Source organism: Photorhabdus australis DSM 17609 (assembly GCF_000711895.1).
Classification (GTDB): domain Bacteria; phylum Pseudomonadota; class Gammaproteobacteria; order Enterobacterales; family Enterobacteriaceae; genus Photorhabdus; species Photorhabdus australis.
This window is the reverse complement of sequence record NZ_JONO01000026.1, coordinates 1-57671: the sequence shown is the minus strand read 5'-3', so window position 1 is coordinate 57671 and position 57671 is coordinate 1. Positions and strand designations below refer to the sequence as shown.

The 57671-nt window shown below is 42.9% G+C and carries 22 protein-coding genes and 2 pseudogenes (1 of these 24 running past the window's edge); 9 read left to right on the top strand and 15 right to left on the bottom strand.

All coding sequences use genetic code 11. The annotated features are described in order from the left end of the window. The 3 genes from BO26_RS08900 to BO26_RS23995 form a co-directional block, all read right to left on the bottom strand. A protein-coding gene (locus BO26_RS08900) for a hotdog fold thioesterase (RefSeq protein ID WP_236637408.1) crosses the window boundary here: on the bottom strand, window positions 1-2469 show its 5' portion. 1803 nt of this gene lie to the left of the window's left edge; the window shows 2469 of its 4272 coding nt (coding positions 1-2469); the start codon lies at window positions 2467-2469; its stop codon lies off the left edge, out of view. 71 nt (window positions 2470-2540) lie between these two features. Further along, entirely contained in the window at window positions 2541-5114 is a 2574-nt protein-coding gene (locus BO26_RS24000; RefSeq protein WP_236637407.1) for an SDR family NAD(P)-dependent oxidoreductase, read from the bottom strand. Further along, entirely contained in the window at window positions 5096-9121 is a 4026-nt protein-coding gene (locus tag BO26_RS23995) for a type I polyketide synthase (RefSeq protein ID WP_236637406.1), read from the bottom strand. Before BO26_RS23995 ends, BO26_RS24000 begins: the two co-directional genes overlap by 19 nt. 1178 nt (window positions 9122-10299) lie before the next feature. Here BO26_RS23995 and hpaB point away from each other — a divergent pair. From hpaB to BO26_RS08850, 8 genes are all read left to right on the top strand, one after another. Further along, on the top strand, window positions 10300-11862 hold the full coding sequence (gene hpaB, locus BO26_RS08885; RefSeq protein WP_036770908.1) for a 4-hydroxyphenylacetate 3-monooxygenase, oxygenase component: 1563 nt from the start codon (window positions 10300-10302) through the stop codon (window positions 11860-11862). Between the two features lie 20 nt (window positions 11863-11882). Continuing rightward, window positions 11883-12398, top strand: a complete 516-nt coding sequence (gene hpaC / locus BO26_RS08880) for a 4-hydroxyphenylacetate 3-monooxygenase, reductase component (RefSeq protein WP_036770907.1) — start codon at window positions 11883-11885, stop codon at window positions 12396-12398. Between the two features lie 330 nt (window positions 12399-12728). Continuing rightward, window positions 12729-14198 (top strand): dipeptide/tripeptide permease DtpB, encoded by a 1470-nt coding sequence (gene dtpB, locus BO26_RS08875; RefSeq protein WP_036770906.1) that lies wholly within the window; start codon window positions 12729-12731, stop codon window positions 14196-14198. A 407-nt stretch (window positions 14199-14605) separates the two neighbouring features. After that, window positions 14606-22147: a Tc toxin subunit A-related protein gene (locus BO26_RS08870; protein WP_051690920.1), complete on the top strand. Its 7542-nt coding sequence runs from the start codon at window positions 14606-14608 to the stop codon at window positions 22145-22147. 431 nt (window positions 22148-22578) lie between these two features. After that, window positions 22579-29106, top strand: a complete 6528-nt coding sequence (locus BO26_RS08865) for a Tc toxin subunit A-related protein (protein WP_036770905.1) — start codon at window positions 22579-22581, stop codon at window positions 29104-29106. Between the two features lie 475 nt (window positions 29107-29581). Then, window positions 29582-36778: a Tc toxin subunit A-related protein gene (locus tag BO26_RS08860; RefSeq protein ID WP_036770904.1), complete on the top strand. Its 7197-nt coding sequence runs from the start codon at window positions 29582-29584 to the stop codon at window positions 36776-36778. A gap of 57 nt (window positions 36779-36835) precedes the next feature. Then, window positions 36836-41245, top strand: a complete 4410-nt coding sequence (locus BO26_RS08855) for a SpvB/TcaC N-terminal domain-containing protein (RefSeq protein ID WP_036770903.1) — start codon at window positions 36836-36838, stop codon at window positions 41243-41245. Between the two features lie 53 nt (window positions 41246-41298). Further along, window positions 41299-41607, top strand: coding sequence for a phage holin family protein (locus BO26_RS08850; RefSeq protein ID WP_036770901.1), 309 nt, complete (start codon window positions 41299-41301; stop codon window positions 41605-41607). 117 nt (window positions 41608-41724) lie between these two features. On the opposite strand, the gene dhbA is transcribed toward BO26_RS08850, so the two are convergent. The 10 genes and pseudogenes from dhbA to BO26_RS08800 all read right to left on the bottom strand — a co-directional run bounded on the left by dhbA (window position 41725) and on the right by BO26_RS08800 (window position 52932). After that, window positions 41725-42483, bottom strand: a complete 759-nt coding sequence (gene dhbA / locus BO26_RS08845; protein WP_036770900.1) for a 2,3-dihydro-2,3-dihydroxybenzoate dehydrogenase — start codon at window positions 42481-42483, stop codon at window positions 41725-41727. A gap of 1 nt (window position 42484) precedes the next feature. After that, window positions 42485-43360: an isochorismatase gene (locus BO26_RS08840; RefSeq protein ID WP_036770899.1), complete on the bottom strand. Its 876-nt coding sequence runs from the start codon at window positions 43358-43360 to the stop codon at window positions 42485-42487. After that, complete coding sequence (locus BO26_RS08835; protein ID WP_051690924.1) at window positions 43347-44987, bottom strand: (2,3-dihydroxybenzoyl)adenylate synthase; 1641 nt, start codon at window positions 44985-44987, stop codon at window positions 43347-43349. The genes BO26_RS08840 and BO26_RS08835 overlap by 14 nt, the downstream gene beginning before the upstream one ends. After that, complete coding sequence (locus tag BO26_RS08830; protein WP_051690919.1) at window positions 44987-46168, bottom strand: isochorismate synthase; 1182 nt, start codon at window positions 46166-46168, stop codon at window positions 44987-44989. Before BO26_RS08830 ends, BO26_RS08835 begins: the two co-directional genes overlap by 1 nt. A 303-nt stretch (window positions 46169-46471) precedes the next feature. Then, window positions 46472-46882 (bottom strand): annotated as a pseudogene (locus tag BO26_RS08825) (ATP-binding cassette domain-containing protein); the annotation flags it as partial. A 95-nt stretch (window positions 46883-46977) separates the two neighbouring features. Continuing rightward, window positions 46978-50181, bottom strand: a complete 3204-nt coding sequence (locus BO26_RS08820) for a condensation domain-containing protein (protein ID WP_081861877.1) — start codon at window positions 50179-50181, stop codon at window positions 46978-46980. Between the two features lie 259 nt (window positions 50182-50440). Next, window positions 50441-50737 (bottom strand): annotated as a pseudogene (locus BO26_RS08815) (TonB-dependent receptor domain-containing protein); the annotation flags it as partial. Between the two features lie 111 nt (window positions 50738-50848). Further along, window positions 50849-51208 (bottom strand): hypothetical protein, encoded by a 360-nt coding sequence (locus BO26_RS08810; RefSeq protein ID WP_036770896.1) that lies wholly within the window; start codon window positions 51206-51208, stop codon window positions 50849-50851. Window positions 51209-52123: 915 nt separating this feature from the next. Next, entirely contained in the window at window positions 52124-52441 is a 318-nt protein-coding gene (locus BO26_RS08805) for an iron chelate uptake ABC transporter family permease subunit (RefSeq protein ID WP_236637405.1), read from the bottom strand. Window positions 52442-52695: 254 nt separating this feature from the next. Further along, window positions 52696-52932, bottom strand: a complete 237-nt coding sequence (locus tag BO26_RS08800) for a hypothetical protein (protein WP_036770893.1) — start codon at window positions 52930-52932, stop codon at window positions 52696-52698. Between the two features lie 332 nt (window positions 52933-53264). On the opposite strand from BO26_RS08800, the gene BO26_RS08795 reads away from it, so the two are divergent. Next, on the top strand, window positions 53265-54608 hold the full coding sequence (locus BO26_RS08795) for a condensation domain-containing protein (protein WP_036770892.1): 1344 nt from the start codon (window positions 53265-53267) through the stop codon (window positions 54606-54608). 807 nt (window positions 54609-55415) lie between these two features. Here the strand turns inward: BO26_RS08795 and BO26_RS08785 are convergent. Both BO26_RS08785 and BO26_RS08780 read right to left on the bottom strand, forming a co-directional pair. Beyond that, complete coding sequence (locus BO26_RS08785) at window positions 55416-55847, bottom strand: carboxymuconolactone decarboxylase family protein (RefSeq protein ID WP_036770889.1); 432 nt, start codon at window positions 55845-55847, stop codon at window positions 55416-55418. Window positions 55848-56882: 1035 nt separating this feature from the next. Beyond that, window positions 56883-57671 (bottom strand): DUF637 domain-containing protein (locus BO26_RS08780; protein ID WP_036770888.1); only part of this gene is annotated, 789 nt, incomplete at its 5' end.

Genomic DNA, 57671 nt, shown 5'->3' with positions numbered 1-57671 from the left:
CAGCAGTGCCTGACGCTGCGGCGAGGCATACACCTGGTGTAATGCAGCTAACTCGGTGGCAATCTCATCAGGTCGCCCACCGGCGTAAACTTCAATGTAGTCGATCTGTTGCGCTGTGCAACCCGCTGCCGCCAGCCCCTGCACCGCTGCCGCAATCATCTCCTCTTTATCGATTTTAAACGCCAACTGGCGATCCAACGCATGACCGATTGCCAAACCTTCCACCACGGCATAAATAGGGGTGGACTCACGCAGAGCATCCTGTTCACGCCGCAGCACCACGACACCGCCACCATCTCCCACCGCCTGATTTGCCCGACATGACTGATGATCCCATAGGACATTTTCCACCCCGCCAGCAAAACTACAGCTGGCAACAATCACAGCCTCGACCTGTTGACGAGCAAGCAGGAATTGCGCCAACTCAAAAGCTTTAAACGGTGCACTTTCTTCGCTGTACAACGAAAACACCGGGCCATTCAGGTGCAGATGTGCGGCAATCCGACTCGCTACCACGTTACCAATCCCACCGGTAATGCCTTCAGGATACGGAGTTGGGCATAGGCTATCCTTCAGGATGGTTTGTAATGCCTGCACATCGGTATCAGGTAATTCGATACCATGACTGCGCAGACTATGTTCCAATTGCCAACCAATTTCATTGCGTGCCTGACCACGTAGGCTGCCATAGTCCACCCCACCGGCCACAATCATAGCAATGTTACGTTTACTGCCATCCAGCGCATAACCCGCATCAAGAAAAGCACGCTCGGCCACCGGCAATAAAAACAAGTGGGAAAGCAGATATGGACTGACTACATTCGGTGGTAACTTGAAACGCTTGCAGTCGAACTCAAATTTCTCAATGTAGGAACCAAGTGGCGGTTGTTCTACCCCACGCATCGCCAACACATCAGCTCGCTGTTCGATGCCCTGCCAACGCGTCAGCGGCAATGGATACAGATGCTGTGTCCCCTGTTGTACCACTTGATCCAGGGCATCGGTATCTTCCGTCTGCGCCAAGTGTACGCCCACACCCACCAGAGCCAGAGGCTCGAGCACCAACGGACGCCAAGGTTCGCTTTGTGTAGCACGCAGCCGTGGATGATCTTCACTGATCACCATATGAGCATTGACACCACCGAAGCCAAACGCATTAATCCCAGCGCGCTTTGGTCTACCATTGACAGGCCACGGCTGAGCACTACGGACCACATGTTCCAAACTAATCTGGCTGGCTGGCGTCGTAACCAGTTGCTGAACGCCAAGGGTCGCAGGAATTAAATCGTGCTGCATGGCCAGGATCACCTTCAACAGGCTGCCCATGCCAGACGCTGTCAGCATGTGGCCATTGTTAGCCTTGTTAGCCCCCAACAGTGGCCTCTTTTTTACACCGTTAAAGAAGGCTTCGACCGTAGCTAATTCGATTTGATCACCTACCGGAGTGCCAGTAGCGTGACACTCGAGGTAGTCGATCTCCGGGCTGCTGTTGCGGTAGGCACGTTCCAGCGCCAATCGCTGTCCATTGATGTCTGGAACCAAAATATGCTTAGCACCAGCGTCGTTGGATAAACCAATCGATTCGATTACGCCATAAATTTTGTCATTGTCACGAATGGCATCGGCATAGCGTTTAATCGCCACAATTCCAGCCCCTTCACCGGCTTTCAACCCTTCAGAAGTGCGGTCAAAAGGCACCGAAGCCCCACCGTCCGGGAAAGCCCGCAAAACATTAAACCCTTGGTTAATATAGATATGGTCGGCATGGCAAACAGCACCGGCCAGCATCATCTCTGCCTTGCCGCTGGCAAGGTAATCCGCCGCCATTTTTATCGCGTAAAGCGCCGATGAACAGGCAGCATCCAGAGCATAACTCGGCCCCTGCAAGCCCAATGCCTGAGCAGCGATGGTGGCATTATGTCCACCCGTTATCAGGTTAAGGTCTGAATTCGTCTCTTCCGGCCAAAATTGATCAAAGCCGAAATCAGGACGCCCAATTAATTGCTGGACATAAGGCGTTAATAAACGATGGTAAAACGGGCTCATCAAACGTTTACCGCTGTGCGTCGGCATACCTATGTTACCAATTAACAATCCCGTCTTTTTTAATACAGCTTGCTTATCTCGATATCCACTATCATTCAGCGCTTTTGCCGCCGCATAAATCGTCCATTTAAACAAATTATCCAAAGCAAGTATTTCATTCTCAGGTAACGCATAGCCTTTCGCATCAAAGTGAAAATCGCGAATATGTCCATTTCGGCTATAGTTTATTTTATCAACAGTGCCTGAAATGGGATGATAATAAAGTGCAGGATCGACACCGAGCTCCTTAGCAGACAACGGAGTTGCACTATCATTTTTCAGGCAGAGATTTTCCCAGTACTTTTCAATGGTATCTGCCTCAGGAAACAGACAACCCAACCCCACAATGGCAATATTTTCCATGACAGAGTAACTCCTAAGCATGACAAAATTCTCCTGAGCGCAACGGCGGCGCTCAGATGCATATCAGACTGATTTCGTTTTACCCGGAAAGATTAACTTGTATTTTTTTCCACCTGTTTAGAGTCAGTTTGGGTGAGCAATTCCCTCAACGCAGCCGAGACGGTAAATTTGACATTATGCAAGCGGCTGTAAACATTCCCCATTGCGTTATGTAAAGTAATATCAGCAACCAGCTCCAGGGTGGTTTTGGTATTAATTCGCATAGCGGCATAGAATTCCTCACCAAATGCCAGGGCAGCATATTGTTCAATTTTACCAATTGCACATGGCAAGCCTGCTTCATCAAAGTGTTGCATTAGCCAGAATAAGGGCAATTGCAGAGCGACATCATGAATAAACAGGTTGAAGGAATTAACCGGGAACTGTCCCTGTAATTCAGGCGCTATATTATCCAGTCGGCATTTCAATATCAGATATTGATCATCAATATGGATAACCTGACGTATTCCCTGAAATATGCTGCCGTGGAACAACATACTGCCCTGACGCATATCACCATATAAAGGATACGTTTGAGCAATCTGAGTGTTTAAATCGGTATGCAGCTCTTCGCAGGACGCCACCCGGCGGTGGATAGTGAGGAATAACGTGGCCTGATAGTGCTTGACCATGCCTTTTTCCTGCTGACTAGTGATGGCAATATCTACTGCCAGCCTCTCATCCCCGCGCACATAGCCACAGTTGGGCATCAATACCGCGGTGTAATCACCAGTCTGGGTACCATCAAACACAATCCCCTGCAATACACTGAAATCCACCACATCCTGAAGCTGGTAACCCGGAAAGCGCTCTTCACAGATACGCGTCATCCAGCCGATGGCAGCGGTAGCCGGCAATACCGGGTTGCAGTTGATAACATAGTGATACAGGAATGGATTGGCTTCCAGCGTTAGAAAACGCTTAACTTGCTCCACATCCGGCAGCGATTTCACTCGATGCGTAACCTTGTAGTTTGCACCACCAACAATCACCTGTTTAGACTCGGTATCGGTAAATTCCTTTACAAAATAACGGGTTCCTACGCTAGCAGGAATAATCACCATATCGCGGGCGCTATAGGTGCGCCTTAATGCGTCATTGACCATGCCGCCGTCCCACGGTCCCCAGTTGACAGCACGGATGACCAGACTGCTGTCTCCTTTCAGCGGCAAGTAAGCAAATTTATTCAGAGTTTCATTCGCCATCGCATAGTCGGTTTGCCCGGCATTGCCGAAATAACCAACAACGGATGAAAATAGCACCATATAGCGCAAGCTGGCGATATCCACAACCCGGCACAGGTTTTCTAACCCTTTGATCTTAGCGTCAAACACCGAGCGTAAATCATCCAGCGTTTTCTTCTCAATAAACTTATCCGCCAGGTTGCCTGAACCGTGAATGATACCGGTCACTGGCCCAAATACCTGTTGAGCTTCGGCAATCGCCGCCGCAACTTGCTGCACATCGGTAATATCACAGCGCAGGTAACGGACTTCACCACCAACTTGCACAATTTCTAGCAAAGTTTGGTTAATCTCATCAGCATGTACCAACCCTCTCAACATAGTGTCGATCTTTACCGGTGTGGGCTGGATCTGCTGAGATCGCAGATAAGCGATCGCGGCAGCCTTACGCTCATCGAGCGTAGTGGCACCCTGTGCCCATGTTGGTAAAGGTGCATCTAAATCGGTTCTTCCCAATAAGACAAAACGTGCCTGACTACGTTTAGCCATCTCGATGACACATTGGGCCGTGATGCCGCGTCCTCCGCCGGTCACCACAAAAATGTCTTCACTGCTGACCAAGAATGGCTCATCAACAGGTGCTTTCGTAGCCGGCGTCAGCACCAGCGTCATCCGCTCGCCACTCACACTACGACCAACCTCAGCCAAATCGGTACGACTATCCTGTAACTCTTCAATCAGGATCTGAGCAACCGCTCTCGGTTCCACCCAAACGTCGATGTCGAGAGTGCGACAAAACACGTTTTTCCATTCAATATTCAGTGACTTGGTCAAGCCACTTATCCCGCTGGCAACCACCTCAGACAGCCCATTGTTGCCCGATGTTGACAGTGCACCATCCCCACGGACGACAATAAAGAAGTAACCCACGTGGTTTTCATCACGGTTCAAACTGCTCTGCAAACGCTTAGCCAACAGGAACGTGGTTTCAATCGAGAGATAACCCTGCGCGCTGAATACGTTAGCCAATGTTTTCACGCTCTGCCGTGGCGACTGAAGGTAGATCACACCATCGATCTGCCCCCGCTCCTGTTCAATTTCACTGATTGCCACATCCAATGTGGCTTCATCAGTGCGGTTCAGAGCGTAGTATCTGGTAGTTTTGGCACCGTTTTCATTTCTTGCCATACCCGCTCCCAGAGTCAGTACCGACACCTGCTGGCCCTGCTGTTTCAGCTGCTTAACCACTTCATCGACGGCTGTTTTTCCCTCATCCACCACCAGCCAATGCCGCGACAATGCAAACGCCAGCGGGTAACAGTCCGGGGCTGGTAACGACTGTGATATCACAGTATAACGTGCAACCTGATGTTCAACTGACGCGACCTCTTCGGCAAAAGCAGGCTGAACCGCAGGCATAACGCTCAATCGCGGTTCAGCCAAGACTTTTTTGTGCTGTCGGCCTTTGGCACAGAGGAAGTTGAAGTCACAAAGCCCAGTGTACGCAACGGAGCTTCTACCCCCACCTCCTCTATCGGGACATCACCCAAATTTTTACGACGAATATCGGCAATAATTTCATTGTTCATCTGTTCAAAGAACACAGATATCTTACTGATATTACTCAGTACTTCGATATCAAAAGCTTCCAGATACGTGTTCTTCAGCACATCGTGATAAATGCCGGTGTCTGCGGAAAAAGCATCAAACATCGCGCCGAAAATTTCCAGACGTTTGATTGAATCAATGCCAAGATCAGCCTCCAGATCCATTTCTGCGTCGATCATATCCTGCGGGTAACCAGTTTTGTCGCTGACGATGGCAACCAATTTGTCAATAATTTTTGCCTCGGTAATTTGCTCTAACCGTTTGATTTGTTTTTCCAATTCTGAGTCACCTACGTTGGGTTTAGCCGATGTAACCGGTTGACTCACCACCGGCGCAGAAGGGGTGACAGACATGGCAGGACGCGGCTCGACAATGTCCTTCATAACCGGCGCCTGCGCGACGACAGGGGGAGCCTTAGACGCCACAACGGAAGCCACCGGCTGCGCAACCTGCCCTGACTGGAACAAACTCTGCTGGGTAGCAAAATATCGCTCATGGTTGCAGTGATACAACTCCAGGTTTTTTTCCAACAACTGCACACTTTGCCCCAAACTGGACAACATAGTCGGCAAGTTCTGGTGATCCTGGAACTTTTCCAACAAGGTATATTGCTTGTTCAACAATGAACCCAACAGTTGGATATACTCTTTTTGGTTGGTCTGAAACTGCTCATGCAGTTGGCTCATGACCCGTTGCGCCTGCAACAAACCATCCAAATTGTTATCCTCCACATGCTCATTCAATTGATTATTCTGTTCCATAGGATTGTCTCGTTTCTGAATTGCAACTGATGTGCTTCGTTGTAAGAATGGTGCTGGCCCCTTTGGCAATTCCGTCTGTACCACTGACGCTGATGCCGGCCTGGAGATGACTGGTGCTGCCACAGGAGTACGATTGGCAATGAATCGCTCCACCACAGCGGTGTCACCGTCACGCATCGCGCGCTCGCGCCGTGCCCGATTCTTATCTGACATGAAAAAACCCCCACTGAGCCTGAAAGTCAGATGGTTGGTTTTTTCCTCCGATGGCGGTTGTACACGGGCATGCCGATCCAGAGCATTTAACCTGACTCCCTCTGCCAGTAACCTGGCCTGAGCCCGAGCCAGTTGTAATCTCTCCTCGCCGTTATCACTGGTATTGACCGAAATGATACTGTGCTCCCTGCCATTGAGGATGTCCGCAACCAACTTGCTCAACACTCCTTTTGGCCCAATTTCGACAAACAGTCGGCCACCGCGCTGATAGATGGTTTCAATCATTTCGCGGAATCGCACTGGCATAACCAATTGTTCCGCCAGCAGGCTGGCAATGTTCGCAGGCGACTTACCGTAAGGCACCGCCGTCGCGCTTGAAAACAATGAACACTGAGGTGACTGAAAGTTGATTTGCTTCAGGTATTCACGGAATGGTGCATAAGCCGACTTGATAAATTCAGAGTGAAACGCCGCTGACACGGGTAAAAGGCGACAGTGGATCTGTCTGGCCTTCAGTTCATCATGTAGCTGATGGATCAACGCTGTAGCCCCAGCCAACACCACCTGCGAGGCGGAGTTATCGTTGGCGACGGTAATCTCCGGGTAGCGTTTGAGTATATTTTCACGTTGCTCTGGTGTTAACGACACCGCCAACATTGCCCCAGCATCCGCGTCTGCTCCCTGAGCATCGACAGCAGACGCCGCAGCCATTCCCCGCGCCAATGACACACGGTAAAAATCAGCATTAGACAGCACACCAGCCGCCCATAAAGCGGTAACTTCACCATAGCTGTGGCCGGCAACAAAATCAGGGTTAAAACCACTCTCTTTCAGAATCGCAAAATAGCCGGCACTGATAGCCCCCAATGCCGGTTGAGCATTAGCCGTATCAGTCAGAACAGCGTTTTGTTGTTGCCGCTCAACTTCGGAAAACACCGGAATGGGATAAATCACCTGTGACACCCCCTGGCCGCGCTCGTTGGCCGCTATTGCATCCAAAGCTTCCAGCGCCTGACGCATTTCAGGGTAATCATTAGCAATATCACGGCCCATATTGACATACTGCGATCCCTGCCCCGGGAACAACGCAACCACTTTGCCATCCAGGTTTTTCGCCGAGGGTTGATAGTAAATTCCTAGTGGGTGTTCCCAGCCACTTTCACTCTTTTGTTTTAACTGTTTCACCGCCACCGCCATAAGCTCCGCCGCCTGTGCGCCCGACGTGGCAACAAACAGCAGACGAGCCTGATGAGGTTGCAGTCCGTTAACATCCTGATGAGCAAGGTGTTCGCGTAACACCTGTCCAGCAGACGATGCACGGCCAAAGCGTTCCAGCACCGCCTCACATTGGACCAACAATTGTTCAGGAGTCTCGTCGCAGAACAGCAACGTAGCCGTTTGTCCATTCAAACGATAGGCACCACGCGGCTCCTGCGCGTACTCTTCCAGGATCGCGTGAAAATTGGTTCCGCCAAAACCGAAAGCACTGAGAGCCGCACGACGCGGCACACCGTTGCGAGGTCGTAACCAGGGGCGAGGCTCATTGTTGATATAGAACGGCCCATTATCGCCGGACAACATTTCGTCAGGCTGGCTGACGTTGATCGTGGGAGGTAAAACTTTATGGTACAGGGCAAGCGCCGTTTTAATCATTGATGCTGCCCCCGCTGCACTGCGGGTATGTCCAATTTGTGACTTAATGCTACCTATAGCCACTGATTTTGCTGCGATCTCGTATTCATCAAAAACCATACGCAGGCTTTTTAGTTCTGTGTTATCACCAGTAGCTGTCCCGGTGCCATGCGCCTCGATCAGTTGAATATCCGCTGGAGTAAGTCCGGCACAGGCATAAGCACGCTTGAGTGCTTTTACCTGGCCTTCGTAACGTGGGGCAAAAATGCTTTTTGCTTTACCATCGCTAGATGCTTCAAGCGACTTGATCACCGCATAGATTTTGTCACCATTCAACTCGGCGTCTTTCAGACGTTTCAACACCAACATACCCACACCATCACCGAGCATGATGCCGTCAGAGTCACGATCAAAAGGACGCGACAAGTTGCTTTTCGATAGTGCCGGAGTCTTGCTGAAACAGACAAAAGAGAACGCTGAATTCTCCAGGTTAACTCCCCCCGTCAACACCGCATCGCAGCTACCTGAATTGAGTTCACCGATGGCAGCTTTGATCGCCGCTAAGCTGCTCGCACAGGCAGCATCCACCATGTAGGTCGTTCCACCAAGGTCAAAATGACTGGCGATACGACCACAGGCCACATTACCGAGAAAGCCGGGTAAACAGTCCTCATTCCATTCAAGGCATGAATCATGTACCCGATCAATCACTTCGTCCACAACCTCCTCTGGTAAGCCGGACTTGATCATGATTTTACGCAGATATGGGGTTTGCTGACGGGCCGCCAGCGAGAATAAGGTATTACCATTACCGCCACCACCCAAAATAACGCCGATACGATCTCGGTTCACTCGTTTACTTTTTTGGCCAATTAATCCGGCATCCAGCATTGCCTGTTTGGCCACATATAATGAGAATAATTGGATGGTACTGATTGAATCGATGATAGTCGGTGGAATTTTAAATTCAACCGGATCAAAATCAATGGCAGGAACAAAACCAGCTTTGTGACTATATGTTTTGTCTGCAACCGACGCATCTGGATGATAAAAATCCTCTTTATTCCAATATTCTACCTCTGACACGGTGGTAATATCGGTCAAAGAGTCTCTTTTAGCTATTATATTTTCCCAGAACTCATGCAAATTTGAAGCATTAGGGAAATGGCTAGCCATTCCGATAATAGCAATATCTCCCTGACCTTTCTTACCATACATTGAATATGTCTCAGACATATACTCCTCACGCTTTAAGTGAAATAATCCCATGCACAACAGACATCAATAAATTGCATTAGACACAGTGAATTCACCGCAGTTATTGATACCAGAATGACCTTTCCATGATCGTTTAATAACACATCAAAAATTTCTTACTGCAATATTGTTATATTTCCTGAGACGACAGCAATTACGGCGATCAATGCCACAATAACTGTGATCGGCGTCTCAGAGAATGAATCAAGGGAAATTATAAATATGGTGACGACGATAAACGCCATGAAGATACGGATTAAAAAGTACATTTACCTGTTATCTTTCAAGTTGCCTCTTTGTTGGCTGCACTCACCCAGGTCACATAGTTATCTATGCTCCCGGGGATTCGTTCCCTTGCCATCGCGATGCATTTTGAAATCTATTGGGTATTAACCATTCTCCCAGCGCTTATAAGAATATTATTACTAAGTTTACTCTTATTCTCACGATCATATTTGCTGACAGTCCGCATCGCACAGTCAAAAATAACTTCCGCAGTAACGGAAACAATCGCCACCAGTGAATATAATGCCAGATAACCTGTTGCCCTTAAAAATTGCGGTCATAACACTCTCTTACTTTGCTAATAGATATCCCACACTATACATAAGGCATGTGCGAGTTATATTGGTTTATTTTGTATTTTCCAGGGCAATAAAGCTGACCTTATTTTATGATAATTGATATACATCGGTTTCGCTTAACTTTCAAATCTCAGTAAGAATTAGTTTCTATCAAAAACCAAAGACAATATATCCCCATTAAATCAGTTAAATACAATAATAACCAAACATTAAGAAACTTTTATATCGATAAACAAGAGTAAAAAATGGAAGATAAGACTACAAAAAAATGAAAAATAATATTTTATACCAAATAAAATAAAAACTAAAAAATACAATGAAATAGATAATAAAATCGTAAAAATTACGTTAAAACAAGCTTATCACTAAAAGATGGTCTGGATCACAGTTTAGCGACAAATCTCAACCCTTCAACGAAAAGTACCAGCGAACCTTCCAAAAATCTATTCAAGAAAAGCCATTCTGAGGCTTCAATTAAGAAACACAAAATAAACATTAAATTAACATACCAATGCCAGTATTGATTATATTTATATCAGAACAGGCGCTTTTTATTCAGACTATGAGGTAGACATGAAACCAGAAGATTTTCGCGCCGATAAAAAACGCCCGTTTACCCGTGAAGAGTACCTAAAAAGTCTTCAGGATGGCCGCGAAATTTATATTTATGGTGAACGCGTAAAAGATGTCACCACACATCCTGCATTCCGTAATTCTGCTGCTTCAATCGGTCAGTTATATGACGCACTGCACTCCCCAGAAACTCATGATACTTTATGCTGGAATACCGATACCGGCAGCGGTGGGTATACTCACAAATTCTTCCGCTTTGCCACCTGCGCAGATGAGTTACGTCAGCAACGTGATGCTATCGCTGAATGGTCACGTCAAACTTATGGCTGGATGGGACGCTCGCCTGACTATAAAGCAGCATTCGGCAATGCATTAGGCGCATTTCCTGAATATTATGGTCAGTTCTCTGATAACGCCCGTGTCTGGTATAAACGCATTCAGGAAGCAGGCGTTTACTTTAACCATGCCATCGTTAATCCCCCCATTGATCGCCATAAACCTGCTGATCAGACGCGTGATGTTTACATCCAACTGGAAAAAGAAACGGATGCAGGTATCATCGTCAGCGGCGCAAAAGTGGTAGCAACCAACTCAGCTCTGACTCACTATAATTTTATTGGTTTCGGTTCCGCGCAAATAATGGGAGATAATCCTGATTTCGCCCTGATGTTTGTCGCACCAATGAGTGCTGATGGAGTAAAACTGATTTCCCGCGCCTCCTATGAGCTCGTAGCAGGTGCAACAGGTTCTCCATTCGATTATCCCTTATCCAGTCGCTTTGATGAGAACGATGCGATTCTGGTGATGGATAAGGTACTTATCCCTTGGGAAAATGTCCTGATTTACCGTGATTTTGACCGCGCTCGTAACTGGGCAGTTCAAGCAGGATTCGCAAGTCTATATCCGCTACAGGCTTGTGTACGTCTGGCCGTGAAACTGGATTTTATTACCGCCCTGCTGCAAAGGAGTTTGGAATGTACCGGAGTGATAGAATTCCGGGGTGTTCAAGCTGATTTGGGTGAAGTCGTTGCCTGGCGTAACCTGTTCTGGTCGCTGAGTGATGCAATGTGGGCCGAAGCCAAACCGTGGAAAGGCGGAGCCTATATGCCGGATATTCAAGCGATACAAACTTATCGGGTTATGGCGCCAACGGCTTATACTAAGATTAAGAATATTATTGAAAAAAATGTCACCAGTGGCCTGATTTATCTGCCATCCAGTGTACGTGACATGAATAACCCAGAAATTAACAAATATCTGGCCCGATATGTTCGCGGTTCCAACGGCATAGATCACGTTGAACGAATTAAGATCTTAAAACTGATGTGGGATGCAATTGGCAGTGAATTCGGTGGTCGCCATGAGTTGTATGAAATCAACTACGCTGGCAGCCAGGATGAAATTCGTATGCAATGTCTACGTCATGCCCATGGTTCTGGCAATATGAAAAAAATGATGGATATGGTTGATCGCTGCCTTTCTGATTACGATCAGAACGGCTGGCTCAGACCACACTTATACAACAATAACGATATTAACCAGTTAGATAAGCTGCTGAAATAACCAGTAGCAGGAGGCCAATTATGTCTGTAGAAAATGAACATCGCCTGCGTTTCAGAGATGCGATGGCGAGCCTGTCAGCAGCGGTGAATATCGTCACCACCGATGGCAATGCCGGATGCTGTGGTATTACTGCCACAGCGGTATGCTCGATCACCGATTCGCCCCCCACTCTGATGGTATGCCTTAACCGTAACAGTGCTATGAATGTCGTTTTTCAGGAAAATGGCCACCTGTGTGTAAATATCTTAAACCACGAGCAAGAATTGATGGCTCGCCACTTTGCGGGTATGACCGGAGTCAGCATGGAAGAACGTTTTCGCTGGAATATTTGGCAGAAAGGGGTGTTAGGCCAACCTGTGCTGACCGGCACCCTCGCCAGTCTTGAAGGTGAAATTGAACAAGTTCAGGAAATAGGTACTCATAATGTGTATCTAGTCCAAATCAAGCATATTACGGTAAGCGAACAAGGACATGGTCTGATCTACTTCAAGCGTAATTTCCGCCCCGTTATGCTGGAAACGGCAGCCGCAGTTTAACCATCTATCCATCAGAAATTTAAACTGTTCCTCCAATATTCAGGCCCTAAACGGCCTGAATAGCTTCATTTCTGGCAGTTAACCATTCTACTAAGCCCTATCATTTTTGATATTCATATGATGAATACATACTGTTAGATTCAATATCAATCTTTATATAGTGTGATCGGCCATCAAGAATATATTTTAACCATATAATAATCTAATTTGATCACGATCAACTAAATAAAGTGCACAGAAAAACAACTTTACCAACACATCATGTTACGAATGTTACTGTACATTTCGAGTGTATTCTAATCAATAATGACTAATCAGAGGCAATCAACAATGAGTAAAACCGCATCCATCGGTTTATTACAACAACCCAAACCGTTCTTTATGATTTTCTTTGTCGAACTTTGGGAGCGATTCGGCTATTACGGCGTACAAGGCATCCTTGCTGTCTACTTTGTACATAAGCTAGGATTTTCCCAAGAACAAGCATTTACCACTTTCGGAGCATTTGCTGCGTTGGTCTATGGCTTGATTGCTATTGGTGGCTATGTCGGTGACCATTTGCTCGGAACCAAACGAACTATTGTATTAGGCGCTATCGTTCTGACAATTGGTTACTTTATGACTGGCCTTTCTATCCTGGAACCTGAATTAATTTTCTATGCATTAGGAACAATTGCCGTTGGTAATGGCCTGTTCAAAGCCAACCCGGCCAGCCTGTTATCTAAATGCTATCCACCCAAAGATCCTCGTCTGGACGGGGCATTTACTCTGTTTTACATGTCAATCAACATCGGCTCACTGTTCTCTCTCGCGATTGCACCAGTCATTGCTGAAAAATTCGGCTATGCCATTACCTACAATATTTGTGGTATTGGTCTGATTATCGCCTTGTTGGTCTATATCCTCTGTCGCAATACGGTTCGCAATATTGGTTCTGAACCGGATCATCAACGAATCAACTATAAAAACCTGTTTCTGGTACTGGCAGGGAGTGTTGCGATGGTTTTCGTCTGTGCATGGCTGATGCACAATGTGAACATTGCGAACATTGTTCTGATTGGGCTGTCTGTCATTATCGTGTTTATCTTCTTCCGTGAAGCATTCAAACAGGATAAAGTTGGCCGAAACAAAATGTTTGTTGCTTTCATTCTGATGCTTCAAGCCATTGTGTTCTTCATTCTATACGCTCAGATGCCAACTTCTCTGAACTTCTTCGCCATCAATAACGTTCACCATCAGTTACTTGGTTTTAATATCAACCCGGTCAGTTTTCAGGCTCTCAACCCATTCTGGATTGTCGTTGCCAGTCCGATACTAGCGGCTCTCTACACACACTGGGGTTCTAAAGGCAAAGACCTGACAATGCCGGCTAAGTTTACAGTTGGTATGTTTCTGTGCTCCTTAGGCTTCCTGACTGCCGCCGCTGCCGGTTTATGGTTTGCTGATGAACAAGGTTTAACTTCACCCTGGTTTATCGTTTTGGTTTATCTGTTCCAAAGCCTTGGTGAATTAATGATTAGTGCTCTTGGTCTGGCAATGGTTGCGGCTCTGGTTCCTCAGTATTTAATGGGTTTTATTCTGGGGATGTGGTATTTAACTCAAGCAACATCATTCTTACTCGGCGGCCATGTGGCAGCTTTTACTGCGGTGCCAGAAGGTATTACTGATCCACTGGAAACATTGCCTGTCTATACCAACGTATTCGGCAAAATTGGTATTGCGACCTTTATTGTCGCCATCATCATGGCAATCACGGTACCGTGGCTGAATCGTATGATGAATGGAAAACAAAAAGCATGATTTGTTTCAAATAAAACCTCGTTAAAGGAGGTTACACCGCTCGTTTAAATATTTTTATTCGAGCGGAGTCATCTACTTTGCCAATAATTTCTCTATTCACAGAAAAATATTAATAACCTTATTTTTAGTAAGCACATGAAATAAAGGTAATTATTTCCTACATTTATTATTAGAAAGCCCTATTATAAATTTTATAATTGTTTTATCTCTGATATTTAAAAAAAATAATAGCGCTGTAATTTTCTGAAACAGTTGGACGAAATTATTTTAATTGCCAGTTAATTCCGTTCAAATCTCATCCAAATATCAGAAATTATATTTTTTGCCTCTTTCCTGACAGGGAATATCCACGATGACAGAGGCACCATGGATGTTTTATTTACCCCACAAATTTAAAAGGAACCAGCATGAATTCACCAATGATCGAACTCCCTGAAGTGCTGAGCAACCAGTGTGGCTTTAATTGCTTGACTGATATTTGCCGCTATTCTTTTAACGAATTCCGTAAGGAAGTCTGCGATCATCTTTCCTGGTCAGAAACTCGTAACTTATATCGTCATGCACAACAGGCACAAAAGGATAATCGACTGTATGAAGCACGCATTATTAAACGTGCTAATCCTCAATTACAAAACGCTGTACATCTTGGCATTACCGTCCCACATGCTGAGTTAAGAAGTTACAATAACGAATTTGGTGATCGCGCTAACCAATATACAGCTCCGGGCGCGGTTTCCTCCATGTTTTCTCCTGCGGCTTATTTGACTGAACTTTATCGTGAAGCACGTAATTTACACACAAGCGACTCTATTTATTGTCTGGATAATCGTCGTCCAGATCTGAAATCTCTTGTCCTTAGCCAGCAAAATATGAATACAGAACTTTCTACGCTTTCTCTGTCCAACGAACTGTTGCTGGAAGGAATTAAAGCTCAGTCTAAGCTGGATAGTTATGCCAAAGTGATGGAAATGTTATCCACTTTCCGTCCTTCCGGTGCTACGCCCTATCATGATGCTTACGAAAATGTACGCAAGGTTATCCAATTACAAGATCCCGGACTGGAACAACTCAGAGCATCACCAGCCCTCGCCGGACTGATGAGTCAGGCTTCTCTGTTGGGAATTAATGCCTCTATCTCGCCTGAGCTGTTTAAAATTCTGACGGAAGAGATTACCGAAACAAATGCTAAAGAACTTTACGAAAAGAATTTTGGCAAAATTGAACCCGCTTCACTGGCAATGCCGGAATATCTTAGAAGTTATTACAATTTAAGTGATGAAGAACTTAGTCAGTTTATTGGCAAGGCATACTATTTCGATGAAAATAAACAGGAATATAATGACAATCAACTCATCACAAAGATAGTTAACAAAGACGGAACAGTTTATATTTATCGAATTACCAGGGAATATACGGTAAATACCAATCAAATAAATGAAGTTAGCTTATTTCCACTTGGCGGTGATAATTATCAGCTAAACTATAATTTCAAAGACTTTTGGAATGTCTCCTATTTATCCATCAGATTAAATGATAAAAAAGAAATTTTGCGAAAAGATGGAGCACCTCAAGTAAACACTGAATATAAAACTAATATTACGCTAAGTAAGTCTGATCTTAATCAACCTTTCGAGATTTATTTAAAACGTGTATTGGTTAATGAGAGTTTCGCCCATACTGCCGCAAGATTTACTGTTGAAGAATATAATCAGCATTCTTTCCTGCTAAAACTAAATAAAGCCATTCGCTTATCCCGTGCCACTAAACTATCTCCAACAATACTGGAAAAGATTATCCTGAGTGTTAATCAGGAACTGGATATTAACGCAGATGTACTAGGAAAAGTCTTTCTAGTTAAACACTATATGCAGCATTACGGTATTAGCGCAGACACTGCGTTGATATTGTGTAATGCGACTATTTCACAACGTGCTTATGATAATCAACCCAGCCAGTTTGATCGTCTGTTCAATACTCCACCGCTGAATGGTCAGTATTTTTCCGCTGAAGGTGAAGAACTTGATTTAACCCCAGATAATGCCAGTGATTGGCGCAAAGCAGTGCTTAAACGTGCATTTAATGTTGATGATATCTCACTCTATCGCCTGTTCCGAATAGCTAATCATGGTAATTTCAGTGGAAAAATTACCAATAATATAGAAAACCTTTCTACTCTCTATCGAGCCCAATTACTAGCCGAAACTCATCAGCTAAGCATTGATGAGTTAGATTTACTACTGGTTGCCACAGGTGAGGGAAAAACTAATTTATCCGAAATCAAAGATAATGAGCTGGCCTCTCTGATCAACAAACTCTATTCTGTTACCGACTGGTTGCATACACGAAAATGGAATGTATATCAGTTATTCGTAATGACAACGACAAGCTATGACAAAACTTTAACACCAGAAATCCATAATTTATTGGATACCGTTTATCATGGTTTGCAATGTTTTGATAAGCAACAAGCAAATTTGCTGGATGCCATGTCTCCTTATATCGCCGCTACCTTACAATTACCTTCAGAGCACATCGCTCATTCTGTACTCCTTTGGGCTGATAAACTGCAACCCGGCGATGGTTCAATAACAGGAGAAAAATTCTGGATCTGGTTACAGGATAAATATATTCCGGGTTCATCAAAAGAATTAGAAATGCAGGAGCATATTGTCCAATATTGTCAGGCATTAGCACAATTAGGGCTGATTTATCATTCTACCGGCCTAAGTGAAAACGCTTTCCGCCTATTTGTAACAAAACCAGAAATATTTGGTTTCCTGAATGAAGCCGCACCTAATCACGATGCACTATCGTTGGTTATGTTGACGCATTTTGCAGATTGGGTTAGCGCACTGAGTGAAAAAGCCTCCACAGTACTGACCGCTTTTAAAAATAAGACATTAACGGCAGAACAATTAGCCAATGCCATGAATCTTGATGCTAATTTATTATTACAAGCGAGTATTCAGGCACAAAACCATCAACAGGTTACTCAAGAGAATGCTTTTTCTCACTGGACCTCTATCGATATTATCCTGCAATGGGTTGGTGTCGCGCATAAATTAAATGTTTCCCCACAGGGCATTTCCGCTTTGGTGGCATTGGATTATATTCAATCGATAAAAAAAACACCGACCTATGCCCAGTGGAAAAGAGCATCAGAGGTATTAACCGCTGGGTTGGATATACAACAGACTGATACTTTACACGCCTTTTTGGATGAATCCCGTAGTGCGGCATTAAGCACCTATTACATCCGTGAAGTCGCCAATGCAACGGCTGCAATTAGAAGCCGTGATGACTTATATCAGTATTTATTGATTGATAATCAAGTTTCCGCTGCAATAAAAACTACCCGAATCTCCGAAGCCATTGCCAGTCTTCAACTGTACATCAACCGGGCGCTGGAAAATGTAGAAACAAATGCCGATTCAGGCGTGATCAGTCGTCAGTTTTTTATCGATTGGGACAAATATAACAAACGTTACAGCACTTGGTCCGGCATATCTCAATTAACTTACTACCCAGAAAATTACATTGACCCAACAATGCGCATCGGGCAAACGAAGATGATGGATACGCTGCTGCAATCCGTCAGCCAGAGTCAATTAAATAGCGATACCGTCGAAGATGCTTTTATGTCCTATCTGACATCGCTTGAACAAGTAGCCAATCTACAAATAGTCAGTGCTTACCACGATAATATCAATAATGATCAGGGGCTGACCTACTTTATCGGACGCAGTGAAACTGATGCCGGGGAATATTATTGGCGCAGTGTCGATCACAGTAAATTTAGTGACGGTAAGTTCGCGGCTAATGCCTGGAGTGAATGGAGTAAAATTGACTGCCCGATTAATCCCTATCAAAGTACTATCCGTCCAGTGATATACAAATCTCGTTTATATCTAATCTGGCTGGAACAAAAAGAGATTGTTAAACAAAAGGAAGGCAGTAATCAAACTGAGGCAGATTATCGTTATGAACTGAAACTAGCACATATCCGTTATGACGGCACCTGGAATACGCCAATTACTTTTGATGTGAATAGCAAAATATCCAATTTAAAGCAACTAGATATTAACAGGAATAAAGCACTTGGTCTCTATTGTGCAAATAACCAAGAAGAAGAGACCTTGCTAGTATTGCTTTATTGCACAGAACAAAAACCAGATGATTACAAAAAAACTGACTTGATAGAGGGAATGCATATTTTCTCTGATATGGTATATAAAGACTTGGATAAGTCTAATCATCAAAGTAAAAGTTACTTAAATAATGTCTATAAACAGTTTGATACCCATAGTATTAAAAGGGTAAATAACAGATATACAGAGAATTATGAAATCCCTTCATCGGTAAATAATAACAAAAACTATGACTGGGGAGATTATTACATCAGCTATGTATATGGCGGTAATATTCCGATTATCAGTTATAAAATCATATCAAGTAATTTAAAAATCAATATCTCACCCAGCCTAATAATAGCTTATGGTGGATTTTATGAACAACAAAAACATCAATGTAACTTGATGAAGAAATACGGAAAACTAGGTGATAAATTTATTATTTATACAGATTTAGGAGTCAATAAGGACTCGTCATCAAATAAACGGATGTTTTATCCTGTCTACCAATATAGTGGAAATACCAGTGCTCTAAAGGATGGACGATTGCTGTTCTATCGGAATAGTACTTCATACTTGGTATTTGCAGATGATAATAGAACATTTACCTTAGGTAAAGAAACCACAAGCTATAATGATTATATTATAGACCCATCGAACAAACTGCATAATATAAAAAAATATACTATGTTTGACTGGGTAACATTTGGGCAGGTGGGAATAGCCACCGATATTCAGGGACCAATAGATATCAACACGGCAATTTCCCCAGCAAAAGTTCAGGTAATAGTGAAAGCAGGCAGCAAAGAACAAACTTTTACAGCAGATAAAAATGTTTCCACTCAACCATCACCTAGCTTCGAAGGAATGTATTATCAGTTTAATACTCTTGAAATAGATGGTTCAGGTCTGAATTTTATTAATAATTCAGCCAGTATCGATGTCACCTTTACAGCCTTTGCTGAAGACGGTCGTAAGTTGGGATGGGAAAGTTTTAATATTCCTGTCACCCGTAAGGTTGATGCCGCCAATGCTATGGCCCTTCACCATGACGAAAATGGTGCTCAATATATGCAATGGGGAATATATCGTACTCGCCTGAATACCTTGTTTGCCCGTCAATTAGTTAACCGTGCTACCACTGGAATTGATACGATTCTGAGTATGGAAACTCAAAATATTCAGGAGCCGCAATTAGGTAAGGGGTTCTATGCTACATTTGTGATGCCGCCCTATAATCCATCGATTCATGGTGATGAACGCTGGTTTAAGCTTTATATCAAACATGTTGTTGATGATAACTCCCATATTATCTACTCAGGTCAGTTAGGAGACACAAGTGTAAGCACTACGTTATTTATTCCTCTTGATGATGTTTCGTTACATGCAGATTTTCACGCCAAAGTCTATATGACTTTTAAGAAGTCACCATCAGATGGAAATTGGAGCGGGCCTCACTTTGTTAGAGATGATAAGGGGATCGTCACAATAAACCCCGAATCTATTTTGACCAATTTTGAGAGCGTCAATATCCTAAAGGATATTAGCAGCGAACCTATGGATTTCAGCGGCTCTAACAGCCTCTATTTCTGGGAACTGTTCTACTACACCCCAATGCTGGTTGCTCAGCGTTTGCTACATGAACAAAACTTCGATGAAGCTAACCGTTGGCTGAAATATGTCTGGAGTCCGTCTGGTTATATTGTGCATGGTCAAATTCAAAATTATCAATGGAATGTCCGTCCGTTATTGGAAAATACCAGTTGGAACAGTGATCCACTGGATTCCGTCGATCCTGATGCAGTGGCACAACACGATCCCATGCATTACAAAGTTTCGACCTTTATGCGCACGCTTGATCTGTTGATAACTCGTGGAGATTACTCCTATCGCCAGCTGGAACGGGATACGCTCAACGAAGCCAAAATGTGGTACATGCAGGCGCTGCACCTGTTAGGTGATAAACCTTATCTGCCACTCAGCTCAATCTGGAGCGATCCGCGCCTGGATAAGGCGGCTGATGTTACCACACAACAAACCTACTCCCGTTCAATAGTCGCCCTGCGACAAGGTGCACCTGTACCATTATTACGCACTGCTAACAGCCTGACCGATCTTTTCCTACCACAAACTAATGAAGTGATGATGAACTACTGGCAAACATTAGAACAACGGCTGTACAACCTACGCCATAATCTCTCTATCGACGGTCAGCCGTTGTATTTGCCAATCTATGCCACACCGACAGATCCTAAAGCATTGCTCAGCGCCGCTGTTGCCAATTGTCAGGGTGGCGGCAATCTTCCTCAGGTGTCTATATCGCTATGGCGTTTCCCTCACATGTTAGAAAACGCCCGCAGTATGGTCAGTCAACTCACCCAGTTTGGTTCCACGTTACAAAATATTATCGAACGTCAGGATGCAGAAGCACTCAATGCATTACTGCAAAATCAGGCAGCCGAATTGATATTGACTAACTTAAGCATTCAGGACAAAACCATTGAAGAATTGGATGCCGAAAAAGTTGTGCTGGAAAAAGCTCGTGCCGGAGCACAATCACGTTTTGACAGCTACAGTAAGTTGTACGACGAAAACATTAATACGGGTGAAGATCGCGCTATGACGCTACGCGCTAACGCAGCCGGTCTCACCACCGCTGTTCAGGCATCACGTCTGGCAAGCGCCGCCGCTGATCTAATACCTAACATTTTCGGTTTAGCCGGTGGCGGTAGTCGTTGGGGAGCCATTGCCGAAGCGACAGGCTACGTGATGGAATTTTCCGCTAATGTCATGAATACCGAAGCGGATAAAATTACCCAGTCTGAAACCTACCGTCGTCGCCGTCAGGAATGGGAAATTCAGCGTAATAATGCCGAAACAGAGATAAAGCAAATCGATGCTCAACTTAAGTCACTAACAATACGTCGTGAAGCCGCCGTATTACAGAAAACTAACCTAAAAACGCAGCAGGAGCAGACCCAGGCACAGCTGGCCTTCTTGCAACGTAAATTTAGCAATCAGGCGTTGTATAACTGGCTGCGTGGTCGGTTGGCCGCTATTTACTTCCAGTTCTACGATTTGGCTGTAGCCCGTTGTTTGATGGCTGAGCTGGCTTATCACTGGGAGACTAACGATACTTCTGCGCATTTTATTAAACCTGGAGCCTGGCAAGGTACTTATGCCGGTTTGCTTGCCGGTGAAACATTGATGCTGAGTCTGGCACAAATGGAAGATGCCCATTTGAAACGGGATCAACGTGCTCTGGAAGTAGAACGTACCGTTTCACTAGCTGAAGTCTATGCCGGATTATCCAACGATAAATTCAATCTTGCGAAGAAAATCTCAGAATTAGTGACTAAAGGCTCAGGCAGTGCAGGCAACGGCGGTAATCAGCTGGCGTTTGGTACAGGTACAGATACCAAAACCTCACTACAAGCGTCCATTTCATTATCAGATCTGAACATTCGTAACGATTACCCGGCATCCATTGGTAAGACCCGTCGCATCAAACAGATCAGTGTCTCTCTGCCAACGTTGTTGGGACCATATCAGGATGTACAGGCGATTTTGTCTTACAGTGGCGATACCACCGGGTTAGCCAAAGGCTGTAAAGCGCTAGCAATTTCTCATGGAACAAATGACAGTGGTCAATTCCAGCTCGATTTCAACGATGGTAAATTCCTACCGTTTGAAGGAATAGCTGTTGATGATAAGGGCACACTGACATTGAGCTTCCCGAACGCAACCAGTAAACAGCAAACCATGTTACAAACGCTAAACGATATCATTCTGCATATTCGTTACACTATTCTTAAATAACTATTTAGCATCATACTAAAGCAGGCCCCAAAAACGGGGCCTGCAAACAGTCAGAATTATTCCCTTTCTCATGATTCCCGCAGCCTATTACAAAATATTAATCATCTCATTTCGTAAAGCCTCATTCAGAACAAAAGCAATTATTTCATTTTCTTATGATAAATAAGAACAACTATTGTTCATGAAATTATAAATTTTGTTATTGCATAACAACGGCTGTTTAAATAAACAATAAGGTAATAACGTCACGAAATAGTTAATAATTAAATGATTTCTTTTTATTTGTCAGTTAATTTCAATTTGTTTCAAATCATTATCAGACGTTATATCTGCTGCCTTATTTTGATGAATATAAATAACCTTTTTATTGTATCCATGATATCCAAGGCAGCATAAGTGTTTTATTTATTTAATATTTAAAAGGAATAAAGATGAATACACTCACGCCCGAACTCGAAAAAGCATTAAAAGATAATGGCTTTAATTCTCCAATAGACATTTGTCACCTCTCTTTTGACGAATTCCTCCACAAAATGAACGGCAAGCTCTCTTGGTCAAAGACCCTCAGCTTATATCTTGATGCACAACAAGATAATCGATTACATGAAGCACGTATTCTCAAACGCGCTAATCCTCAGTTACAAAATGCTATACATCTTGCTCTCACAATCCCCCACGCTGATCTGCAAGGTTATAACAGTAAATTTGGTGGTAGGGCCAATCAATATGTCGCGCCAGGAGCAGTATCCTCCATGTTTTCTCCCGCAGCTTATTTAACTGAACTTTATCGTCAGGCGCAAGATTTACATGTGCAAAATTCTATTTATCATCTGGATACACGTCGCCCGGATCTAAAATCACTGACGCTCAGCCAGAAAAATATGGATGATGAAATTTCTACCCTTTCTCTGTCTAATAAGGTGTTGCTGGCAGGAATTAAGACTCTACCCGGGTTGGAAAACCAGACTAAAGTAATGCAAGAATTATCAACCTTCCGCCTTGCCGGCTCAATGCCATATCACGATGCTTATGAAAATATACGTAAGGTTATTCAGTTACAGGCACCAATATTAAACCCATTTAATACATTCCCAGAAACCCCAATTACCAGGCTGATATATCAAACCTCCCTGCTCGAGATGAATGCTTCTGTCTCTCCTGATTTATTTAATATTCTAACAATCAAAGCGACAGAAAATAATGTTCAAGACCTTTATCAACTGAGCTTTGGTGATATTTCCCCCGCCATAATGGTCAAGCCAGAACAATTGAAAAATTATTATCATTTGACGGATCAAGAAACTGAACAATTTATTAAACAGGAAGAGATTGCTCGAGTACATCAGTTGATGAATGATGAAGGCTGTGATCAACCAGCTCAATATTATCTACTGAGACTCAATAAGATTATTCGCCTATCTCGAATAACAAAACTCTCCCCAGCAATCCTTAAAAACATTATCTCTGGCAGTATTCATACATCTCAACCTACAGAACTTGAAGATGAAGATATTTATGACATCATAGAAGTTCCTGCCCTTCCCCCATACAATGAATTTCGTGACGAGCCGGATATTAATGCAGAGACATTAAAGAAATCCTTTCGAATTAAATATTATATGCAACGTTACAGTATTGATGCTGAAACTGCATTGATACTGTGCAAAATCCCAATTTCAGAAGAAGCTCGTGCAACAGATTCTTCTCACCTCAATTTGGCCAAATCGCTGGCAGATATCCATCAGTTAACTATTAATGAACTGGATTTACTGCTGGCTGCTATCGGTGAAGAAACAAACAACCTATCTGGGATCAGTGATAGCCATCTGGCTGCTCTGATTGACAAACTTTATACCGTTACCGAATGGTTGCGTACACGAAAATGGAACGTGTATCAGCTGTTTGTCATGACTACCACCAGCTATGACAAAACGATAACACCCGAAATCCAAAATCTACTTGATACTGTCTACAATGGCTTGCAAGGCTTTAATAATGATGAAAGTAAGCCAGGCCAACTGTTGGCAGCTCTATCTCCTTATGTCGCTGCTGCTCTGCAATTGCCATCTGAGAACATCACTCACCATGTGCTCACCTGGGCAGATCAACTAAAACCTGGCGATGGCACAATGACAGCAGAAAAATTCTGGGGATGGTTGCAAGCTCAACATAATTCAGAACCACCGCCACTCTCTGTAACACCAGAACACGTTGCCCAATATTGCCAATGCCTGGCACAGCTGGCGCTGATTTATCACTCCACTGACCTCAGCGAAAACACTCTACGTCTGTTTGTGACAAAACCACAACTCTTTGACATAACAGCATTAACCCATAATGCATTATCTCTGATAATGCTGACGCGTTTTACTGACTGGGTTAACTCTCTGGATGAAAAAGCTTCCTCCGTGCTAACAGCCTTCGAAGGCAAAACATTGACGGCGGAGCAACTGGCCAATGCTATGGATCTTGATGAAAATCTGCTATTGCAAGCCAGTCAGCAAGTGCAAAATGATTTCTCCAACTGGGCACATATCGATACCCTCCAGCAATGGGTTGGCGTCGCACGTCAATTAAACATCTCCCCCCAGGAAGTTTCGACACTGGCACAACTACTCACCGCAGAATCTGCCCCGACCTACGCTCAATGGGAAAACGTGGCTGCGATATTAACCGCTGGGCTGAATACTCAAAAGACCAATGCCTTACATGCTTTTCTGGGTGAGTCCCGTAGTACGGCTTTGAGCGAGTACTATATCCGTAAGGTCGCCAACATAAATGCAAAAATTAAAAACCGTGATGACCTGTATCAGTATTTATTAATTGATAATCAGGTTTCCTCCTCTATCAAAACTACGCCGATCTCGGAAGCCATCGCCAGTATCCAACTGTATATCAACCGGGCATTGAAAAATATGGAAGGAGATACCGTCACAAACGTCACTTGCCGTCCATTCTTTACCGACTGGGATAAATACAATAAACGCTATAGCACCTGGGCCAGCGTATCGAAACTCGCTTATTACCCTGAAAATTACATCGATCCGACGATACGTATCGGGCAAACAAAAATGATGGATACTCTGCTGCAATCCGTCAGTCAAAGCCAATTAAATACCGATACCGTAGAAAATGCTTTTATGTCTTATCTGACGTCGTTTGAACAGGTCGCTAATTTGGAAGTCGTTAGTGCCTATCACGACAATATTAATATTGATCAAGGACTCACCTATTTTATCGGACACAGTAAAACAGAAATTAATCAATATTACTGGCGTAGCGTGGATCACAATAAATTCAGCGATGGTAAATTCTCACCTAATGCCTGGAGTGAGTGGCACAAAATTGATTGCCCAATAAATCCTTATAACAGCACTATTCGTCCAGTCATATACCAATCCCGCCTGTATTTGATCTGGCTGGAGCAAAAGAAGATTGCCAAGCAAGCAGACGATAAACATCAAACTGTCGAAGACTATTATTACGAACTGAAACTGGCACATATTCGTTATGACACCACCTGGAGTACGCAAATAACCTTTGATGTGAATGACAAAATATCTGCTGTTTTTAGAACATTAACACCGTTAGAACAAGTGAACACATCGGTATTATTGGAGCAATTGATCAAGTACCAAAAACAGCTAGAGGAGAGACTGAAGCAGCAGCAGGAATATGAAGAGCAGCTAAAACCATTCCTACCATTGCAACCGATAAGTCCACCAGAACTTGTGGAACCACTGGAGTCATCAGATCTATTAGAGGCGCTACTAAAACAACGAAAGGAACAACTGAGGCTATGGGAAAAAAATTTGATAGAACAAGGGCAATCAACGACGGAAATAAGCATACTGAAAAAACAAAAAGAATTGAATCAACAGGAGATACAAAAACAACAATATCTGCTAGAGCAAAAACCAGGATTCTATTGTGCCAGTTATCAAGATAATAAACTGCTGGTAATTTTCTATCAAAAACAGGAGACAATGAATAAATACACAATAGATGAACCAATAACAGGACTGAATATCACCTCAAATATGTTATCTGAAGATATCAATCTCGGAGATTATATAATTAATATTCGCCAACAGTTTGATACCGGAGCTGGAGTCAATAATGTTATAAAAGTGAATAACTCGTATGAAATCTTATCATCAACAAGGACTAATAACGCTAATATCTTAGCGCTTTACCATGATACAAACGGGGCACAGTATATACAGTGGGGAGTTTATCGCATTCGCCTTAATACCCTATTCGCCCGTCAATTGGTTAGCCGGGCCACTGCCGGAATTGACACTATTTTAAGTATAGAAACTCAAAATATTCAGGAGCCGCAGTTAGGTAAGGGTTTCTATGCTACGTTTGTGATCCCCCCCTATAATCCATCGATTCATGGTGAGCGTTGGTTTAAACTTCATGTCAGATATCCTGCTGGTGATAGTCCATATACTATTTACTCAGGTCAATTAGAAGATACCAGTGTCAGTACCACATTATTTATCCCGCTGATCACCGATCCTTATGCTCTTCCAAATCCTGATTATCATGTCAGAGTTAATATGACCTTCAAGAAAGTCCGGGAAGATTCATATAATTACCGACCCGGTTCTCTCTTTATTAAAAACCATCAAGAGAAAGTATTCGTAAAACTTAATTCTAATCTAGAACATTTCCAGAGCGTCAATGTTCTGAGTGATGTTAACAGTGAACCCATGGATTTCAGCGGTGCTAACAGTCTCTATTTTTGGGAATTGTTCTACTATACCCCAATGTTAATTGCTCAGCGTTTGCTAAACGAACAAAACTTCGATGAAGCTAATCGTTGGCTGAAATATATCTGGAGTCCATCTGGTTATATTAAACATGGTCAGATTCAACACTACCGCTGGAATGTACGTCCACTACTGGAAGACACCAGCTGGAACGATGATCCCTTAACATCGGTCGATCCTGATGCGGTAGCACAACATGATCCAATGCACTACAAAGTTGCTACTTTCATGCGTACCCTTGATTTGTTGATAGCACGTGGAGATTACGCCTATCGGCAGCTGGAACGGGAAACGCTCAACGAAGCTAAAATGTGGTATATGCAAGCATTGCATTTGTTAGGTGATAAACCGTATCTATCGTTCAGTTCAGTGTGGAATCAACCAAGTCTGGGTGATGCCGCCAAAACCGAAAAACAAAAAGAGCACTCCAGTGCAATAGTCGCCTTACGGCAAGGTAATGTTGAGTTACACAACAACCCAACAGATCTTTTCCTGCCACAGGTTAATGAAGTGATGCTGAGCTACTGGCAGACACTAGAACAACGACTGTACAATCTGCGCCATAATTTCTCCATTGATGGTCAGCCATTGCATCTACCGATCTATGCCACACCAGAAGATCCTAAAACATTACTCAGCGCTGCTGTCGCCAACTCACAAGATAGCGGAAATCTGCCATCTGAATTTATACCGTTGTGGCACTTCCCTCAGATGCTGGAAAACGCCCGCAGCATGGTAAGCCAGCTAACACAATTCGGCTCCACATTACAAAATATTATCGAACGTCAGGATGCAGAAGCATTCAATAGCCTTCTGCAAAATCAGGCAAAAGAGCTGCTATTAACAACTCTGAGCATACAGGACAAAACTATTGAAGAGCTGGATGCTGAAAAAACCGTGCTGGAAAAAATTAAAGACGGAGCGCAAGCACGCTTTGATAGCTACAAAAAGTTATACGATGAGAATATCAACGCCGGTGAAAACCGAGTGATAGCGTTGCATGCCTCCATTGCCGGCCTAAGCACAGCCCTTCAAACATCGCGTCTGGCAGGTGCCGCTCTGGATCTCGCACCTAACATTTTCGGTTTCGCTGATGGGGGTAGCCGTTGGGGAGCGATTGCCGAAGCTACAGGTCATGTCATGGAGTTTTCCGCCAATGTCATGAATACAGAAGCGGATAAAATTAGCCAATCCGAAGCCTACCGTCGTCGCCGTCAGGAATGGGAAATCCAGCGGAATAATGCCGAAGCAGAGATAAAACAAATCAATTCTCAACTCAGTTCGCTAGCGATACGCCGTGAAGCTGCAGTATTGCAAAAAACTAGCCTAAAAACACAACAGGAACAAACCCAGGCACAACTGGCTTTCTTACAACGCAAATTCAGCAATCAGGCGCTGTATAACTGGTTACGTGGTCGGCTGTCCGCTATTTACTTCCAATTCTATGATTTGGCAGTAGCTCGTTGTTTGATGGCAGAAATGGCCTACCGTTGGGAGACTAATGATACTTCTACCCGCTTTATTAAGCCCGGAGCCTGGCAGGGAACACATGCCGGTTTGCTTACAGGTGAGACCTTGATGCTGAATCTGGCACAAATGGAAGATGCATATTTGAAGTGGGATCAACGCGCTCTGGAAGTAGAACGTACTATCTCATTGACACAAGTCTATGAAGCACTGCCAGAACAACCGTTTAATCTGGCAACACGTATTTCTACTCTGCTGGCAGGTACAGTCGAATCACCTGGCGATGACAGTCATCCTGTCACGCTGAAAAACAACCAACTACGCACCACAATCTCTCTGGCAAGTTTATCACTACATAATGACTATCCAGAGGATAACGGCATAAGCAACATCCGACGTATTAAACAGCTCAGTGTTACCCTACCAGCCCTGTTAGGGCCATACCAAGATGTACAGGCAATTCTATCCTACAATGGAGATACCGCCAGATTAGCCAAAGGATGTCAGGCTCTGGCTGTTTCTCATGGAATCAATGACAATGGTCAATTCCAATTAGATTTCAACAATGGAAAATACCTGCCATTTGAAGGGCTCGCCATTAATGATACAGGTACATTGACGCTGAGTTTTCCGAATGCGATGGGGAAACAGAAAATTATATTGCAGACATTAAGCGATATCATTTTGCATATTCGCTATACCATTCGCCAATAACCCACTCAACTCAATGCTAAAACAGGCCCCCAATGGGGCCTGTATCTTTTTGATAAATCAATATTACAAAATATATTCCATCGCTTATAAATTACATCCCATGATTCCTTTTTGACCACCTCACATTTTCCACAGCTCATTACAAAATATTAATCATCTTCTTTTTCATAATAGACCATGTGCAACAAAAGCAATTATTTCATTTCGTTATTGTTGATTAATTACATTACTTTAGATGCAATTATAAATTTTGTTATTGCATCATAACGGCCATTTAAAGAAATAATAGATAATAACGTCATGAAATAGTTGAATGGTATTCTTTATTTTCCCTCGACATTCAATCTATTCAGCCGGCTATCAAACGTTGTATTTGCCGCCTCTTTTAATGGATTTAAATAACTTTTTTCATTGTATCCACGATAAACCAGGCCCCATAAGTGTTTTATTTACGTAATATTTAAAAGGAATAAATATGAATACACTCACACCTGAATACCAACGAGCATTAGGAGAAAGCTTTACTTCTCTGACCGATATCTGTCATCTCTCTTTTGATGAACTCCGCCAAAAGGTACGGGGCAAACTTTCGTGGTCACAAACCCTCAGCTTATATCTTGATGCAAAACAGGTGCAAAAAGATAATCGACTGCATGAAGCACGTATTCTGAAACGCGCTAATCCTCAGTTAAAAAATGCGATACAATTTGCCCTAACCAACCCGCACGCTGACCAACAAAGTTATGACAGTAAATTTGGCAACCGCGCCGGCCAATATGCAGCACCAGGCTCTATTTCTTCCATGTTCTCTCCCGCTGCTTACCTGACTGAACTTTACCGTCAAGCACGCGATTTACATGCGAGCAATTCTAATTATCATCTGGATACCCGCCGCCCAGATCTACAGTTACTAACGCTCAGCCAGAAAAATATGGATACTGAAATATCCACACTTTCTCTGTCCAATAACGTGTTGCTCGAAAGTATTATTAGCAATCAGGGTGGACGTGGTGGCTATGCTGAAATAATGGAAAAATTATCAATCTTCCGTTCTGCTGGATCACTGCCATATCACGATGCTTATGAAAACGTGCGTAAAATTATTCAGTTACAAGCCCCAGTATTTGAACAATCCAGTACATCACCGAAAACAACCATCGCCAAACTTATGTATCAAATCTCTCTATTGGAGATTAATTCATCTGTTTCACCTGAACTGTTTAATATCCTGACAGAAGAAATTACCGAAACCAATGCAAAGAATCTTTATAATAAGAATTTTAATAATATTAGCCCTTCCCTGATAGAAAATCCGGAATATCTGAGAAATTATTATAATCTGACTGATGAAGAACTTAGTCATTTAACTAAATTAAATATTATATTAACGACAAAAAAAATAAAAAACATAAAACCTTCTATCGAAGAATATGATTATCTTCTTTTGTTGAAACTGAATAAATTCATTCGTCTGACCAAAGCGACAAGCCTGCCACTAACAGTATTGATAGAAATTACCCTTAATACCAATCCAGAACTAAATATCAATGCAGAAGTATTAAAGAAAGTCTTTCGTGTAAAATACTATATGCATCGTTATGGTATTGATGCTGAAACTGCACTAATACTGTGTAAAGCCCCCATTTCACAACGTGATGATAATAACATCCCCAGCCAATTTGATCGTTTGTTTAATACTCCAAAACTGAATGGACAAAACTTCTCTACCGAGAATAAGGAAATTGATTTAAATCCAAATAATACCAACGATTGGAAAAAAACTGCCCTGAAACGTGCTTTTAATGTCGATGATATCTCACTCTATCGCTTACTAAAGATCGTCAATGGTGGTAGCACAAAGAGAAAAATTATCCATAATAATATAGAGAATCTTTCTCATCTCTATCTAGCCAAATTACTGGCAGATATTCATCAGTTGACTATTGATGAATTAGGTTTATTGCTAATTGCTACAGATGAAGGGGAAACCAACTTATTCAAAATCACAGATAATGAGCTGGCCTTATTAATTAACAAACTCTATGAAGTTACCGAATGGCTGCGTACACAGAAGCTGAGTGTATATCAGTTGTTCATCATGACCACTAATGGTTATGATAAAACCCTTATCCCAGAAATATACAACTTGCTGGATACTGTATATAACGGCTTACAAGATTTTGATAAGAAAGCAGAGAAAACCAAAAAAAACCTGCTGGAAGCGATTTCTCCTTATATCGCCGCCGCTTTGCAATTACCGTCTGAACATGCAGCACATGCTATCCTCACCTGGGCGGATAAATTAGAACCCGGCAAAGGAAAAATGACAGCTGAGAAATTATGGAGCTGGTTACGGGCAAACCCTGTTACAACTCAATCAGAATTCCAGAAACAGGCTGAACCCGTTATTCAATATTGCCAATGCCTGGCACAACTGGCACTGATCTACCGTTTCATGGGTCTTAGCGAAAACGCTTTCCATCTGTTTGTAACAAAACCGCAAATCTTTAGCACTACAGCCGAGACGGAATCAGCACCTAATGCATTATCATTGATAATGATGACACGCTTTGCCGATTGGATTAATTCACTGGGTAAAAAAGCCTCTTTTGTCCTGACCGAACTTGAAAAAGGAACATTAACGGCAAAACAGCTGGCTAACGCCATGAACCTTGATAAAAATCTGCTATTACAAGCCAGTACCCTGGAACAAAAACATAATCCATTAATTTCACTAGCTACCAATGAAATGCAGACAGGCAACCTCTTCATCAATTGGGAATCTATCAATGCTACTCTGCAATGGGTTGACATAGCGCATCAATTACACGTCTCTCCAGAGAATATTTCAGAATTGGCAGAATTACTCACCAATAACCTTTCCGCTGCTTATAACAAATGGGAAAACATAGCTACGGCATTAACCGCTGGTTTAGATAGCCAAAAAACCAATACTCTGCATGCATTTCTGGAGGAATCCCGCAGTACTGCATTAAGCGAGTACTATATCCGCAACATCGTCAACAAAAACCCTGCAATTAAAAACCGCGATGACCTATATCAGTACTTATTGATTGATAACCAAGTTTCCGCCGCTATTAAAACCACGAGAATTGCTGAGGCGATTGCTAGCATCCAACTGTATATTAACCGGGCATTGAAAAATATAGAGGAAAACGCCATCTCGAATGTGGCCAGTCGTCAATTCTTTACCGACTGGGATAAATATAATAAACGCTACAGCACTTGGGCCAGCGTATCGAAACTCGCTTATTACCCTGAAAATTACATTGATCCGACCATGCGTATCGGACAAACAAAAATGATGGATACATTGCTGCAATCTGTCAGCCAAAGTCAATTAAATACCGATATGGTAGAAGATGCCTTTAATTCTTATTTAACGTCATTCGAACAAGTGGCTAATCTGGAAATCGTCAGCGCCTACCACGACAATATTAATAGTGATCAAGGACTCACCTATTTTATCGGACACAGTAAAACAGAAGTTAATCAATATTACTGGCGTAGCATAGATCACAATAAATTCAGCAACGGTAAATTCGCCGCTAATGCCTGGAGTGAATGGTACAAAATTGATTGTCCAATTCATCCTTATCAGGACACTATCCGCCCGGTAGTTTACCAATCCCGCCTGTATATAACCTGGCTGGAACAAAAGAAGATAACTAAACGGGAAGAAAATGGCCAAAAAACTACCCAAGAGTATCATTATGAACTGAAACTGGCACATATTCGCTATGACGGAACCTGGAATACACCAATCACCTTTGATGTAAATAGCAAAATATCTGCTTTAAAATTGGATAATAAAGCACTCGGATTCTATTGTGCTGGTTATCAGGGTGAAGATACCTTGCTAGTCATGTTTTACGGCAAAGAAAATGAATTGGACAATTATAAAAACGCCTCAATGCAAGGGCTATATATCTTCTCCGATATGTCCTCTAAATCCATGCCAATTACACAAATTACATCTTATCGGGATAATAGTTATAAATACTTCGATACAAACAATATCATAAGAGTGAACAATCGATATGCAGAGAAATATGAAATCCCCTCATCAATAAACAACAATAAGGGTTACAATTGGGAAGAACATTACCTCGGTATGGTATATGGTGGGAATATTTCAACTATCAGTCTGGAATCTAAATCAGATAATTTAAAAATCAAAATTTCACCTAAATTAAGAATTATTCATAATGGATATGAAGGCCAACAACGTAATCAATGTAATTTGATGAAGAAGTATGGCAAATTAGGCGATAAATTTATTATCTATACCAATTTAGGCGTCAACCCAGATCACTCAACAAAGAAACAACTGTTTTACCCCATTTATCAGTATAGTGGAAACACCAGTAAGCTTGATCAAGGAAGACTATTATTCCATCGGGATACCCATTATTCATCTAAAGTCGAAGCATGGATACCTGATGCAAATCGAACATTGCGCAAAGACAATGCTGCCATTGGTGATGATTATATTACCGATCCCCAGAATCATCCGAATGATCTTAAGAAATACATCTTTATGATTGACCACATGGGAATCGCAACGGATGTTTCAGGGCCAATAGATATCAACACGGAAATTTCTTCGACAAAAGTTAAAATAACAGTGAATGCTGGCAGCAAAATACAAACTTTTACAGCAGACAAATATGTTTCCATTCAACCATCACCCAGCTTCGAAGAGATGATTTATCAATTTAATTCCCTGGAAATAGAGGGTTCAGGTCTGAACTTTATTAATAATTCAGCCAGTCTTGATATCACCTTTACCGCATTTGCTGAACCATTTACCAAAGGAGGAAATGATCGTAAACTGGGAGAAGAACATTTCAGTATTCCTGTCACTCGTAAGGTAAATACCGATAACGATGTCCTAGCCCTTTACCATGATACAAACGGGGCGCAATATATGCAGTGGGGAGTTTACCGTACTCGCCTTAATACGCTATTTGCCCGTAAATTAATTAGCCGCGCTACCACTGGAATCGATACTATTTTAAGTATGGACACTCAGCATATTCAGGAGTCGCAATTAGGTAAGGGTTTCTATGCTACATTTGTCATCCCCCCTTATAACCCTTCTACTCATGGTAATGAACGTTGGTTTAAGCTTTATCTCAAACATGTTGTAGATAATAACTCACATATTATCTATTCAGGTCAACTAGGCGATACCAGCACAAGTATAACTTTATTTATCCCTCTTGATGATGCCCCCCTAAATCCAAATTTTCACGCTAAGGTTTATATGACCTTTCAGAAATCATTGTCAGATAGTGCCTGGGTCGGCCCTCATTTTGTCAGAGATACTAAGGGAGCCGTCACAATAAACTCTAAATCCATTTTGACTCATTTCGAAAATGTCAATGTTCTGAAAGATGTTAAGAGCGAACCGATGGATTTCAGCGGTGCTAACAGTCTCTATTTCTGGGAACTGTTCTATTATACCCCGATGCTAATTGCTCAACGTTTGCTACACGAACAGAACTTTGATGAAGCTAACCGTTGGCTAAAATATGTCTGGGATCCGTCTGGTTATATTGTTAATGGTCAAATTCAGAATTACCGCTGGAATGTCCGCCCATTACAAGAAGACACTAGTTGGAACGATGACCCACTAGATTCTGTTGATCCTGACGCCGTGGCTCAACATGATCCGATGCACTACAAAGTTGCTACGTTTATGCGCACCCTTGATCTGCTAATCGCACATGGAGATTATGCTTATCGTCAGCTGGAGCGGGACACGCTCAACGAAGCAAAAATGTGGTATATGCAAGCTCTACATCTATTGGGCGATAAACCTCATCTTTCACTCAATTCGACATGGAGTGAACCCGATCTGAGAGATGCCGCTGATATTGAGAGACAACAAGGCCATTCCCGTTTAATGGCAGCCTTACGACAAGGCCAATCTACCAACGACACACAAACAGATCTTTTCCAACCTCAGGTCAATGAAGTCGTACTGAGCTACTGGCAGAAACTGGAACAACGGTTGTACAACCTGCGCCATAACCTGTCTATTGATGGTCAACCATTGCATCTGCCTATTTACGCGACACCAGCAGATCCGAAAACGTTGTTCAGTGCCGCCGTCGCCAATTCACAGGCTGGAGGGGCGCTTCCGCAGCCATTTATATCACTATGGCGTTTCCCTCACATGCTGGAAAACGCACGCAGCATGGTAAGTCAACTCACCCAGTTTGGTGCCACATTACAAAATATTATCGAACATCAGGATGCAGAAGCATTAAATACGCTGTTGCAGAATCAAGCAGCAGAACTGATATTGACCAATTTGAACATACAGAACAAAACCATTGAAGAGTTGGATGCTGAAAAAACTGTGCTGGAAAAAAACCGTGCGGGAGCCCAATTACGTTTTGACAGTTACAGCAAACTGTACGATGAAAATATCAATGCCGGTGAAAAACAAGCAATGACGTTGCGTGCTTCCGTAGCTGGCCTTTCTACGGCTCTTCAAGCATCACATCTGGCAGGCGCAGCACTTGATCTGGCACCCAACATTTTCGGTTTAGCCGATGGCGGCAGCCATTGGGGGGCGATTGCTCAAGCTACAGGTAATGTCATGGAATTTTCCGCCAGTGTCATGAACACAGAAGCGGATAAAATCAGTCAATCTGAAGCCTACCGTCGTCGCCGTCAGGAATGGGAAATTCAGCGGAATAATGCGGAAACCGAGTTGAAACAAATTGGTGCCCAACTCAATTCGCTGACTATTCGCCGTGAAGCCGCAGTATTACAGAAAACCAGCCTGAAAACCCAACAAGAACAAACCCAGGCACAACTGACCTTCTTGCAACGTAAATTCAGCAACCAGGCACTGTACAACTGGCTACGTGGTCGATTGTCCGCTATTTACTTCCAGTTCTACGATTTGGCAGTATCACGTTGCCTGATGGCTGAAATGGCCTATCGTTGGGAAACTAATAATATTTCTACACACTTCATTAAGCCTGGGGCCTGGCAGGGAACACATGCCGGCCTGCTCGCAGGTGAAACATTGATGCTGAATCTGGCACAAATGGAAGATGCACACCTAAAGCAGGACCAACGCGTATTGGAGATTGAGCGTACAGTCTCACTGGCAGAACTCTATAAAAATAAAGGCCAATTTTCTCTAGCGGGGAAAATTGCAGAACTGGTAAATAAAAGATCAGACCATGCCGGTAGTGGAAATAATACCCTGAAATTCGATGCAAGAATTAACTCTCTACAAGCATTGATTTCATTAGCTGATTTAAAAATCCGTGATGATTATCCAAAAGATAGCGGAGTAGGCAATGTTCGCCGTATTAAACAGCTCAGCGTCACTCTGCCGGCACTGTTAGGGCCATATCAGGATGTACAGGCGATTCTATCTTATAGTGGAGAAGCCGCCGGATTGGCTGAAAGTTGCAAATCACTGGCGGTTTCCCATGGAATGAATGACAGCGGGCAGTTCCAGCTGGATTTCAATGATGGCAAGTTCCTGCCGTTTGAAGGAATCTCAATCGATAAGGGTACGCTGACCCTGAGCTTTCCAAATGCAACGGGAAAACAAAAAGCCATGCTGGAGAGTCTGAGCGATATCATTCTGCATATTCGCTATACCATTCGCCAATAACCATCTCAACCAAGTATTAAAACAGGCCCCAAAACGGGGCCTGCAAGGAGTCTTTATATGCAAAACTCACAAGATTTCAATATTACGGAGCTGTCGTTGCCCAAAGGGGGAGGTGCTATCACGGGTATGGGTGAAGCATTAACACCCGCCGGACCGGATGGTATGGCCGCACTTTCTCTGCCGTTACCTATTTCTGCCGGGCGCGGTTATGCCCCCTCATTAACTCTGAACTATAACAGCGGGTCCGGTAATGGCCCATTTGGACTAGGTTGGGATTGCAGCGTTATGGCGGTTCGCCGCCGAACGCATTTTGGTGTCCCCCATTATGATGAAACCGATACCTTCCTCGGACCGGAAGGCGAAGTTCTGATTGTCGCGGATCACCCCCGTGATGAATCCACATTACAAGACATCAACTTGGGTACCACTTTCACCGTTACCGGCTACCGTTCCCGTTTGGAAAGTCATTTCAGCCGGTTAGAGTACTGGCAGCCGAAAACAACCAACGCAACAGATTTTTGGCTGATATACAACCCAGATGGACAGGTACACTTGCTGGGCAAAAATCCTCAAGCACGTATTAGTAACCCATCAGAAACTACGCAAACAGCCCAGTGGCTACTAGAAGCATCAGTATCACCCCATGGCGAACAAATTTATTATCAGTACCGCACCGAAAATGAAACAGGTTGTGAAACTGATGAGATTACAGCACATCCACAAGCTACGGCTCAACGTTATCTCCACACCGTACACTACGGCAACCTGGCAGCCAGCGAAACCCTACCAGGTCTGGATGGCCATGTCCCGTCACAAGCAAGCTGGCTGTTCTGTCTGGTATTTGATTACGGCGAACGCAATAATGACTTACAAACATCGCCAACATTTACAACAGCAGATAACTGGCTTTGCCGACAGGACCGTTTTTCCCGTTATGAATACGGTTTTGAATTGCGTACTCGTCGCTTATGCCGCCAGATATTGATGTATCATAGTCTGCAAAAACTGGCCGAACAGGCGAAAAAACACGATGAACTGACATTAGTTTCACGCTTGATATTAGATTATGACGAAAGTGCAATAGCCAGCACACTGGTATCTGTTCGCAAAGTGGGGCATGAACAAGATGGTACCGCCGTCACCCTTCCACCACTAGAATTTGCATATCAGGACTTTTCGCTACAACATAACGTTCGCTGGCAACCGATGGATGTGCTGGCAAATTTCAATGTCATTCAGCGCTGGCAATTGATTGATCTGAAAGGCGAAGGGGTGCCCGGTCTTCTGTATCAAGAGAAAGGAGCCTGGTGGTACCGTTCTGCACAACGTCAAACTGGAAGCGATCCCAATGCCGTCACCTGGGAAAAAATACAACCCTTATCGGTTATTCCCTCTCTGCAAAACAATGCATCACTGATAGACATCAATGGCGATGGCCAGCTTGACTGGGTAGTCACCGGGCCGGGGCTACGGGGATACTACAGCCAACGCTCGGATGGCAGTTGGACACGTTTCACCCCGCTCAACGCTCTGCCAGTAGAATATTTCCACCCTCGAGCTCAACTTGCCGATTTAATGGGAGCTGGACTGTCTGATTTGGCCCTAATCGGGCCAAAAAGTGTACGTTTATATGCCAATACCCGTGACGGCTTTACCAAAGGGCAAGATGTCGTGCAATCCGGGAATGTAACTTTGCCGATACCGGGCGCTGATGCCCGCAAATTAGTGGCTTTTAGTGATGTACTGGGCTCCGGTCAAGCACACCTGATTGAAGTCAGCGCGACTAAAGTTACCTGCTGGCCAAATCTGGGACACGGGCGCTTTGGTCAGCCAATCATCCTATCGGGATTTAGCCAACCCGAAGCTGAGTTTAATCCAGCTCAGGTTTATCTAGCTGATCTGGATGGCAGCGGTCCGGCTGACCTGATTTATGTTCACACAAACCGTCTGGATATCTTTCTAAATAAAAGTGGCAACAGTTTTGCCGCACCTGTGACATTAACCTTCCCGGACGGTCTACGTTTTGATAATACCTGCCAGTTACAAGTAGCCGATATTCAAGGCTTGGGTATCTCCAGCCTAATACTGAGCGTACCGCATATGTCGCCTCATCACTGGCGTTATGACCTGACACTGCATAAACCCTGGCTACTCAGTGAAATGAATAACAATATGGGGGCTAATCACACGCTGCGTTACCGCAGCTCCGCTCAATTTTGGCTGGATGAAAAAGCCAAAACACTAGCCTCTGGACAAACACCGGTTTGTTATTTGCCCTTCCCCGTACATACTCTCTGGCAAACAGAGATAGAAGACGAAATCAGCGGCAACAAATTAGTGACAACCATGCGTTATGTTCACGGAGCCTGGGACGGACGTGAACGAGAATTTCGCGGATTTGGTTATGTTGAACAAACGGATAGTCATCAACTGGCTCGAGGCAGTGCACCTGAGCGTACACCACCAGCGCTGACCAAAAACTGGTATGCCACCGGTCTACCTGAAATAGATAACGCGTTATCAGCCGAGTATTGGCGAGGCGATACTCAGGCGTTTAATGGTTTTACACCACGCCTGACTACCTGGGCAAATAACAAAGATATTCTCCTGACGCCAGAAGATGACAACGCCCAATACTGGTTAAACCGGGCGCTGAAAGGTCAACCGCTACGCAGTGAACTGTATGGGCTGGATGGCAGTGCACTAGAACAAATTCCCTATACTGTTACCGAATTCCGTCCACAGGTACGCCGATTACAGAATACAGATAGTCGATATCCTGTACTTTGGCCATCCGTAGCAGAAAGCCGCAGCTATCACTATGAACGTATTGCCAGCGATCCGCAGTGTAGCCAGGATATCACGTTATCCAGCGACTTATTCGGCCAGCCTCTGGAACGGATTTCAATCCAATATCCACGTCGTAACCAACCTACAACCAACCCGTATCCTGATACATTATCCGATGCCCTGTTTGCCAGCAGTTATGATAACCAGCAACATAAATTACGGCTAACCTATCAACAATTCAGTTGGCACCATCTAACCAGCAATATCGTCAGGGTGCTGGGATTATCCGATGCTACCCGAAGTGATACTTTTACTTATGACACTCAATATCTCCCTGCCGGTGGTTTAAACCTGGAAATTCTGCATGCTGAAAATAGCCTGATTGCGGATGATAAGCCGCGTGAATACCTCGGTCAGCAAAAAATATTTTATACCGATGGACAAAATACAACACCACTGCAAATACCAACACGACAAGCGCTGATTGCTTTCACAGAAACCGCTGTATTCAATCAATCCTCATTGTCAGCATTTGATGGGAGTATCACATCTGAGAAATTGCCAAAAACGCTGAAACAAGCAGGGTATCAACAAGCAGATTATCTGTTCCCTCGTACCGGAGAAGGCAAAGTCTGGACAGCGCGTCATGGTTATACCGATTACGGTACGGCCACACAGTTCTGGCGCCCACAAAAACAGAACAACACACAGTTCACGGGAAAAACCACATTAACCTGGGATGTAAATTATTGTGTTGTAATACAAACACGAAATGCTGCTGGTCTGACAACGTCAGCGAAATATGACTGGCGCTTTCTAACGCCCATACAACTCACCGATGCGAATGACAATATACACTTTATCACGCTGGATGCACTGGGCCGCCCGATAACCCATCGCTTTTGGGGAACAGAAAACGGTGTGATGACCGGTTATACCCCACCGGAAAAAACCGCGTTCCTTCCACCAACCCAGGTAGACGAAGCGATTGCTCTGACTGGAGTGCTCCCTGTAGCACAGTGTCAAGTCTATGCTCCGGAAAGCTGGATGCCAGCATTAAGTCAGAAAACCTTGAGTACACTGTCAGCACAAGAACAACAAATGTTGCAAAATTCCCGAATCATCACTAAAGACGGGCGTATCTGCATATTAGCTCATCGCCGCTGGTTACAAAGCCGAAGTGTATCCACTCAACTAATCAGCTTGTTAAACAGCACCCGTTTACCTCCTCACAGCCTCACACTAACTACCGATCGTTATGACAAAGATACGGCTCAACAAATTCGCCAGCAAGTGACATTCAGTGATGGCTTTGGCCGTTCTCTACAAGTAGCTGTCCGACATGAAGCGGGCAAAGCCTGGCAACGCAACAAAGAGGGTGCACTGGTCACGAAAATTGGGGATACCAATATCCGCTGGGCGGTAACCGGACGTACTGAGTATGACAACAAAGGACAACCCATACGGACCTATCAGCCTTATTTTCTCAATGATTGGCGTTATGTCAGCGATAGCAGCAGCCGACAAGAAGCTTATGCCGATACCCATATATATGACCCCGTTGGTCGAGAAGTGAAAGTTATCACCGCAAAAGGCTGGTTTCGGCGAACCTTGTTTACTCCCTGGTTTACCATTAATGAGGATGAAAATGACACAGCAACTGAGGTGAAAATGTAACTTGATATACCCCGCCTGGCTAACGGGCGGGAAACACATAATAGAGGTGAAAGGTGTCGTTCATAATACCGTCAGATACTCAACTTATTATCTGGTTGATCATTGGTTTTATTGCGGCCTGGGGCGGATTAGTCAGATACATCATAGACATGCAGAATAAACAATACACATGGAGTTGGATTAACGTACTCTGTCAACTCACCATTTCCTGCTTCACGGGTGTACTAGGAGGATTACTGAGTTTTGAAAGTGGCGGCAGCATCTATATGACTTTTGCAATTGCCGGACTGTTCGGCACAACAGGAAGTACCGGGCTGAATTGGCTCTGGCGCCGACTCTCTATTCACCACGGAGGAAAGTAATAGCAGGTATCACAAGAATTAGCCGCCATATAAATAAGGGGTCGAGCGCTAGAAATGAAAAAGGTATTTCATTTCTAGCAATCTCTAATACAGCATGTTATTCAAAATGATAGGCGATTAAGCTCCAAGCGTTGCACCACCATCGATGACAATATCTTGTAAAGTAATGTGGCTTGCAAGATCAGAGGCCATAAACAATACTGCATCGGCAATTTCTGTTGGCGTTGCTATCTTTCCAAGCGGAATACCCAGTTTGAATAATTCAGAAAATCCCTGAATAACTTGCTGCTTAGAAGCTTCTGTTTGCCACATATCACGCTGCATTGGCGTATCTGTCGATCCTGGTGAAACAAGATTACAACGAACGCCATAAGGAGCTAATTCCAATCCAACACTCAAGCAGAGACTACGCAATGCTGCTTTAGAAGCACAATAGGCCGACATCCCAACGCGAGGAACATGAGCCGCATTTGACGCAATAGTGACGATAGCTCCCGCTTTTTGACGTTGAAACTGGGGAATAGTTGCCTGAAACAGATTGAATGCACCTCCCGCGTTGACAGACAAGCACTGTTGCCAATCTTCAAACATTATCTCCTCAGTCGCACCAAGGCGTAATATTCCAGCACCATTGACCAGCACATCAAGTCGTGGCTGTTGTGCAAGGAGTTGTTCGCAACAACGTGAAACGGCAATATTATCGCTAATATCAAGCAAACAAGGAGTAAAGGGCAAATTCCCCTCTGGGAAAGTAATATCAAACCCAATCACCTTCGCACCCGCTTGCTGAAAACGGTAAGCCGTCTGATAACCAATACCGCTACCTGCGCCGGTTACCCAGACAATTTTATCGCTAAAATCAAGCGTAATACTCATTTCAGGCTCCCTGATGCTCAGTGAATAACGTTATCCAACCATTTATTGTGGGATTTTTCATTAATGAAATAAAATCAACTTCATATCCTTGCTGGCGCCAATGGGAAATGAGAGACATGATACGTACAGAATCCAGCCCATAATCGAGCAAATTTTCATCATCACCAATATCACCACTATCCCCATCTAACAAAGGCAGTAATAGCCCTTTTAGGCGCGTTTTATTCCATTGCACTTGTTTTGCATTTAAGGCAGCAAGAAGTTGCTCGGTAGTCTCTACACGTCCACAGCGCCCAGCGGTATATTTAAGCGCCATCATATGTTCTTCATAACTGAAATCGGCTAAAGCATCCGCCACCATAAAGGGCTGTATATCACGCATAAATGCATCAGTTGCTGTCATTAAGCAGCCAATATGTGCATAAACCCCACAAATAATCAGCTGATCACGTCCAGATATTCTCAGTTGTTGCTCAAAATCAGTACGCTGAAATGCGCTATATCGCCATTTATCCATAACAGTATCGCCAGCCTGAGGTGCGAGCGTATCTGTAATTTTTTGCAGTTCGGGGTGCCAGTTCAGCCCAGGCCCCCACATATCATTTAACAACGCCCTTTTCTCATCACTTTGCTGGTTAGGCTGAGCGGAATAAAATACCGGTATTCCATTTTCCCGACAGGTTTCTACCAGTCTGGCAATATTAGCCACAACTTGATTAATTAACGGGCTATTTTCTTCCCAGAAATTAAGAAAGTAATTTTGCATATCATGAACTAACAATGCAGCCCGATTTTTATCTAATGACCAATTGACCTTGTTTGTCGGAAGTCCTTCTGCCACGGGTAAGTCATAACTATTCAATTTAGGAATGCTCATTTCTTTCTCCAACGAGTGATGGCTGAACAAATTGCTTAGCAAGTTGACGTAATTGTTGCTTATCTATTTTTCCAATGGGTGTTAATGGCAGTGAAAGGACAGATTCAAACCGGTCGGGTAATTTATAATCTGCTATTCCCTGCTCACGTAGATAACGTCGTAAGAATACGGCTTTCATCGGTTTTCGTAATACGACAAAAGCACAGCTTTTTTCCCCCATTAATTCATCAGGAATAGCGACAAGCGCGGCATAAATGACATCAGGGTGCCGAAGTAATAAATTCTCAACTTCCTCCGCAGCAATTTTTTCCCCTCCACGATTGATTTGATCTTTTTCGCGTCCCACGACTTGTAAATAACCATCAGATGTCATGATGACGAGATCACCAGAACAATAGAATCCATTACTATCAAAGCATTGCTGATTATACTGTGGGCTGCGGTAATATCCGCGGAAGGTATAAGGCCCCTGAACCATCAATCGGCCAGCAATACCACGAGGAACAGGATTGCCATCGTTATCAGCAACCCAAACTTCATCATGCTGACTTATAGGACGACCTTGGGTCGTAAAAATATGCTGTTCGTCATCATCCAGTCGGGTATAGTTCACCAAACCTTCAGCCATGCCAAAAACTTGTTGTAATTGACACCCCATTTCGTTTGGAATACGTTTGGCCAGGCTCTCACTTAACCTTGCCCCACCAACCTGTAGCAATCGCAAGCTTTTTAGCGCGTCTCGGTTACCACTAAGTGCTATTGCTTCAAGCCATACACTGGCTGCTGGTGGTATCAATGCAGCAACATTCACCTGATGTTGTTGGATAAGTGGGAAACAACAATCAGCGCCAGGGTTATGCGCTAAAATGACCTGTCCTCCGCGGTAAAACGCCCCTAACGCCCCCGGTGAACTTATAGAAAAGTTATGCGCAGCAGGAAGTGCACATAAATAGCGAGTTTCAGCATTAAACTGACAAATTTCCGCACTGGCACGAATACTGTAGTAATAATCATTATGCGTTCGGGGAATAAGTTTAGGTGTTCCCGTACTTCCTCCTGACAATTGGAAAAATGCAACTTCATCAGCAGGTGTTGGATTAGCGATAAAGTCACCAGCGCCTTGTGCTAACAGAGTCTCAAAATCCAGAATACTATCATTATCACCATGTAAGACAACGTGACATAAAGACGGAGTACGAATTCTGAGTTCATCAATAAAATCGTCGTCGCTAAATAAGGAATGGTTGCGATCAGCAATCAATAATGCGGGACCAATCTGATCAGCATAAGCACAAAGTTCACTACGCTGATGGCTAAATATCGCATTAACCGGAACGACACCAAGTCGCAATAAGGCAAAGAAAACAACATAAAACTCAGCCTTATTGCCTAATTGAACTAAGGCGGTTTGTCCTCGTTTAACACCCTGTTGTTGTAATGCTGCGGCAAAACTATCTACCAGCAGATTAAGTTCAGCGTAACTGAACTGGCGATCTCCACAGATGAGTGCAATTTTCCCGTTATCTGACTGACGGGTCAAAATGTCACAAAGAGGAAGATCTATCCAATAACCAAGCTGCCGATAGCGCTGTTCCAACGCTTTCGGCCAACGATTAAATTCAACTATCATGCGGGGCATACCTCCTGTGAAAACTCGAATGCACGTAACATTGTTGAAAATTTAACCTCCGTTTCCTGCCACTCTGACTCTGGATTCGAATCAGACACAATGCCAGCTCCTGCAAACAACCTTATCCGCGAACCATTCACTTCACCACAGCGGATAGTCACCACCCATTCACCATCCCCTTTCGCGTCACACCATCCGACAATACCGCCAAAGAGATTTCGTTTAAACGGCTCTAATTGCTCAATTAAATTTTTCGCGGTCTGATACGGAGTGCCACAAAGAGCCGGCGTCGGATGCAGCAGACAAGCAATAGAAAGTGCGTTTTCCTGCGATGCCCTCAGCACTCCCTCAATATCAGTAGCAAGGTGCCAGAGTACCGGCGTGCTGATGGTGGAAGGCATTTTAGAAATATGTAGCTTTTGGCAACGGCCTTCGAGTACATTTCTAATCATATCGGTCACCAACCGATGCTCATAATTATCCTTGACAGACTGAATAAGCGCCTGACGTAATTTGTGATCGTCTTCCTGGTTTTCACTACGCTTTGCTGAACCTGCCAGCGGCTGAGAAAAAATAGTATTGCCCTGTTTACGTACTAATAATTCTGGGCTTGCACCAATCAATGCCCCATTTTCCAACGGAACATGAAAGTTATAACACCAACTATTTTGCTGATTAAGATGTCGTAATAATTGAATTGAATCTAATGGCTGATGAGTTTCGATATCAAGCAACCGCGAAAGAACAACTTTATCTAATGCATGATTGCGCATTGCATCAATGGCGGTGCTCACCATATGGCTAAAGTGTATTTTATCAGGCCATTGGCAGCGTCTCTTTTCTGTATAGCCTGAATTGGAAATAAGCGCGGGAAACTGCTGTCTTTGGAACCAATGGCATTTTTCAGGAACAAAAAGTGCCGCATTTTGCTGTTTATCGAAAGGAATTGCCCCTACCAGAACAGGATTCTCAATCCCATCGTTCTTCGCCCGCTGGAATAATTGATGTATTTCTTGCTGAATCAGGCTATCAGGGTTTACTGCATCATCAAGTGGCTTTGATATAAGCGCATATTGCCCCTGTGCTAACAAACTTTTACTGGATGAAAGAAACAGAAAATCCTTATTATTAAGATCATTAAAACCAGTCAGCAAAGCATCTCTATATAGATCTAGCACAAGTCTTACCTCTATCGGTTAATCGTGTAATCACGAAAATGGAACTTTCCCTCGATATAATTTTGCATCACTTGCTACAAATAAAATTACGACTTAGACAGTCAATAAATAAATTTAAATATAATTTTATTAATATATATCTAAAACATTTCCCTTTATTCCATTTAGAGATTTTACTCCGATCCATCCTAATTCCTAATTATTCTGTCCGATATTAAAAGTTATTGATTGAATCTATCAGGGATATCATTCTAATAAATAAATTTAAAAACCATAGCTATCCCCCTGTAAAACGCCATCATCCATTGCCTGGCGCACCGCTTCATAATCCTCATGGCTCCATTGGCGCAATAACCGCTGATGGGGAAAACGCCCACGAGCCACTAAATCAACAACTTTGATCCCCTGAGGGGCCTGCACACTTTGCGGTAATAATCCCAGCTGACGGGCCAAAGCGCGTGTCGGTATAGTGTGAATATCGTGTCCATCAAGGCAAACTCTGCCATATTCTGGGCGTAGCAAACGGCATAAGCTTCTTAATAGCGTAGATTTACCACAGCCATTAGGGCCGATAATCACGGTAAAACGACTATCAGGAATACGCAGATTCAGTTCATCACAGACGATATGTTCACCGTAACCCAGGCGCAATTCTTCCACACTCAAGCGACAAGGTAATAAAACACTTTGGTTATCATGTTTTGGTATTAACATTGTCATCCATTCTCTCACAAAAACGTTGTTAATTAGTTAGCATCAACATTCATATATACCCTTCATTTTTCAAGCTGCTGCTCTGTTGGCTGCACTCACTCACCCCGGTCACATAGTTCTCTATGCTCCCGGGGATTCGCTCCCTTGCCGTCGCGATCCATCTTGAAATCTATTGGGTATATGCGCGTGGATAATCTTGGCAGAATCGCTCTAAGTGGGATATCGCTATCCTGTGTTTTTGCAAACAGTACCAAAATGCCATTAATAGTCTCTGATATTTGAGCGATTTGAGCCGCACTATAACGATCTGAACGATAATTAAATAAAATGCGTACTATTTCTTCACCTGCAATCATTTCTTCCACAATTTCAAAGTGAAGCCCCAACAGAGATTCCTGCTTTTCCAAAACAACCTGTTGAAATGCAATATGACTACCATCCAACATATGGAACTCACCGCTCAAACTACTTTTTGCATGTAACTGAATATATACCTCGAACAAATGATCTTTTCCTTGATCTGCATGGCCTGACAGAGCTTCTTCAATCAGATCAATGGGGATATCAGTATAAGGTAGCGAGTCATTGATATTGCTCTTAACCTGAGTGATAAGATCAGTAAATGTCATTTGTTCAGTAAAACGAACTCTGTGTATCACCAGCGTCGTAAAATAACCGATAGTATCAAAGAAACTCACATCATCACGTCCCGAAGCCGACGTTCCCACCAGAAGATCATCAGTTGCCCCCAATAAATTAAGCGATGCAACAATACTGGCATAAAGAACGTTAAAGAATGAAGCGCCATTTCTTCTGGCAAGTGACTGCAAGCCTTGAGCCACCACTTTTTCAATCTCAAACTCAAGACCTTCACAGGAATTCGCCTTCCCAGATAATTCGCGGGCCGCATTTTTAAAAATGGGTTCTCCGCTTGGCGCTCCCCGTAAATTATTAACCCAATAATCAAGATGAGATTGATTCATTCCCTCATCATTTTGCCTGATTGCATATTGATAGAATGGTAAGGGTTGCTCTTGCCACTCTGGTGTCTCATTTATCAGTCTATATTTATAGGCATGTTTAAGCTCTTTCATTAATACAACAACAGACCACTCATCAAGTACGACATGATGGAATAACATAGATAAAAACTGCTTTCCTGAATCCTTATCAGTTACAAATTTAATGCGCAAAGGAAGTTCTTTAGATAAATCAAACTGATATTTTCCCTCTTTTTTTAATATCTCTCCTGAGGAAAGGGGGCCATATTCACGAGAATCCCAAAACCACTGATAATTCGATAAATCCTTCATTGGGACGACACATTGATAGGCTTCGCCATCTTTCTCATAAAATAGGCTACGCAATACAGAATGTCTTTGCAGTACATCAAAAAAAGCTTGCTGAAATATCAGTTCATCGATATCTGCAGAAAATTTTAAAATAAAAGGTAAATTGAAGATGTCATTGAAATCAAATGCCGCATACGCTTTCCATAGCGATTTTTGCGCAAGGGATAAAGGTGCAACAACCGAAATATCTTCTCCAGATTGTTCTTCACTTATCTCGTTTTTGTTTTCATCAATAGGATCATGACATTGCGCATATTCGGCAAGTTTCAACGCTGTCGGATAACTAAAGAGATGATTAATATGGATCTCTATGTTATGTAAGCTCAGTAATCTACCTATCACTCGGGTGCCAATAAGTGAGTGCCCGCCATGATCAAAAAAGTCATCACTGACTGTCATTTCTGGTGAAGAAAGCGCTTGTCTGAATTCATTTAAAATAATATTGGCGACTTTACGATAGTTATCGCTTCTGTCGGTTACCTCATGCTCTTTTTGCTGTTTGGCAATAGTCAATGATGTGTCACCGATATTTTCATGTTTTTTCTTCGTTGGAAGCGAAAAAATAGACGTAAGTTTTGGTGCAATAGCGACATTTTGTTCATGAATAAATGTACAAAAACCTTCTAACAGAAATGCGCCGATATGTGCAGAAACTGACGGACCCGTTATTAATTCAAAAAACCATTGTTCCTCATTTACATTTCCGGCAGCTAGCGAGATATCGAAATGAGCGTTCAACGGTGGAATAGGTAATAACTCAACAATTACATCATTCAACCCGAGTGATAACTGGGATTCATTAAGCCAGGTCACAAGAATATGTGGGTTGTCACGCCCGTACTCTACTTCATTGCCTGCTTGTGAATTACCACTTTCTATCTGCTTTTCAATATCAGCAATGATTTTGTCAAAGCTTCTATCATCCTGGCACACACACAATGACATCAACGCTGAATAGAAAAATTGGCTATTAAGTTCATCATGTGTATATTCCGGGTCGCACGACACACTAACATTCACATCCAAATGAGAACCTATCACTGCAATATAGCAACCGAATAATGCTACTACGGTTGCCAATGCTGAATATGCTGTTTTCTCCGCAGGTAAAAATGAAGCAAATACATCAACATCAATTGTAGTACGATATCTACTCACAAAACGATCATGAATGGAATCATCGAGATAGCTAATTTTACCCGTTTCTTTAATTAACGCGTTCCTGGTGGTATCGGATTTATAGAGCCAGGGAATGCCTATTTTTCCAGACTCACATGATAACCATTTAGCCGAGAGTCGCTTTCTAAATAAATCTTCCTTTCCAAATCCAATGGTCTTCAGATCATTATTATAGGCATCGGAAAGCATAATAAGCATCTGCGACAATGATACGGTATCTCTCAGAATATGATGCACGATCACACCCAAAATAACCCCACGCTTTCCATTCATAAACAACATAAATTTAATGGGTGGATATTCATCAAGCCCGATCGGTTTACACTGTTCCTTGAGGAGACTATTTATCGCTTCTTCATCAGACTGAATCTGATAAATGTCGATAGAAGAATTCGTTGTTGTATCGCAATATTTACGCAAATCGCCTTCATCATCAAAACGATACCTAACGTTAACTCCAACCATATCTTTAGTCAGAAGCTCTAATACTCTGATGAGCCGACCTATGTTGATATTTCCTGTCAATGACCAGGCATAGGCAAACTGACCAGAAGTATCAGAATCCTGTTGATGATGAAGCCACATCATCTCTTCAAACTCAGTTAAATCCTTTTCAGTTTCCCAGACTTCGGAAGGTGGATGATTATCAGCATGGGTATGAAATACTTCATTTAGAAGCAATGCTTCATCATCTGTCAGTAACCGCTTAAACTCTCTTGCCATATTCCCACTTCTTCCAGCCAACGCTGGGCTACATATATCCGTCATCTTTCAAGTTGCCTCTTTGTTGGCTGCACTCGCTCACCCCGGTCACATAGTTATCTATGCTCCCGGGGATTCACTCCCTTGCCACCGCGATGCATCTTGAAATCCATAGGGTATATAATCTTTTATTATATTTTCGGACAGAGGGATGTCGTGCTCCCACTCAATACAATTACCCTCCATTTTTGGGAGGGCAAATAAGTTTGACGCCCACTGTCCGGTTCTTATTGAGTTACTATTTCAAACTTGTTGATTGGTCACCTTAAAACTTCAGTTCAAACGTCGCACCAATCATTCTCGGGCGCTGATAAATTGCTGAATTAACGTTATTATCTGGAACTAATAAACGTTTATCGGAGTCAAATAAATTCTGAGCAAATAATGTGGCACGTCCCCACTTGAAGTTATAACCAAGCTGGAGGTTAGCTATCCAATATGCTGAGATTTTCCAGCGGGCACCAACTTCTGCACCATACGTTTCAACCTGACCAGCATTACGTATCATGGTTGCATTTGGCCCCAAATAGTAAGGCAACTGCATATCCTTATAATCGTTATGGCGGGAAGAGCATTACTAATACCATTATCAACAACGTTCGGCGTCATTTGCCGCAGCGTGTTAACATCAGGATTAGGAATATACCGAATGAACTTCAAGATGCTTGAACCGTCAGACGTAAAAACATTTAAATTCAACAATATAATCGTTTTTCAAACATGCACTTTGAAGTGTCTTGAGTATAGATTTCATTTTGCGAAGATTATAAACCTCGACACTTGAACCACTATCATAAATAGAGCGGTTAACTTTCTCTCCGGTTACCACCAGTACATCTTCTTCTGGAGATAATGCCTCAGTATTTCCTTTTTGGTCCTTTTGTGTGTTTTTTTCCTCTGCTGCAATAGCGTCAGTGCTTGTCAATACAATAGCACCGAAAAATAAGGCACTAAAAATACCGACAAAACGTGATTTTTTAGTATGTTCTCTTTCTGATACTTCATGTTGCAGAGTTGAATGCAACCTATTCATTCATTTTTCTCCTTTAGCCAGCTTACACAAAATAGTTTTAATTGATTAATAAATTAAATCGTGACATTGCTGACCGGTGGATCCCAGTCTGTAAAAACATGGTGTGATTTACCCCATGTTAATTTCGCTTATACCCTTCATCTTTCAAGTTGCTGCTTTGTTGGCTGCGTTCACTTACCCCAGTCACATAGTTATCTATACCCTTCATCTTTCAAGCTGCTGCTTTGTTGGCTACGTTCACTTACCCCAGTCACATAGTTATCTATGCTCCTGGGGATGCGTTCTCTTGCCGCCGCACTGCAACTTGAAATCTATTGGGTATATGCTCCCGGGGATTCGCTCCCTTGCCGTCGCGATGCATCTTGAAATCTATTGGGTATATAATAGTTTCAAGCCATTATTATTACTTTTAGGTTTTTGTTTATTATTGCTTTAATAGTAGTAATTATCATAACAAGGTACATTATTGTATGTAAATAAAAATCATTATCATTAAATGTGATCAACACAACAGAAAGATAAATTTCACACATAAAACAATTAATTATTTTTAAGAAATAAAGAAGGCGAAAGATAACTTGGTAAAATATAAGGTTTTAGCAATATATTTAGCCCACCAGAAAAAAAATCAACTGAGAATATATCCCTATATTTTATAGAATTAATTTTAACCCTAAAAAAACAAGCCAGGAAAATAAAGGAATAATTCACAACCTAAGTTAGCAATATAAATAACCAAAATCTTCCATCAATTGAGAAAGATAAAGAATTCAAAAATAAATGTATTATTATATCCATCACATGAATAGTTCTGCCACCAACCTTATATCCTGGCCCGCATTGAACAAGGGTTTATACCTGTTATCTTTCAAGTTGCCTCTTTGTTGGCTGCACTCACTCACCCCAGTCACATAGTTATCTATGCTCCTGGGGATTCGCTCCCTGGCCTTCGCGATGCATCTTGAAATCTAAAGGTAAAAGCTGTGTAAACAGACCTGCTGCCAGTAAAAGGCAAGCCCCCATTAGTGCAGCACTGATAACAGGCATATTTCTCGAACGGGTCAGACGAGCCACAAGTTGAGGTGCCGCCAAAGCAACAAAAGCAATCGGCCCGGAAGCGCCAGTGGCAAGAGCCGCTAACACGACTGCACAAAAAATCATGATAAAACGAACACGTCCCACATTAATACCGAGCTGACTGGCAATATCATCTCCCATCTCAATGATGTTCAATTTCCTCGCTGTAAAAAGAACCATTGGCAGGATTAAAAGCGGTGAATGCTTCCCAGGTAACTTTTATCGTGACAGGGCGGGTCCCAACAAAAAGACTAAAAACTGAAAACTGAAAACTGAAAATGCCACCAGTAATAACCCAAAAAACAGCAACCCTTTTCGCTGAAATCTGAATTGCCGTTTATGGGCTTGCTCACCAGAATTAGCAGCTGAAAAAATCAATTTTTTCATATCCAGCTCAAACAATTATTAAGTTATTTCACTTCCTGCTTAATACCAAACCGTTTAACGATACTGTCGGCAATTTCTTTTGCACTGTAATAATCAATTCGAAACGAATTCATACCAAGACCGTAGACTTGTCCTGTTTTAACCGAAGCCAAATTAGCGAGTACAGGGTCTTTTAAAAATTCAGCTGCTCTGTCATTTCCTGCGCTTAAAAGAAATGTCGTGGGTGCGGTTAACTGGGTAATATTTTCATATTGTATCATTTTGTCTAATATCCGACAATGAGATTAATAATGATTATCATACACAATAATGATGATCACGAAATACGTCACATTCTTGTTGTATAGCACAACAAATGTTTCATTTTCTCAGCTATAAAACCAACTCAGATCTCATCCCAAAACAATAAATGAAAAAATGGTGCTCAAATAGGAGAATGAATGTCATGGGAATAAATAGGCAATTACGCGCTGGCTTGTTCAGATGGGAATATTATGGCTCAACATTGCGTAAACACCTATCACAAGCATAGAAGAGAGTTTTATCCATTTTTTTATTCGATTTTCTATGATGAATTCATAAGGTTTATCCAATGTTAAATATCACTCAAACTTCTAGCTGGATTCCATTGACACAAGCACAACAATATTACTGGCACGAGTTCAGTCTACATTCCGAAAGAGTTGTTTCGACTGTCGCGCACTATCTGGATATCCAGGGTAATGTCAATCAGGAAGCACTTTGCAAAGCAATAACGATGATGATTAGTGAAACAGATGTGCTCTCTATTCGTTTTCAGCTCCTTAAAGAAGAACTATTTCCTTTACAACAACCAAATCAAGCCGCCACACCACAGTTAAAACTCATCGATTTACAAACGCAATCCGAGCCCTTCCAAACAGCGCTACAACTCATGCAGACTGATGTGGAATCTCAGCTGAATTTATTAACTCAACCGCTATCTGCTCAATGGCTATTCAAATTAAGCGAGTCTCATTATCTCTGGTACAACCGCGCTCACCATATTATTCTTGATGGATTTGGTATGGCACTCATTGAACATCGTTGTGCACATCTTTATTCGTACTATCTTGGTAAGAAGACCTATTCTGATGCATCCTTTCATTCACTCAGCAGCTACCTCACTGAAGAACAAGAGTACTGTAACAGCAAGCAATATGAAAAGGACCGCTTGTACTGGCAAAATTATCTTTCATCCGCGCGCCTTACAACCATGGATATCGCCCGTGCCGACTATAGTACCAAACACCATTACGCCAGCTATACATTCTCCGAGGATATTGTCACAGGCTTAACGCGTTTATCAGCAGATACAGAGATCGCTTGGCCTGATCTGTTAGTGGTACTTTCAAGCATTTACTTGCTTCACCATTTCTCGACACAGACACAAAATAGTGAATATTCAATGTCATTATGGTTACCCTATATGAATCGCCGAACCCGTTTCAGGACCAATATACCGGCATTAATGACTAATATTCTTCCCCTATTGATAAACACCAACCCGGATGAAATATTAGAAAGCTTTTTGAAAAAGACAATCAACGCGCTTCATACTCAACGGACTCATGCCAGATATCGTATAGAACAAATCTTTTTAGATCATAATTTACCTCAAGATACCCGCTATTTATTTTCTCCACTCATCAATGTATTACCTTTTGACTCCCCCAATTTTGTCGATTGCCAGGTTAAACGCCATATACTCACCAGCGGGCTTTATGACTGTTTTAGCTTTAACATTATCTACCGTGGAAAAGTAGATGTTGGAGAATTAGTCGTTGATTTTGATGCTGATTCATCAATATTCAGCAAAGAAGAGGTTGAAAACCATCAGAAAAACCTGACTGATTTTCTACAAAAAGTACTCACAGGAAATTGGCTTCTCCTACCTATAAAAGCGCTTTATTCATAGAATAAAAAAATAACTTACCTATAAAAGAACCGGAGTCAGACTCCGGTTCAGAGCATATGAGTCAGGTATTTCATAAGGGTGAGATCTCATATTTTTAATAAAATTATTTGGTTAAACAAAAATCAGAATATGACTTTTTATAGGCATTTCTCTCATTAAAACGCTAAGCTCTCTCTATTCCATAAAGTTGACTAAAACAGACGGTTTATAGGAAGTTGAAAATCCCCTTCCCCGCTTGAGTTTCTGGACGACGGCTTTGGGTTCTGTTGGATTGATACGCAGTTGGCTGGCATCCTTCCTTTTTTTTCGCAATTTTCTTGTCGGCACCGTAATACGCCGGCTCCCTGTTCCAATTGCTTTATACGTTTTTCTGTCTGCGCTGTGGCAGGGGTGGCCGTGAGAGTATTTTTTTCACGTGAAATCGCTTCCTGAGTTAAAAGGTGGTAATGAGAACAGGCCGCCTCTATCACTGTCCCGTCACCGGCCAGGCACGAGCCGTCCGAATGACTACGGTGCAAAATGGATAAGGTCAGTGCCCTAAAAAACGATCCCGTCAGGACGGATTGGTGCTAATAAATAAAACGCCCAAGACTGGTATCGCTCCCCCATTTGCCTGAGCTAATCAGAAAGAGAGCCATCCAATACAGGTAAGTGCTGAGCTTTGACAAACTGACGTCCGGTATGAAGGGAAGGTTCCCGTTTTCGAATGAATAAGGTCATAAAAGATCTGCGCTTAAAAGAAGTACGCAGATCTTAACGGATAATACACGCCTTTTGCGACACCCTCTAAAGAAGGTGTCAAGGCTGTTACTGGCGCATACCTATAGCAAGTCGATTCATCCCGTTCATCAGAGCGATTGCAAAAGTAAGATCAGAGATTTCTTTGTCAGAGAAATGCTCTTTCACGGGTAGATAGTCGTTATCATCAGCGTGAGTGTTAACCACATAAGTCAGTGATTCAGTCCAAGCGAGCGCCGCCTTTTCACGGGAAGTAAACTGAGAACTGACACGCCAACCTGCGAGTTCTGCTAGACGACGCTCAGACTCACCGCGTTCACGTAATGCTTTGGTATGCATATTCAAACAGAATGAACAGCCATTAATTTGTGATACACGTAGATAGACTAGCTCGATAATTGGTAAACCTAACGGGCTACCTTCCAATCCTTGTTTTACCTGACGGAATCCCTGCAACAGATCTGGGGAAAGTTCATAGTAAGCAAGACGTAAAACAGACATAATTAATACTCCTAAAAATTAACTAAGCTAGAAGAAATGGTAAATAACGTTTTGTCTGAATATCAGAATTTCTACAATTTTTCGTTAGTACTTCCTAAATAAAGGAACACTACACAGACTGCACAAGTTAATACACTAAAACTTAGCATTAATTTCAGACTATGAAATGTTGCCATACTTATTGCAAAAATCAGTAATAAGACAGTAGTCACTAATGCAGTTAATTTGGGCTTAACTCCTCATAACAAAGTTATATCCAAAATAAATTCTAGAATAGTGACACCCCATCCTAATATTGGCAGAAATCCCTCTGGTGCTCATGGATATAATTTAGCTACATGAACGTAAAGGCTATTCATAGTCCTCCAAGATACGCCCGACTCTCCCATCTGACCCCACGAACCAAAACGATCAACTACGGCAAATTAAAATGCGGTTACAAGAGCGAAACAAGAAAAGTATAAAAAAACTTTCTCTGAAATAATCTGTCGCACTCTCCCTTTAAGTAATATGTTTTATTTATACCAGTTATCTTTCAAGTTGCCTCTTTGTTGGCTGCACTCATCCCGGTCACAGAGTTATCTATGCTCCCATGGATTCGCTCCCTTGCCGTCGCAATGCATCTTGAAATCTATTGGGTATATACACTTCTTGAATTAACATCCCCGTATTATTGGGTTAACTCATAAATATTAAACTGGCGAAAGCTTAGATCTGTATTTATATGGCTGAAATAAGCATAAACTCAGGGAATTTAACGATGTAAATCACCACCGAACTAATAATTAATTTACCCTATCAAAAATTTAAAAGTACTATAATTAAATTAGTGAAAACATTCAAGGGATAAAAATGTAATTATGAACTACTACATCAGGGCTGGATTACATTTTATCTAAAAAACAACCGCTGGTATTTGTACGTAAAATCTGGATCGTTTTCTGGAAACAAGAAGGCATATTTTTCACGTAGAACGCCTTTTTTGGGTAAAAAAATCCATTTAAAGTAAAATCCCGCTCTGACTACGACATACAGTCAAATAATAATCCGCCGCGCAATGACGCGCTCTTCCGCCGCTTTATCCCCTTTTCCTGCCGCTAAGATATCTTTTTGATTCTCCACCAATAACTGGTACAACATGTGCTCAGTCATGTTGTTACGATAGACAAGCTCTGCGCTGTTTGCCGCACTATAAGCGCCTTCCGGGGTATGGCTAATCAGGGCACCTGACAATGCTCCGATAAATTTGGCGGTCTGGGCCTTAACTTCATTACCCGTCAGCGCTTCCTGAAGCTTATGGATTTGTCGCTCGGTTTCATTCTTATACGCCGGTTCAAATAGCCTTCTTTCCATTGTGATTGCAGCTAATTCAGCCGCCAGCGCACCTACAGCAGCCCCTTTGGCATCCCCACCAGCGATTTCAGCGCTAATTCCTGCCACAACCGCATGGCTCAATATCTTTCCTGAGTGGCCTAAAACCTCCCCATTATCACCAATCAGTTTGGCGCCTTCCGCATTAATCTGGTTGCCTATATTGCTCAACAACGCGGTTTGCAGATTATCCGTAAAACTGCCGCCATTAATGGCAGTTCCTATTGTTGAACTCACCACGGATTGCGCCGCCACACGCTGGGCCACCTGACTCCAGTTCTTATTACTCAATAAGGGAAGCTGCGCTTTTATCGGATCGACAACGCCTTTTCCCTCCACTAATTTTCCCCATCCCATCGTGTGGTCTAATCCCCCTAATGCGCCACCCACAGCTATTTGGGTAACAAGGGATTTGACGGCATCGCGTTTCGCTAAGGCTGCCAGTGTCTGGGT

What these genes read in the sequence shown, in the direction of transcription:
- BO26_RS08860 (WP_036770904.1), top strand. Translation starts at nt 29,582, where the DNA reads ATGAATACACTCACACCTGAATACCAACGAGCATTAGGAGAAAGCTTT.
- BO26_RS08840 (WP_036770899.1), bottom strand. Translation starts at nt 43,360, where the DNA reads ATGAGCATTCCTAAATTGAATAGTTATGACTTACCCGTGGCAGAAGGA.
- BO26_RS08785 (WP_036770889.1), bottom strand. Translation starts at nt 55,847, where the DNA reads ATGTCTGTTTTACGTCTTGCTTACTATGAACTTTCCCCAGATCTGTTG.
- dhbA (WP_036770900.1), bottom strand. Translation starts at nt 42,483, where the DNA reads ATGAGTATTACGCTTGATTTTAGCGATAAAATTGTCTGGGTAACCGGC.
- BO26_RS08865 (WP_036770905.1), top strand. Translation starts at nt 22,579, where the DNA reads ATGAATACACTCACGCCCGAACTCGAAAAAGCATTAAAAGATAATGGC.
- BO26_RS08795 (WP_036770892.1), top strand. Translation starts at nt 53,265, where the DNA reads ATGTTAAATATCACTCAAACTTCTAGCTGGATTCCATTGACACAAGCA.
- dtpB (WP_036770906.1), top strand. Translation starts at nt 12,729, where the DNA reads ATGAGTAAAACCGCATCCATCGGTTTATTACAACAACCCAAACCGTTC.
- hpaB (WP_036770908.1), top strand. Translation starts at nt 10,300, where the DNA reads ATGAAACCAGAAGATTTTCGCGCCGATAAAAAACGCCCGTTTACCCGT.
- BO26_RS08870 (WP_051690920.1), top strand. Translation starts at nt 14,606, where the DNA reads ATGAATTCACCAATGATCGAACTCCCTGAAGTGCTGAGCAACCAGTGT.
- BO26_RS08820 (WP_081861877.1), bottom strand. Translation starts at nt 50,181, where the DNA reads ATGACGGATATATGTAGCCCAGCGTTGGCTGGAAGAAGTGGGAATATG.
- hpaC (WP_036770907.1), top strand. Translation starts at nt 11,883, where the DNA reads ATGTCTGTAGAAAATGAACATCGCCTGCGTTTCAGAGATGCGATGGCG.
- BO26_RS08800 (WP_036770893.1), bottom strand. Translation starts at nt 52,932, where the DNA reads ATGATACAATATGAAAATATTACCCAGTTAACCGCACCCACGACATTT.
- BO26_RS08855 (WP_036770903.1), top strand. Translation starts at nt 36,836, where the DNA reads ATGCAAAACTCACAAGATTTCAATATTACGGAGCTGTCGTTGCCCAAA.
- BO26_RS23995 (WP_236637406.1), bottom strand. Translation starts at nt 9,121, where the DNA reads ATGTCTGAGACATATTCAATGTATGGTAAGAAAGGTCAGGGAGATATT.
- BO26_RS08810 (WP_036770896.1), bottom strand. Translation starts at nt 51,208, where the DNA reads ATGAATAGGTTGCATTCAACTCTGCAACATGAAGTATCAGAAAGAGAA.